Here is a 57671-nt window from a genome sequence, read left to right as displayed (position 1 = left end):
CGCCACCGGCGTTACTCTGAAACATGGCCATGAGCACGCCGCTCACCGTGACGCCGGCCAGCGTGCCGCCCAGCACTTCGGGCCCAAACGCAAAGCCGATGAGGATGGGCGTGAGCAAAGCAATGGCGCCCGGCAGTACCATCTCCCGGATGGCAGCCTGCGTACTAATGGCCACACACTTCTCATACTCGGGCCGCCCGGTGCCCTCCATGATGCCGGGTATTTCCCGAAACTGCCGGCGCACTTCCTGCACCATTGCCATGGCCGCCCTACCCACCGCCGAAATGGCAAGGGCTGAGAAGATAAACGGTATCATGGCGCCCACAAAGAGGCCAGCTAGCACGCGTGCATTCGAGATATCAATGGTGCTAATGTGCGCCGTGCCCATGAAGGCCGCAAATAGCGCCAGCGAAGTAAGCGCCGCCGAGGCGATGGCAAAGCCCTTGCCGGTGGCGGCCGTGGTGTTGCCCACCGCGTCGAGAATGTCGGTACGCTCGCGCACTTCTTTAGGCAGCTCGCTCATTTCGGCAATGCCGCCGGCATTGTCGGCAATGGGGCCAAAAGCGTCGATGGCCAGCTGCATAGCGGTGGTGGCCATCATGCCGGCCGCCGCAATGGCCACGCCGTAGAGGCCCGCTGCCTCGAAGCTGAGCACGATACCCGCGGCCAGCACCAAGATGGGCAGCACGGTGCTTTCCATCCCTACCGCCAGCCCACCGATGACGGTGGTGGCGTGGCCAGTACTGCTTTGCTGCACTATGCTCATGACCGGGCGCTTGCCCATCGCGGTGTAATACTCCGTGATGGTGCTCATCAGAAAGCCTACCGCTAAGCCGACCAGTACGGCGTAAAAAACGTGGTTGGCATCGAAGGTATAGCCGCGAACGGTGATGTCGCCAGCCGGCAGCATCCATTTAATTAACAGGTAAGAGAACAGGCCCGACACCACAATCGAAACGTTATTGCCTAGGTTGAGTGCGGCTTGCACGCTACCCCCCTCCTTCACGCGCACCGCCAAAATGCCTACCAGCGAAGCCACAATGCCTAAACCGGCAATAGCCATGGGCAGCAAAATGGGCGACAGGCCGCCAAACGCGTCGCTGGTGCCCAAACGCACTTCGCGGCCGAGCACCATAGTAGCCAGAATGGTAGCCACGTACGAGCCGAACAAGTCGGCGCCCATGCCGGCTACGTCGCCCACGTTATCGCCCACGTTGTCGGCAATGGTGGCGGGGTTGCGCGGGTCATCCTCCGGAATGCCCGCTTCCACTTTGCCTACGAGGTCGGCGCCCACATCGGCGGCTTTAGTGTAGATGCCACCGCCCACGCGCGCAAACAACGCAATGCTTTCGGCACCCAGCGAAAAGCCGGTGAGCACTTCCAGCGCTTTCTCCATCTCGACGCCGCTAGCCGAGCCGCCCAGCCGCACCACAAACAATTGGTAGAATACAATAAACAACGCGCCCAGCCCCAATACGGCCAGCCCTGCTACCCCCATGCCCATCACCGAGCCGCCCGAAAACGACACGTTCAGCGCCTGGCTGAGCGAGGTGCGGGCAGCCTGCGCGGTGCGCACGTTGGCCTTGGTGGCGATTTTCATCCCGATAAAGCCCGCCGTGGCCGAAAACACCGCCCCAATCAAAAAGGCGATGATAATAATCGGGCTCGACCGCTCGCCGGTGAAGCCCAGGTAGCCCAAAAACACCGAGGCAATGAGGGCAAATAGCGCCAGCACCCGGTATTCGGCCCGCAAAAACGCAATGGCCCCGTCGGCAATGTAGCCGGCGATAGTTTGCATGCGTTCGTCGCCGGCCGCTTGGCGGGTGACCCAGCCCGCGCGCAACCAAGTATACCCTAAAGCAAAAATGCCCAGCACGGGCACGGCGTAGAGAAAAGGTGTCATAAGCAAGACGGTGAGTGGGAGAAGGTTAGGCCGGTAAATGTAAGCGAATTTCCCGGTCTTTGGCGGGTCCTTTTCCCTGCTTTAGCAGCCCACGCCGTGCCCTACCCCCTGCCTAGCCCCGCGGGCCAGGCGCGGCCGCCGAGCTCCCTGTTTCGCGCTTGCGAAAATCGCCCTGCGAGAAGTATTTCTCTATCAGGCAGTATATCATGATAAAAAAATACCGACTCCCCATTTCCTTGATTTTCAGCTTCGACTCGCCGTACTGGCGGTTAGTCCAGGAATTGGGGATAACGGCGTAGCTGTAGCCCCGCACAATTGCCTTAAGCGGTAGTTCGAGCGTGAGGTTGAAGTGCGGCGACAAAAATGGCTTTAGCCCCTCCATGGTGCCGCGCCGGTAAAGCTTAAAGGCGTTGGTACAGTCGTTGTAGCGCAGCCTAAATAACACCTTCACAATGGTATTGGCCAGGCGGTTGATGTACTTTTTAGGGCCGGGGTAGTCGATAACGCGGCCACCTTTTATCCAGCGGCTGCCAAACACGCAGTCGTAGCCCTCCTGCAACTTGCGGTAGTAGCGCACGAGGTCGGCGGGGTCGTCCGAGAGGTCAGCCATCATCACGGCCACGCAGTCGCCCTGGTAGCGCTCGAGGCCGTAGCGCACGGCGTAGCCAAAGCCGTTGGGGCCGGGGTTGGTGTAAAACGTGAGGGTAGGGATTTCGCGTGTCAGCGCCTGCAAGCGGCTCAGGGTGTTATCCTTAGAGTTGTCGTTGGTGACCACAATTTCGTGGTCAATTTGCTCGGCTACCAGCTGGGCGTGCAGGGCATGCAGCGTTTCGCCAATACTTTCTTCCTCGTTGTAGGCCGGAATGACTACGCTCAGTTTCATACCAACTTAGGCTAAAATGGGCTTGAGTTGGGCCTCGTTATCGCGCAGCCAGTGGTACACGTCAGTCACTATCTGCTCTACCGAACGCCGCGGCTGCCAGCCAGTTAGCTCCGTTACGCGGGTGTTGTCGGTGAGGTAAAGGGCGATGTCGGCCTGGCGGTTTTCGGCCTGCGCGGCAATGGGCACTACGTGGCCCGTCACGCGCTGGCAAATGGCCGTCAGCTCTTGCAAGCTTACGCTGATGGCGCGGCCACCACCGGCATTAAGTGTCTTGCCATTTACCAGGTCCAGGTTTTGCAGCTGAAAATTGACCAAGTCAAACAAGTCATCGACGTGCATAATATCGCGTACTTGCTTGCCTACCCCCCCAAAACCAAAGTAGCCCAGCGGCTGCTGCCACAGGTGGCGCGCCACCCACAGCACCACCACGCCTTGGTCTACCTTGCCCATTTGCCAAGGCCCAGCCAGCACGCCGCAGCGGTTAATAACGGTGCGCAGCCCGTAAAAATGGTGGTATTCCTGAATCAAGTACTCCGAGCACAGCTTGGTGGCACCGTAGAGCGAGCGATAGCCTTCGAGGGGAAAATCTTCGGCCAGGCCGCGGGGCGAAATACCGCCAAACGGCTGCTCGGCGCTCACCTCAAAGCGCGTATCAGTTTCTTCGAGCCGGATGCGCTCAATTTGATTGATTGGGTAAATGCGACTGGTACTCAAAAATATAAACGCCGCGCCGTGCTGCCGGGCATAGTTCAAGCAATTGACCGTGCCGTTGAGGTTGGTGTTAATAAGGTAGTCGGGCGCCGAGGTGAGGCCCGCCAGCACCGATGGCTCGGCCGAGGCTTCGATGAGAACCTCGACGGGGGGTAGGGCATCAAAGTCCTCCGGGTTGCGAATATCTCCGTGCACAAACTCTACCCCCGCCGTCCGCAGCCGGGGTAGGTTGAGCTCCGAGCCGCGGCGCTTTAGGTTATCGAAGGCGATGAGGTGGCAGCCGGGGTAGGCCCGCTTGAGCTGCAGCGCCAGCGCCGACCCGACGAAGCCGGCGCCACCAGTAATGAGGATAGATTTCAACGTGCTGTCTTTAGCCGTCAAAATTACTGGATAACCCGTGCCCCGCTGCCCTACCCCCTTCTACAGCTCGCGGAGTAGCACCTGGTAGAGTGCCAGCATACTGGCTATGTCGGCTTTGTGCACGATTTCGTGGGGCGTGTGCACCTCATCTTCGGCGGCCCCCACGAAGCACCAGTCCCAGGGCATCTCGCTGCGCTGCAAGTCTTTGGCATCGGAGCCGCCAATGCCTTCTACTTCTAGTTGGTGCTGAATACCGGCCGCCTCGGCAATACGCCGGATGCGCTCGACGTAGCTGCGGCGCGGAATAAGCGAGTCGCGCAGCGAGATGACGCAGCCCTGGCCTGGTCGCACGCCTTCCGTCACCCAGGTTATATCCATAATAAGCGCCTGCCGCACCGCATAGGTATTGTAAATAAATCGGGCTAGGTAGGGTACCGAGCCGCCGCCGTGCTCTTCCCAGCACGAAAAGGCGATGATGCCGTGCTCGAGGGTTTCGGCTAGTTGCAGGGCGCACCATACGCCCAGGCGATTGTCTAGGTAGCAGCTTTGCACGGTGGTAGTGGTTTCGCGAAAGTCGCAGGCGAAGGTGAGGCTGGTGCCGGGCTCGATGGTGCGGCTGAACTCATAGCCCAGCGCCTCCGTTTCTTCGTCAACGGTTAATGTACAGTCAATTTCCCCTTGCGAATCGCGTCCCACCAGCCGGTAGCCAGCCACGCACTCTGGCCCGCCAATCGGTACCAGCTCGCGCCCGTAGCGCACCGTGAAGCCAATACTGTCGAGGTGGGCAAACACGGCGGTGCGCGGCTGCCCAAATACCAGCAGCAGGCAATCTTGAAACCGGCTTTCGTCGTGCACTACCAGGGGCGGCTGGCGCCAGCTAGCGCCGTGCTGCCCCACATAATCGAGGATAAAGCGCGTCAGCCCGGCTTCCGCGCCCGAAGGAGCCGGAAACTGGCAAAGGGTTTGAAGAAGCTGCATAAAGCCGAACCTACTAGTAGTGTGCGGCCAAAGCTAGGGCCGCCGCCGTACTTTCGTTAGTCTATTGCGTCTTCCCTGCGGGAAATATCCTACTTCCTTATCGTTTTTTCTGCCCGTATGCCCGCCCTCATTCGGTTTTCACACTTGCTACTGCTGGTTTTGCTCGGCACTGTGCTAACTGGCCAGGCCCAGCAAACTCCGGACACTACCCGCCTGCGAGTAGGCCAGGTACCTTCTATGCGGACCATTGCGGTCGATACCGTGAACGTACTACCCACCGCAGCCGATACCAAGGGCTGGCTGCTGCTCGATAAGGACATTCAGTTGGAGCTCGACGGCGCAGTGCAAAACCTCTACAACTTCAAATACGACAAAGCAGAAAAGCAATTCCGTTCGCTCCGCCGCCGCTATCCCCACCACCCCATGCCTTACTTCTTGCTGGGCCTGAGTACATGGTGGAAAATAATGCCGACCAATTTTAACAGCACGCAATACGACAAGCTGTTTTTTGCCTACATGGATACGGCCAACACGTACAGCGAACGCCTCATTAAGGCCGACCCTCGCAACTACGAAGGCTACTTTTTTTTGTCGGCGGCCAATGGTTTTGATGCCCGCCTCAATGCCGAGCGCCACAACTGGCGCAAAGCTACCGTCAGCAGCAAGCGTGCCCTCAATTATCTTCAGAAAAGCCGCGAGGCCAACGGCCTGAGCCCCGAATTTCTGTTTGGCGAGGCGTTGTTCAATTACTACGCCGTCTGGATTCCGGACAACTACCCCCTGCTCAAGCCTGTATTGCTGTTCTTCCCCAAAGGCAACAAACAGCTCGGGCTAAGCCAGCTTCGCACCGTTGCTGAGACTGGCTTCTACACCGGGGTTGAGGCTAAGGTTTTCCTTATGAAGCTCTTGCACAACGATGAGCACCAGACGGCTGCCGCCATGCCCATCGCCCGTGGCTTGGCCCTCAAATACCCGGACAATGGCTACTTCGCCCGCTTCTACGCTTTGCTAAGCTTCGACCAAGCCGATTTTGCGGAGTGCGAGCGCGTCAGCCGCGATATGATTGCGAAGCTCAATGCCGGCATGCCAGGGTATGAGGCTTCCAGCGGGCGCTACGCCACTTATTTCATGGGCTACCTCATGCAGTTTAAGTACCGTGACTTGCCCAAGGCCAAGGACTACTACCAGCGTTGCATCGTGTTTGCCGAAAGCAACGGCGAAACGGACGGTGGCTTCTACCTCTTCGCCAATGCCAACCTGGCCCGCATGGCCGACCGCGACCACGACGTAGTGGCCGCCCGCCGCTACTATGCAGTGGTGGCCGACAAAGCCGACCATAAGTCGGAGCAGTATAAGGAAGCGAAAAATTGGCTCAAGAAAAATTCTTAGGGTTCGGGCAATGCCAGCTATGCTATGGATATAAAGGATTTTCTGCTTACCCCTTTCTACTTAGGGCTGATATACGCGCTAGCATTTGCGCTTCGTCCGGCGGTAACCAACGTCTATACCAAAAAGTATTTTATCCCGGCTTTATCGCTCAAAGTGCTCGGTGCTATAGCGTTAGGCATTCTGTACCATACCATCTACGCTGGCGACACCAACAACTATTTTCACCACGGAGAAATTATCTACAAAGCCTTTGGCAACTCCTTTGGTGCAGGCTGGGAACTGCTGACTACTAATGGCACGCTTACCGCCCGTATCGAGCCTTATACCAGCCAGATGGCTTGGTTTGGCAAGGGTAGCAACGAGTATTTTGTAGTGCGCATGGCCGGCCTCGGGGCTATACTAGGGTTCAACACCTACTCGGTTACTGCCCTGCTGTTCGCCGTTGTCAGCTTCAGCGGAATGTGGGCCATGTATATCACATTCGCCAAGATTAGACCCCAGGTATACAAGGAACTGGCTACGGCTGTATTCTTCCTACCCTCCGTATTTTTTTGGGGCTCCGGCTTGCTGAAAGACTCGCTATGCATTGGGGCGCTAGGGTGGCTTTTTTACGCTTTCTACCGGGGGGCCATCGAGAAGAAGAATATTGTGCGCTGCCTAGTGATAGGCATTTTAGCCGCCAGTACCATCTCCTCCATGAAGATATATATCCTGCTGGCTTTTGTGCCCCCCGCTGCCCTGTGGGTGCTCAATGAAAACACGGCCCGCATTCAGTCTACTGCCGTTCGGTGGGTAGCAAAGCCCTTTTTGTTACTCGTTGGTGCGGGTATCGCCATCTACGCGATGGGCGCCATTGCGGCGGCTGATGCCCGCTTCAACCTCGACAAAATCGGCGAGCAGAGCAAGCTCACGGCTACTTATCTGCAAGGCGTAAGCCAGACGGAAAATGGCTCAGGCTACAACATTGGCGAGCAGGATGGCACCTTAGCTGGTATGGCCAAGCTGGCACCGCAAGCGGTAGTCGTGGCGCTATTTCGTCCATTTCTGTGGGAAGCCCGCAACCCTACTATGGCGCTATCGGCGTTGGAGGCTACTTATTTTATTGTGCTCACCGGCCGCATTCTCTTTAGAGTAGGTTTGGCTAAAACCCTAAAGGCCATCAGCAGCACTCCGGTGCTAACTCTGTGCTTTGTGTTCAGCCTCATTTTTGCTATATCAGTAGGTATTTCCAGCGGCAACTTTGGTACGCTGGTGCGCTACAAAATTCCGCTCATGCCGTTCTACCTAGCAGGGCTATACATCTTGGAAAGCATTACCCAGCCAGTGGCAGCCCGCTCGCGGCGAGTAGCGGCGCGACAGCCCCAACTAGCTTAAGCTTAGGCCTAAGAAAATAACTGAAGAAAAACTGGCGTATTGGCTCGTACCGAGTAACGCTGCTCGATGGTGGTGCGGGCCGCTTGGCCCAGGGCTTGCCGGTGCGCGGCATCGGTTAGCAGCTGGCGCAGCCGCTGGTACCAGTCTTCGGGCTCCTGGCAGATGTAGCCATTATAATTATCCTGCACCACTTCGGTATTCATGCCAACGGGTGATACTAGTGCCGGAATACCCAAAGCCATGTATTGCAAGGCCTTAAAGGCGCACTTACCTTGGGCCCACAGGTCGTCTTCGAGCGGCATCAGGCCCATGTGAAAAGTAAGCAAATCGGCGATTTCCGTCGCTTTCTGCCAGGGCACGAAGCGCAGGGAACGCAGTTCCTGGGTAAACACGGGCTGCTGATTGGAAATAACGCGAAACTCAAAGTCAAAGCCTTCGGCTTCGAGCCGGGCTATGACGGGCACCAGCGGCAGCAAGTACTTGAGTGTCGAGTGCGTGCCCGTCCAGCCAATGACTAGCGGACCAGGCGCTAGTTGGTCGCGCACTTGGTTGTGCAAGTGCACCGTATCAATCGTCGTGGGATTGATGACCACACTTGGGTTAAACTGCCGAGCGTAGGCGGCCAGGTAGGCGTTGCCACAGCTATTCTTATAAGCCCAGCGGCAAATGCTATCAACTTTTTGGTGAAACTTCAGGCCGGCCGCTATGCGATTAGCTTCCGACGTATTGGCCAGCCAAATGGCGTCGTCGAAGTCGTAGATAACCCGCTTGCGCAGCATTTTCGTCAGCAGCCATTCAAAAACGGGAGGGCCTAGGGGCGCCACCTCGCGGTGGATAAATACAAAGTCGTAAGCTGGGGCGGCCAGCAGATGCCTCAGCCGCCGCCCAAAACCACCTAAAATCCCTACCCCCTTCTGTATGGCTTGCCCCGGTTTGTACAAAATGCGCCAGGTAGCTTCGCTCAAAAAAGGTGCTATCCGATACTCATGGCCGTGGGCAGTTAGGATATCCAGGTACTGCTCAAAGCGAAAGCGTTGTGATGGAGCCCGCCCGGCAGGGTAGGGAGTTAGAAATAGAATACGCAAAACCAACGAAACCGACCCAAGAAGCCCGGCATAAGGAGAACTACAAAGTTACGGCCGCTAGCCCCTACCCCCTTACTTGGCCAGCACCTGCTGATATAGAGCAGCGAGGGTCTCAAAGGTGTGCGCGGGCGCAAATTTTTGACGCACAAACCGGCGCCCAGCTTCAGCAAAACGAGTACGCAGGTCGGCATCGGCGGCAAGCTGGTTGATTGCCCTGGCCATGGCTGCCACATCGCGGTTGGGCACCAGCAGCCCCGATTCACCATTTACAAATAGCTCGGCCGGGCCACCGCAGTCGCTAGCAATCAAGGACGTGCCATAAAATAGCGCATCCAGGCAAGTGAGTGAAAAAGATTCGGATTCGGAAAAATTCAGGATGATATCCGCCGCCTTCATCTCCTTTTCTACGTCGGTTGCAAAGCTGCCAAACGCTACCACCGCTTGCAGGCCGGCTTGCTCAACATTGGCTTCGAGCTGCTGCCGAAACTGTTGGTTTTTGAGCATACCCATATCGCCGCCCACAAAGCGCAGGCGCAGGCGGCTATTCTGCGCATATGCCGCCCGAAAGGCTGGCAAGGCCAAGTCCTGCCCTTTGCCTTGGATGTAATTGCTCAGGTAAAGCAACTGTACCGTGCCATCGGGGCGGGGCGGGTGTACTGGCGCTGGGTAGCGCTCTTGCCCCGGCAACGGGTCATAAATTACTTGCACCTTGGGGTTTACACTAAAGTAGCGCCGTACGGCTTCCGACACGCATACCACTCGGCTAGCCGCTCGCTCGGCTAGCCAGCGCCAGCTACGGGCCAGCGGCTGCGGCAAGCTTTGGGGCAGAAACCGCACATGCGTCACCACTTGTAAGCGGCCTAGGCTCAGCAACCGGGCCACGTAGCCAGTCAGGTTATAAAAGTCGTTTAGATGGATAATGCGGGCTCCTTGGCGGCGAGCCAAGCGGTAAAGGCGCCAGCCATTCAGCAGCAGCATGGGCCCATAAAGCAATAAGTCGGCCTTGCGCCTACTTATTTCGACAAAGGGCAATTCATGCACTACGTAGCCATCCGCTTCGAGCACCGCCCTACCCCCGCTGCCCGTGGGCAGCACATATTCAAAGCGCAGCGCAGGGCGTAGCGAATTGGTAGCGTGGCGCATAGCATTCAGGGCGCCCGTTACGGCACGCGAATTATCGACTACTAGTACCACTGGCGCAGCATTACTCACTGCACACCTCCTCCACTAGCTTTATCCATTGGCTGGAAATACGTTCGCGGGTGAAATCCTGCATCCGCTCGCGTGCCAGCGTACCCAGCCGCTGCTGCTCAGCCTTATCGGCGAGCAAAGCAGCGAGTGTACTCGCCCAAACTGCCTGGTCAGCCGCGAGCGTTGCCGCTTGGGTGAGCATAGGAAGCAACAGTCCATACGCGCCGAGCTCCGCCTGGCGGAGGGGGGTAGGCGGCGCAACCGTAGCGGGCGCCAACATTTCGCGGGGGCCGGTAGGGCAATCGGTGCTCAGTACCGGTAAGCCGCAAATCATCGCCTCACCCAAGGCCATTGGAAATCCCTCCCAAGCAGAAGGAAATACAAAAGCAGTAGCCGGCCGCAAATACTTAAATGGATTCTGCTGCAAACCCAAAAAATACACATCGAAGTCGGGGGTAAGCAGCGTAGGTTCTTCCCAAGCAGCGTACACGCGCAAGCCCAGCTGCCGCGCATGGGCAGTAAGGACCTCTCGCAACTCCCCATCACCTACAAAAACGAGTTTAGCGGCCTTTTTTTGCAGCAGCGCGGCGAATATGTCTAGCAATGGAGCTTGATTCTTTTGCAGCGTTAGCCGCCCCGACGTGACTAGTATCGGCGCGGCTGCATATACCGCCAACTCAGCAGCGGATAGAGGCTCGTGGCTTTTTGCCTCGATTTGAGCCACTTCAAAAAAATTATTAATTGTTAAAAGCTTGTGAGGCTTTACACCAAACCCCGTCACTAATTCCGGGATGATATCGCGGCTTACAGTCACAATACGGTCAGCACGATTATAAAGCGCGGGCATCAGCACACTTTTACGCAGCCACCCCACAGGCCCTTTGATATTAGCATCATGCAGCTTTGAACCGTGAATGCAAAGTATAATTTTTTCCCTACCCTTACTCAATAGGTTTACATAGTCAGCACCTTCTAAATGGCTAATACTTACGTCGCTGTGCAGACGCTGCTTTAAGGCTTTCAGGCGCGTAATACGCCGCCAGAAGTTCCGCAGCTTCGTAGCAGGGCTGCCATCGCCTGTGACCTCCAAGCTAACTAGCTCGTTCGAGCTAGGGTACATATTGCCGCCGTCCAGGTTAAAAACTGCTTCCGTAACCTGATAATGACGAGCTAATTCAACACTATGGTCGTGAAAAACCCGTTGTGCGCCCCCCAATCCAAAGTTTGGAATGAGCATTAATACCTTCTTTTTCATTTCAACCTGCAACATGTAATTGTTACGCTCTAATTCTACCTGCTAACCTCATAAACGGTTGCTCTACAACCAGGTAGAAGATATAAGCTGCCCCAATTGCTACCAATAAGCAGATAGCCTGCATGCCTAACCGATTACCTGTTGGCACAGTAGAAATAAATTTAACCAACACAAACTCACAAGTACTTCCAACTAATGCGTGGGTTAAATAAAAAGAATAGGATATTTTACCCAAAAAACGAGTTACGGAGTTCTCTAAACTTACATATTGAATAGAAAGAGCAGTTAGTAGCCCTGCAATAGCATGGTAAATACCTATCTCTAAGTAAGCAACAATCGTAAAGGCAAGCAAAAGCGACAAATAAATAGGTATACTTACCTTGCCTAGCTTTCTATATAAACTAATCCCACCCATAGCAAATAAGGCGCTGAAGTGAAAGAAATTATCACCAGTACGAAATGGCAGATATTGCACCAGGCCTAATAACAAGAAAGCAACTATAAAAGGCAGAATAGTCGTGCGCTCAAATACTGTATTAAATAATAATCCTATAATAATGTAGAATTGAAATTCTATTGCTAAAGTCCAAAATATCCCTATAATCCAACCATATTCGCTAAAAGGGATTGTAAAAAACACATTATGAGCCAACTGCATTGCCGACAATCCCTTCGTATATTTTATTTCATGAGAAATAAAATAATCTATTAAATACCACTGTGCCACCACAAGTATTAAGGCAAGGTAGGCAGGCGGATTAATACGGGTTATTCGCTTAGCCATATAGGGTAAAAAATCCCTTATAGTATAGCCTTTTCCCAGCAAACTATATGGAATCACAAACCCGGAAATTACAAAGAACACCTCTACCCCAAGCCAGCCACTAGCAAATAATGATGCAACTGCATCAACGTGTAGCTTAGGCAGTACTGCCCCTGTAAAATGGAATAGCCCTACGCTAAGGGCCGCTACTCCTCGTAACAAAGCTAGTCCTGACACATGCTTATTCGCAGTACGTGGCGGCAGCTGCGTAATAGTATTGGGCTCCATGAATAACTTGTCTTGGATACAAAAAGTGGCAGTTATAATAAATGCTTAATAGAAGCAAGAAAACGGCGCCGCCATATTACCGTTGGGTCTTGCTGTATGGCTCGCCACAGATACTTCAAAGCAGTGCCACGATTATCCTTGCTTAGGGCAAGGGTAAGAGTGATAAACGTATATCGGTCTGCCACAAACTGCCCAACATGCCCAGGGTAACGCTGGGCAAAGGTTCGGTTTGCTTGGACCAATTGCCCAAAAAGTTCGTCGCGTTGGCGCACAGTTTCTGGCGCAATGGTATTTAGGCTGCGTTCTTCATGCTCACGCAAGCAAAAAGTTTTGGCGTGAATAGAATGAAAAGTGTATTGGCTAGCTAATCGTAGCCATAACTCCCAATCTTCTGCAGAGGCCAACCGGCGGTCCTCCACAAATGGATTAGCCAAGGCTATATCCGTCCGCACAAACACTGTGTTGCAAGCTAACGGATTATCGTATAACAATACCTCGTTAGTAGGTGTATTCCATTGGCAAAATTCTGCAATTAGCCTCCCATTCCAATCAAGGCGCTCATAACCTGTATGAATTATTTCCACTTTCCCTTTCTCAGCAATGTAATCCTTCACCACTTGCAGATGATTGGGGTACATTTCATCATCCGAATCAAAAAAGTTTAAATACTGTCCCCTTGCACGTAATGCTCCATAATTACGTGCAGCTCCGCGCTCGCCATTTTCTTTAAAGAAATATCGAATACGAGGGTCAGTAAATTCGGCTATTACTTCCTGAGTATTGTCGCGGCTACCATCATCCACTAGAATAAGTTCAAAATCATCTTCATGCTGTTCCAGAATACAGCGTACGGTAGCCGCGAGACTATCAGCCCTGTTGTAACATGGAACAATTATAGAGAAAAATGGCGCCATAAATAAGTATTAAATACTATTATAATAATTCTTTTCCACGTAGTAAACGAGCATATTGGTTGGCTAAATGCAGTTGAACACCGTTTTCACCTCGGGTAGAACGCAAAGTAAGCCAGCGAGCCAGGTAATATGCTTTTGTGTGCAATTCTCCATATTCCCGCCGCAGAAAAGTATCTTCATTTTGAAGTATCATGCGCTGCTGGTTAAGCTTTTTTTCCTGCTTTGTGCTTTGCGAGAAATGGTGCAATACCCGTGCCGCCGGTACATATCGGATAGCATAGCCCAACTTCCGTATGGCATAGCTCCACTCCAAATCTTCCGCATACATAAAGAACTCATCGGGTAGGTGGCCACCTGGAAGCTCAGTTAGAATACTGCGTCGGAAGTGGAAATAGGTTCCCCATACCCAATCTGGCTCCAATTCTGATAGATGGTCAAAGAAACCTCCTTGCAAAATCCGCCCGGTCTGCTCCTGCCCCATTAGCTTTTGCAAGCGCAACAATTCGAGCAGTTGTAAGCGCAAAGATGGAAACCTACCGCATTGATACTGTAATTGCCCATTAGGGTATTCTAGACGAGCAGTCGTTATACCCAATTTAGCATTAGCCTGCAAGGCTTTATATGTTAAAGTCAACGCATCATTTAAACATGCTGCATCCGAATTAAAAAGTAAAATCGTATCGCCTACTGCATACTCAATACCTAAATTATTTCCTTTTGCAAAACCAGAATTGACTGGGTTGCAAATTAATTTAATAGATTCTCCAAATCTTTCTGTAAAAGATATTGGGTCACACTCAGTCGAGGCATTATCGACTAAAACAATCTCATAACTTACTCCCTTTGTGTATGCTTGAATAGAAGCTATCGCCTCGCAAGTAAGCTTAAAGGTATTATAATTTATAATTATTACAGACACATCCATAAACACTGTTTTTAGTATTGATACCTATTAAATAGAAACCAAAGGATTTACTCGCAAATAATGCTAAAACTAGGTGCCTATAAAAAGTTGAATGCATTGCGAAGCAATTTTAGCGGCGGGCGAGGGAGGGGGGGGTAGTGCTCAGCGGGAGAGAAAGGGCTGCATCAGGGCGTACATCTGGGGACCAATCACGTCGATGGTGTGCTCGCTTTCGGCCCGCTGCTGCGCTACCCGGCCCATGGCCTGGCGCACGTCAGCATGGGCCAGCAGGTAGCTGGTTTTCTCGCTCATGGCCTGCGTGTCGGCATAGGGCACTACGAAGCCGGCATCCTGGCGCACGAACTCGGGCATGCCCCCGGCTTCGGCAAAGCAAATCACGGGGCTGCCCGACAGGGCCGCCTCCATGCACACCAGCGGAAACGGGTCTTCGCGGGCCGTTAGCAGAAACACATCGAAGGCCTCGTAGAAACCGCGCAAATCCGTTTTAGTGCCCACAAAGCGCACCTGCTCGCTCAGCCCCATCAACCGAATGTCGTGCATTACTTCTTGGTATTCAGGAGATTTTTCTTTACCGCCCGCCCAAATGAAAAACACGTTGGCTTCTCCTTGCTCCTTGAAATGCTGTGCTACCCGCAAGAATAAATCAGTACCCTTACGCCAACCTAGTGACCCTACTGCTCCTACTAGCTTAGCCTCAGGTGGAATATTGTACTCTTGGCGGATAGAAGCTGCAGTAGAAACATCAGCTAGCCGCACACCAGCAAAGTCGTATACGACGCGCGTCTGGCTCTCGGGAATGGTGCAGAACGTCTGATAGAATTCCTTAACTGCTCGTGAACAAGGAATAAAAAAATCTATCTCTTTTGCATGCTTTGCAAATGTATTCGCATCAATATAGAAAAAGGTAGACTCTAACTCATGTACACTAATCAAAAGCGGCACTTTTAGGTAATGCTTAACTTCAACAGCAAGTGCCAACGTAAGAGCAGCATTAGCGAATATAAGTACGGGTTTTTTTTTGGCTAGATTTTTAAAAATACCTTTGATATGCACATTAGCTAGCGATTCAACTTTACGAATAATACGCTTGCCTAAAGAAAGTGTAGGTTCATATTTATGAACAATGTGCACCGTAGCGACCTTTTCAAATTCTGGTAGTAAGGGGCCACCCCGCAGCAATATCAGCTCAACTGCGTGCGGCGTATGCGTACGCAGCCATTGCAGCAAGTACAGTTGTGCATAGGGGGCCCCGGTGAGGGAAGCTTCATGGCCAATAAAAACCAAGGATGCCATATAGAACGGTGAATTGCCGAGGCAGCTTTCTGCAAAGCTGGTTGCTAATTATTTAATACAAAAGCAATTTTAGCGGCGGGCGAGGGAGGGGGGGGTAGTGCTCAGCGGGAGAGAAAGGGCTGCATCAGGGCGTACATCTGGGGACCAATCACGTCGATGGTGTGCTCGCTTTCGGCCCGCTGCTGCGCTACCCGGCCCATGGCCTGGCGCACGTCAGCATGGGCCAGCAGGTAGCTGGTTTTCTCGCTCATGGCCTGCGTGTCGGCATAGGGCACTACGAAGCCGGCATCCTGGCGCACGAACTCGGGCATGCCCCCGGCTTCGGCAAAGCAAATCACGGGGCTGCCCGACAGGGCCGCCTCCATGCACACCAGCGGAAACGGGTCTTCGCGAGACGTTAGCAGAAACACATCGAAGGCCTCGTAGAAACCGCGCAAATCCGTTTTGGTGCCCACAAAGCGCACCTGCTCGCTCAGTCCCATCAACCGAATGTCATAGGCAAATTCCTTGAAAACTTGCGTAGTTAAATCGCCACCGACCCAAATAAAGAATGCATCACCGTCTCCTTGCCGTTTGCAATGCTGTGCAACTTGCAAAAATAAATCGGGTGCCTTACGCCAATTGAATGCTCCTATACCTCCAATAATTTTGGCATTAGCAGGGATATTATACTGTTGCCTTATTGAAGCAGCCGTTGAAATACCTACTGATGTATTCCCTGTAAAATCATAAACAATATGAGTACGATTTTCTGGAATGTTACAGAATGTTTTATAAAATTCTTTTACAGCCTGCGAACCCGGAATAAAAGAATCTATTTCCGGGGAATTAGCAGCGAATTTTTTAGCATCAGTATAAAAAAAAGTCGATTCCAATTCGTGTACATTAAGTAGCAAAGGCACTTTAAGCAAGTGTTTTGCTTTCACTGCAAACTCTAGCGCAGGTGCAGTATTTGCAAATATCAAGCTAGGTTTAGTTTTTGCTATTTTGTCAAAAATAGACCGGAGTCGCAAGTTCGTTAATGCTTCTGCCTTGCGCAGTATCCGTTGGCCTAACGAAGGGTAAGCCCCATACTTATGTACGACATGCACCGTAGCGACCTTTTCAAATTCTGGTAGTAAGGGGCCACCCCGCAGCAATATCAGCTCAACTGCGTGCGGCGTATGCGTACGCAGCCATTGCAGCAAGTATAGTTGTGTGTAGGGGGCCCCGGTGAGGGAAGCTTCATGGCCAATAAAAACCAAGGATGCCATATATAATAATTAATCACTAAGGCAGCCTGACAGGATATAATTGATTAGACAACTTTCTATCGTCAGTCTACAATTACATCAAGACCTTAGTAGTATTTTAAAACAGTGCTCTTTGCAAGTTATTGTATTGCTAAAACCGCTTTACAAATAAGCCACTAGAGTTACACTTAACAAGCTGCTTATTAGCGCCTAAACAATCCCCTGCACTAGCTCCTGGTACTGATGTTCAGCAATAACCCTACCTTGCTTCAATTCATAAATCTGGTCACATTCACGCAGGGTAGTAATACGGTGCGCAATGATGAGAATGGTTATGTCTGTTTGAGCAAGTGCGTTTATAGCTTCATTAACTTCTCGTTCCGTTTCATTATCAAGCGCACTAGTAGCTTCGTCCAGAATCAAAACCTGTGCTTTTTTATACATAGCGCGCGCAATGCCAATACGCTGCCGCTGTCCCCCAGATAGCTTAGAGCCGCGCTCGCCAATAAAGGTATCTAAACCATCGGGAAGCGTAGCTACAAAATCTGTAAGCGAGGCTTGTGCGATAGCATAATGCAAGCGTTCGGAATTGATTTCTTCTGATGGCGCTCCTAACGTAATATTATCCTTAATTGAGGCCTCCATTAAGAAGGTATCTTGCTTCACGTAGCCTACTAATTCGTACCAGGCCTGTATGTGCTGTGGAGTAAGAGGCTCGCCATCCACCAGCACCTGGCCTTGCTGTTCCCGATAGAACCGCAGCAGTATATTCATGAGAGTAGTCTTACCAGAACCTGAAGTGCCAATAAAACCGATTTTATCACCTTTGCGAATCCGCAAACTTATGTTTTGCAAAGCAGGAGCTTCTTCGGGGGCCTGACTAGGGAAGCGGAAAGAGATGTTATCCAGCGTTAACTCATGCCGAAAACTTAGTGGTAATTGCTGTGCCGGTGGCATTTCATCATATTCGGGTGCCCTAAATAGCTCTAGGTTCTCAATCGTATACTGATGTTGCTTTAGGTGCATCATGGAAGTGAGTAGGCGATTTACTGAGGGCATGAGGCGATAAGCAGCAGCAGCAAACATGCCCACCAACGCAATTAAACCTCCATTGCCAGTTGAACCGTAAAGTGAATACAGGAAGATGGTTAACACTCCAATAATGGCGACCATTTCAATAATGCGCACGGGCAGCATTGAATGCAAATAAACCTCTGCATCTAAATCCTGTACATCACTTTGGTTTCTAAGTAGCCGGTCGGCAAAACGCTGCTGCCGGCCAGCCAGCTTCAATTCGACAAAGCCCGAAAACAAGTCACTAACTATACCTAACGCCGCAGGTCTCAACACATTCAACTGATTGCCAATAGCTTGCGACCTTGCCCGCAAAGCGCGGTACGTCAGCAAAGTAGTAGGTACCAGTACAAAAGCCAGTACCGCTATCAGTACTGGCTTGTACACCAAGATGGCAATGGTAATGACAGCAATAACCGTTAGCTCTGAGAAGAAGACAAATAGCGGCCTTATTATAGCGTTGACGTAGCTGTTAGGAACTTGCAGCGTACTATTAATCAGACTGGACGAGCCGAGGTCAGTAAAATTCCAAAAAGGCAGATGCAAGTATTTGCGCAGCTGACGACGGACTATATCCAAGCCCACTGCGGCGGTAAAACGCGCTTGCAGAAAGTTAACCCAAGTGCTGAATATATTCTTGAGCAGAAAAAAGATTAGCAGCACTACAATCAGTGCTACTAAAAAGCTTCGTTCAGAGCTAAAACCTAATGCTTGATAAATTGGGTAGAAAAAGCGGCTACTGTGCACTCCGCCCGGCTCGGCCGCTACTAATAATACCGGAACCAGCGAAGCCAGTCCAAAGACATCAAGCACTGATGAGATAAGCAATAAAATAAACTGCACTACCGCTTGGCGTTTCTGTTTTACAGTTAAGTAATAAGAGACACTACGAAGCGAATAAGAAATAATACCATTTATCATAATTTACAGTAGCCTATCAGGAATTAAGCTACAAAGTTACGCATAAATATGGATGAGGTGAAGAGGAAAAGACACAGGCAGGGAAGCTCCATCCTACTTTAGGCACTAGCTACAAACCAATGTATTCATGATTATCGCACTGATTTACAGCGCACTTTCATAACCATTTATTTACTACCAAGCACCTATCTTCTGTTCTGCAAGGGATAGCCGCATAGGTTCACTAGGAGATTTATCATTAGCTTGATAACCTCTTGCTTACGCGGCAATAGGTTTTATCTGACCTTACTATCTCCTCACTCACATCTGAGCTATGTACTCGCCTGGTTGTCCAAACCTTCTAGCAGAGTCAACATGGTCTATCAAAGGCATTTAGAATTTATGTCTTGGCATACGGGCTGCCAAGAAAAATGGTATTGCCCACGAATACTGGCGGTATACCATTGTTGCGCCTTCGGCAATACTAAGCATTATGCAGTTGCGATAGCTTTACCGGAGTACTGAGCTTTGTCAAAAAACTCTTCGTAGGCTGCTACGCAATGCGCCATCCGAAATTTCTCGAAGCATTGAGCAGCTAGTGCCCGGTGGGCAGCTAGTAAAGGCTGGTTAGTCAGGTACTCTTGAATAGCAGCGGTGAGGGCGGCAGGCTCAGTAAGACCGTTACCATTCTGGTCGAGCAATACTCCGGCAATGCCGCCGGTTGGTACTGCTAGCATCTTGGGTACCTCACCAATATGTGTTGCTATCACGGGCACGCTGCAGAACAGGTATTCGGCTATGGAATTTGGCAAGCTTTCAGAAGCGAAATAGCTGGGCAGTAAACCAACATCAAATAGCCGAACCCAATCGATAGGGTTAGGTACAAATCCCACAAAATGCACTTTAGAGTTACTCGTCGACTCACGTAGCTCATCTAAATAAGCGCTATCGCCTACTAGTATCAGATGTGCCTGCGGAAAGTGCTGGCTTACTTCGTTGAAAGACTGCACAGCGTAGTGCCAGCCTTTTTCTGGAATACCTCGCGCTACCATCCCAAAGACTATGTCGTGCTCTTCAATGTCCAGTTGCGCACGGGTAGGGAGTTGGTCAGGAGCTGAAAACTTACCTGCAAATCCGTTGTATATCTGCACATGGGGCAGGTTGGATAAGGGTCGCACGCCCGGCACCGAGAATATTTCCAGGTTTTTCTCAGTCAAATAGACTACGCCGGAAGCTTGTTGCAGAGCCTGTTTAGAATGCAGAATAACTTCAGGCTCTGATTCTTTATACAAAAAGTCTTCGTAGCAGCCGTGCATAGAAATTACTAAGGGCACCGCTGGGTGAGATTTAGTAGCTGCTGCCGCCGCTACATAATCAGATTTAATCATGTGCGAATTCAGTACATCGATTTTTAATTGCTCTAACGTTTGGCGTAGATGGCGCTCTACCAATGCCTCGCGTACTGGAAAAGGCCGTCCAAATCTTCGAAAAAGCCCTTGCGCCTTCCGCGTCAACCAATCAAGACCAGGCAGGGCTGGCGTGAAAGCAATTACAGCTACGTCGGGGGCTATCTGCTGTACTAAAGGATAGTTAATGTAACTTGAATAATGACTATACAGATATACCTTATGCCCTTGGTCGTGAAGCGCTTGGGCCAGGCGCATTCCAAATATCTGCGCACCGCCTGTTCGTAAGTCTTCAATAGCAACTAGAATATTCATTGCGTGCAAAGGTCGGTAATAGTTGGCAACTAGCACATCCGTGCAGCTTATTTGAAATAGGTGCCTACTTGAGTGCACTTCATTTTATACGATTCAATAAGTCTTCGTATTGATGCTCCGCTACTAATTGGCCACTGCTCAACTCATATACCCGGTCGCACTCCCGCAGGGTTGTAAGTCGGTGGGCTACTATCAAAATAGTTAAATCTATTTGACTTAGATTATTAATTGCCTCATTCACCTCCCGCTCTGTTTCGTTGTCGAGCGCGCTGGTAGCCTCATCCAGAATAAGCACCTGCGTTTGCTTATACAAAGCGCGTGCAATGCCAATACGCTGCCGCTGCCCACCCGATAGCTTAGAGCCTCGCTCACCAATAAAGGTATGCATTCCTTCTGGTAGAGAATCTACAAAGGTTTTCAAGGAAGCTTGTTCGATAGCATATAACAGGCGCTGCTCATTCGGGTTATCTTCACCTAGTGTAATGTTATCCCGGATGGACGCTTGCATCAGGAAAGTATCCTGCTTTACGTAGCCTATCAGTTGGTGCCAGGCATCGATATTTTGTGGCCCCAGCGGCACGCCATCTACCAATACTTTGCCTTGCTGTTCAGTATAAAAGCGCAGTAGCACATTCATCAGGGTAGTCTTGCCAGACCCCGAACTACCAATAAACCCTATCTTTTCCTTCTTCTTGATTGTGATATCAATACCGTTTAACGCTCGGTATGATTCATTCGGGAAACTAAACGTGAGGTTATCAAGTACCAAGTCTCGCTCAAACTTGAGCGGCTCTTGCACCGGGTGTACCTGCTCCTGCGAATCATCACCCTGGTGGCTTTCAATTTCATCCAAAAGATGCTGGTTACCCTTTATCGTTACCATAGAGGTAAGAATCCGATTGAGCGAAGGCATCAGGCGATAAGCGGCCGCCGCAAATAAGCCCACCAACGCTACTAAGCCGGAAGAGCCTTTATGCGTCACGATGGAGTAGAGCATAATAATTACTACCCCCGCTACTGCAGCCAACTCAATCACTTTTTGAGGAAACATCGAGTACACAAAGTTTTTAGCATCAAGCTCATAAACTTCTCCCTGCGCACGTAGTACTCCGCCTACAAACTTTTGCTGGCGGCGAGCAAGCTTTAACTCAACAAAGCCTGTAAATAAGTCATTTACGAAGCCAATGGAGATAGGCCATAAATCGTTGATGCGACTCTGAACTCCTTGTACCCGGCTCCGAACTACCCGGTAGGTTAACGCCATAGGTGGTACTAGCACTACCACCAAAAGAAGTATTAGAATCGGATTGTAGACTACCAAGCCCACCACAATACTAAAAGCAATAACACTTTCGGAAGCCATTGCTACCATTGGCCGCAACAGGTTGTAGAGAAAGCTATTGGGTACGTTGAGGGAGCTATTAATAAGCTTGCCCGACCCTAATTCGTTGAAATTCCAAAAGGTGAGACCCGAAAATTTAGTAAGCTGGCTTTTGATGACATCATAGCCCGTTTGCCCGGTAAATTGTGCCTGCACATAATTAACCCAGGAAGTAAAAACAGTTTTAAGAATAAAAAAAGCAATTACTCCCAACAATATTGTAATCAGAAAGCTTTGCTCTGATTGGAAATGAAAGGCATCATAAATAGTGCGAAAATACTTATTTTTGAAAACTCCACCTGGCTCGGCACACACTACTACGATAGGCACTAACGTAGCTAGACCAAATACTTCCAGAACAGAGGAAACAATTGACAATAGCATTACCATTATTGCCTTACGCTTCTGAGCAGGAGTTAAGAGCAAGCGGGTTACTCGAATTGAGCGAGCGAGCGCGCCTTCTCTACTTACATTATCCTTCATAATTAGTCAAATTTTCATTTATGGAGATAAGAAATTATTATTTCGCGCCTATGTTAAGGCTAATGCAGAAATATAAATCCATCTCTATTTCCTAGCCTACTATAGAGGTAAGCATAGTCAACATTTCACGGGCAGGATTTGCCTGTATTTGCTTAGAAGCGCGCTCAAAAGCTAATGTGCCCATTTGAGGCCATTTATCTTTCTGCGTCCAACATTGCTCTAGTGCCTGATTAAGCGAATCAGGTAAAGAGGCTTCTGCAATAAAGCCGGTAGCATTGTCCTCCAACCACTCCTTCACCAATCCTACATCGGTACTTACCACCGGCCTGCCACTTAGCATGGCTTCTACCAGAACCATTGGGCCCGACTCAATTCGCGAAGGGATGATAAGTATATGGTTGGTTCTCCAAATATCAGCACTATCTGCTAAATGACCATGAAAAGCAACTTTAGTGTCAAGCTTATAATAACTGACTAATTGCGCTAAATATGTTTGATCAGGGCCTTTACCATAAATATTCAACTGCCAATCTCGTGCTAACCAAGTAGGCCCACTAAGTACTTGCAAGAGCACATCGTGCCCCTTGCGGTCAACATCCAAACTAGCAACTACAGCTAATTGTGGCACTGCCTCCACTGGAAAGGGCATAGGCATTTGCACCGGCAAATTTAAGGGGTTTTGAACTATTTGGCTATTAGATAGTGATGTTGCCAATTGGCGTTCGAGTACAGCAGTTTGTGTTTTAGAGATAGTAAAAACGCGCTGAGCATGCTGATAAGCATTGAGGGTAGCTTGCCGTACCGTTTGAGTTAATTTAATAGGGTCGTTGTATAGATGGCAGATGATGACATAAGGAATAATATTAGAAGTTAGCCAATTCAAAATATCTGTTTTATAGATTATATCGTTAAATCCTCCTTGATTCACAAAAATTAAATCTGGCTTGAATTCTTGAAGCTTAACTAGCTCGGCTGACCGTGGACGTACTACACTTTGTACCCGGCGCAGAACACGCACGTACAGTTCAGGCCTATAAGAAGTTCGGTAGAAAAGTTGCGCACCCGCAGCTACTAAATCTAGTAATTGTGGTGCTGGAACAGAATGCTCATATGCCGTTATCAACACCTGATGACCTTCGGACAATGCAAGAGCAGCTGTTTTCGACCACAGCACTTCGCTCCCACCCCAAGGGGCATCATTCATAAGGGAAATAAAAGCAATCTTCATAGCAGGAAGGTTTACGTCAGCTAATCATAGCTGCTCCGTTGGAGCCATAGCTTCACCAACCAAAGGGTATCACGGTTGAATGGACTTACTAGTAAGCAACGGCTCAGATAAGTAATGATTACCCGTGCCGAAAAATTTGCTCGTATTATACGGCCCGTGAACTCCTGCAGAGCTCGCAACTCTATCGTAGTTTGCTGGGACGGGGTAAGACTTACCACTCCAAAAGGTAATTGGCCTTTACGTTTTTCTTGGTATTTTAAAGCATTATGCAACCACGACGTATTTACTGAACCTCGCGAGTGATGCTCAATTAATAAATCAAATGTTACGCATACACGCAAGCCATGCTTGAATAGCTCAGTACAATAGTCAACATCGTAAAAATGAAATTCTGAGAACGTCTGCGCATCAAATGGATACTGCTGCCACACTTCTTTGCGTGAGCACATCCATAAGCCATCTACTACTGCTACATCGGTTAGGCGCTGGCCTTCGGGATTGTGTAAGTCCATCTCGGTGTGGCCATCGGGAAAAACATTAAGTACGTTTTCTCGGCATAAATCGAGGCCGCAGCCCCACCAGGCAGCTGGTGCTGCTACTTGGTATTGACCACCGGTGATACCTAAAACGCCAATAGTAGAATCGCTTAAAATATCAACAACTACTTTGCCCCAGCCGGCAGTATGAAACCTGATATCCTCATGCATGAAGCATAGCAAATCATACTGCGCTTGTGCTGCACCAATATTATAAGCTTCACAAATTCCATAAAGGCCTTGACTATTATCAACCGATATAATCTCGTAAGCAATATTGATAGTGTTTGCAACACTATCACTGACTTTTATTAGGTCTCCTTTACTTCTACTACATATGATTAATGATACCATATAATTAAGTTCTTATAAGCCAATTAAGTTCTAGTAAACCATAGACTAACGAATTGAAAGTAGTTTAGTCTTAACAAGGCGCATCACTTGTGATAACGGCAAAGTTAAACTTATTACATTCAAATTGCGTCGCAAAAGGTAAAGCAATTTAAATAAATCAAATATAGTATAAATTTCCAAATATACGTTAAGCCAAGTAAACAACTTATCAATAGAACTACCGGACGAATTTGCCAACAAAATCGCATCTTCATCATCCTGAGTAAAAATTGCAGATTCGCCTGTTGTAATCTCTAATTTAGGGAATAAATCAATTTTAGCAAATGACTCTTTATATATTTCTAACAAGTATTTTTTCCACCCTTCTCCAATATAATTATCTTGAATTAATGCGTTACCTTTAGTAGCTATTTCTTTCCTAAAATTCAAATCATCAATTGCTTCTTGCATAAACTGAATCTGCTGAGCTTCAGTGGCTGGATGCTTAACCAAGCCTTTTAAAGATGGTTCATTTTCTACATTTAATGCACCAACAGGGGAAAAAGGCAAAACCGGAAAACAACCAAAATACATTGCTTCAAGCAAAGATGTATAAGAACTAAGTGGCATTGAATCTAAGTAAATATCTGCTGCCTCATAATACAACTTGGGATTAGTAATATGACCTAAAAGTTCAACTCTATCATTTATTTCAAAACCATGCTTTCTTAAATCATCGTTCACTGATAACCCTATGACTTTAACAAATACGTTTGGATTTTTATCTAATACTTGCTTAATAGTAAGGTAGTAATTATATTGGCCGGAAGGAATAAATTTATTTGAACTTGCTACTGTTAAAATGAGCAAATCATCATCTTTAATACCTAATTCTTTGCGTGCTATATTCTTAGACTTCCATTCAAAAGGTGGAAAGCTCAATGGAATGGGCAGCAACATAGCTCTTTGAGCCCCCCGTTTAACCATTACTGAATCTAAAGACAATACCCGATAACAAGCTACTATATCTGACAAAACAGACCCAAGCCAAAAGACGTGGTCAGCATGATTAATTGTTATCACTTGTGGTCTAGGCGTTGCGGCTAGTGCAGCTATTGGAATGCTATCATTAGGATGAATATGATAAAATACTTTATCTGCATAACTAGTTAAAATACTCTGCAAGCTTGCAACCTTTTCAACACGTGTTTTATTAGCTAGAGATATAACTTCTCCCCCACTTTTAGAAACCTCAGTACGTAACCAGTTTGGCATATCCTTCTCATACTGAGAAGTTAAAATAATAAAATGTGCTGAATTAATGTCTTCCTTAATAATATTGAGTAAAAATCGTGTGTGTCCACCAACTTCATATGTTTCCGTTGCAACGTGCACAACTTTTCGAGAAGACACTTTTCTTAACTCTGTGCTTTCATCTTTAGAAGCAGTTTCCCATATACTTTTTCCGATATTTAATGCCCACCTCTCTAGTCTAGGGTCATAAAATTTGCCAGGATGAATAGACCAAGCTAATGTGCCTAAAAAACTTATTCTTGCCAAAGCCTTCTCTGCATCTTTTACAGAAAAGTTGTTTGCCATAATATCAATACATGTTTCATAAATAATTTTACTCTGTTCGAGTAAAATAGTCTTATCTTTTAAATTTATCATGTAATGCAGATTTATAAGAAGTTAAATTTTTTTCTCCATAAAAGTGAAAGTAGAATCTTTATCGCTTACTGAAAAACCAGATTTTTTATATAAATTAATAGCGCGAATATTATCGTGCAGAACTTTTAAATAAATTTTAGTAATTCCTATGTGCTTAGCTGATTGAGCTATTTCCTCCATCATCCAACTACCTATTCCTTTACCCCAATAAGCTTTGTCACCAATATATCCCCAGTATTCACCTTCATTATAGGCTATATTTTTCAACCCCATTACTCCAATAGGAGTCTGATTGTATATAATACTAAAAATCAATAAATCTGTCCTAGTTGATAATTTTTCAAACCATTTATTTTGTGCCTCACGGTTTACTGAACTACTTGCAATTAAAGACTGTAATTCTGGGTCGTTTAGCCAAGTGAATGACAAGTCTAAAACGTTCTTATCAAAAGAACCCAATCTCAAGTCTTGAAATAGAATCATAAATAAAAAATGTTAATTTACAAAAGGCATTTTTCATAAACATCTATTAATTCCACTGTGGCCCCGAACCCTTCTTTCTGCGCTAAGAGACCACTATTTAATATGCCTTTAGCAGTTGATATCCCAAAGGAGAACCTGAGGAAATTGCCGTGAACTTCAGCAAGAATGTGCCCTAAAATAGCATCAACTGCTCCTACCTGCTTACCTCGTTCATTAGCTGATATATACTGTGTATGCGCAAACCCATGTAGCGGGTCCAGAAACAATACTACTCCTCCTACTACTGTTTCATCTAAACGAGCAACATATAACTTAATATTTTTTGGGTATTTTTGTTGAAGCAATATTATCTCTTTTTCTGAATGTGGAGGCTGCACACCATGTGTCTGCCATAAATTATCGATAAGCAGTGGCCAGAACGATTTAAAATCATTGCTACAATCAATTGTCAACCCTGATTTACGTGCTTTTCGAATATTATCTTTGCGTCCTTTACTGATATTCAGGGATTGGGTGAGGTCAATAACTGAGTTTAATTCGCGCCTTGTAAGCACAAAGTTATTCTGATGAAAATAAAAGATATTTGCTTCAGTAGCCTGCCGGCAGAATACTCTAGCTACAGGTTTAATTATTAGCTTTGAAAATCCCTCAGCTTGAAAAGCCTCAAGCAAAACCGAATAAGCTTCTTCAAGCACTGGGTACTTTAACTCTGTTGCCACTACCAAGCCACCGTAAGTAAGCCCAGGGTGGGCTACTAGCGTTTGAAGTTCGAGGGTATTCCGAACTCGGCCAGCTACAAATACGGCTACTAGCTCCTTTCCACGCCAGAGCAAATACGAAAAATCTTCAAAGCGGTCAGCATGATATTCCATAAAGCCCCGCCGGAACAAGAATGTACCATTTACGGAATGGTCAATTAACTTGTCCCAATCTTCTGCATCAGACGCTGTGTAACGACGAGCTTCAAGCATTTTTTGCACCTGTGTAATCATACAAATTATAGCATATACCTTATAATTTAATACGTTTCTTTAATTGCTGGAAATCTGCATAATCACGTATATAATCAGCTTCTTCATATTCTTTCGATGCCAAACACATTAATACAGCATTGTGCGAAAACTTAATAGTTCGCCAATAACCTTTAGGAATATACAATCCTATATTAGGGGAATCAAGTACAAATAATTCTTCTTTTCCATCTGAATCTTCTAACAGGAATTCAATTCGACCGCTAGTAGCAAATATCATTTGCTCTAAATCATAGTGCGCATGATGACCCCTAATTACAGAGTCAGGCGTAAAATAGGTCCAGTAAACGCGCTGTATTGTAAAGGGAAGGTTACTATTTTCACCAACGGTGATATAACCTAACGCGGGCGAACCTATTTTGGAAAACTCAATTAATCTAGGGCCAGACATAAGCTTAGCGAAAACTATAAATACATTAATTATACTAAGCGCCAAAGAAGGAGCGAATTGCAGTCGCCACTATTTCTACATTTTCCTTGCTCAAGCCTGGCCACATGGGTAGGCTTAGGCAAGTAGCTGCTAGCTTTTCCGCAATCGGCAGCGCACCATTGGGAATGTTCAAGTCTTGGTAAGCTTGCTGGCGGTGGGGCGGCACTGGGTAGTGAATCATGGAGCCAATACCCTGGGCAGCCAAGTGCTTTTGTAGCTCGTCGCGCTGCTCGGTATGCACTACATACAAATGGTAGACGTGGGTAGCCCCGGCAGCAATCGCTGGCAGTTGCAACCCAGTAATGCCGCTCAGCAGTTCATCATACCAGGCTGCCACCTGCTGGCGCTGGCTAGTCCAGGAGAGTAAGTGCTGGAGCTTGATGCGCAACACAGCCGCTTGCAGTTCGTCCAGGCGCGAATTATAGCCCACTACCTCATTGTAGTATTTCTGTTGCGAGCCATAGTTGCGCAGCACACGCACGCTAGCGGCTAGCTCAGCATCATTAGTAGTTACGGCGCCCGCATCGCCCAGCGCTCCTAGGTTTTTACCAGGGTAGAAACTTGTTCCGTTGATGTGGCCAAAGCTACCGGTTAGCTGCCCATCGAAAGTGGCACCTTGCGACTGCGCATTGTCTTCCACCACGTAGAGCCCATGCTGCTGGGCCAACGCCATTATTTCTGGCATGCGGCAGGCCTGTCCATACAAGTGTACGGGCATAATTGCCCGCGTGCGCGGCGTAATAGCAGCCGCAATTAGCTCAGGGTTGAGATTGCTGGTGGTAGGGTCTGGCTCTACGGGCACTGGGGTAGCTCCTACCTGCGTTACAGCTAGCCAAGTAGCGATGTAGGTATTAGATGGTACAATGACTTCATCGCCCGGCCCTATGGCAAGCGCCCGCAGGGCGAATACCAGCGCATCGAGCCCATTAGCTACACCTACCGTTTGCGCCACTTGGTTGAAGGCAGCGTATTCCTTTTCAAATTGAGCTACTTCTTCCCCAAGCACATACCAATACGAGTCGTAGACGCGAGCCATCGCAGCTAGTATGTCTTCCCGAATCGGTTGGTGCTGACTCTGAAATGCCAGAAAAGGAATTGGAGCGTTACTCATAAAGCAAATCTTAAAGCGGACAGTTTAGCTAGTTCGAAGAGAATAATGTTGAGGTAATACCTTTTTTAAATCAACGGCAATCCTGCTAGCTTACCCAAGCTACTAACAGGAATTATGCAAAGGTATGATTTGGAGAGGCTACGCTTGGAGGGCAGGCAGTAGCTGGCGTTGTTGCAGGGCCCCGATAAGCTGGGCAGTCCACTGGTCCCAATTCAAGGTGCTTTCGTATTGCTGGCGACTCTGTTCACGTAACTGGCGGTACTGGGCTGGGTTTGCCAACACATGCTGCATATGTTGGGCAAAGTCTTGGCCAGTAGCCGCCAGGGGCAGCATGTAGCCATTCACTCCCTGTTGAACAAAACTACTGATACCGCCAACATCGGTGGTATATACGGGCAGCCCGAAGGCATTGGCATCACAAAAAGCAATAGCAGCGCACTCGGCGCGCGAAGGCATCAAAAAAAAGTCAGCCGTACTGAATAGTTCGCTTAGGGCCGCCTGGTCGGCGGCTACCCCCATATTTAGAAAAGGGATGGTGCGAAAGCCGGGATTAGCATAGTTTTCAGGGTCGGGCGGGGCGCATCCCACTACCGTAAGCGTAGCCGGAATACCACGCTGCTGCAAGGCAACCATGGTATCGTACGCTATTGGCCCGCCCTTGCGCAACCACTCCCCTCCCAGCAAGAATAATCGGCAAGTGCCATCAGCCGCTGGCTCGTGGCGCAGGGCTTGCTGCCGGGTGGGGGGGTAGGGGTAGTTGGAGCCGAAGGGAATAACGGCCAGCTTAGCAGCAGGAGCGCCATAATCCTGGCGAGCCGACTGCGCAGCCCATTCCGACGAATAGCACACCAGGCTAGCCTGGGTCAGGGCCTTATGTTCCAGGTGATGCAGTTCGGCTTTGCTGGCGCCCAGCAGCCCGCTAAGCCCAGGGTAAAAATCGATAAGTTGCGTCAGGGTCGAATCCTCGATGTATACAATAGGAACTTCGGTACGCAGATAAGCGATTTCGGTAAAGGATGCTGGCGCTACGAGTAAGTCGAATCGCTGCCGGGCCAGTTTGCGCCCAAATACCCAAGCATACCAGCGGGCTACCGCAAGGCTCGAACCATATTGGTAGCGCTTGCCCGTCAGTGGCTTTATCAGCCAGCTATTGAGGCGGTCGCCAAGAGCAAAAGGCAACCGCATATTTACTGGGCCAAGCGCTACAACGTCACCTAAGTTTCGTTCGAGCGCTTTAAAGATAGAATAGTGCACTCCTGACCAAGAGCGCCGATTAAGCGGGTCAGTGCTCGTAACAAAGCCAATACGTAGGCGAGGATAAGGGCTGCTAGACATCAGTAAAAATCGAAGAGCAGGGTTTAAATATACCTAACCCTTACTACAAAAACAGTTTCCTTACTGACCTAAGCGCTGGTAATTTATCCAATACCATTCCCATGTACGGTGCAAATCCTGCTCAAAAGAGGAGGTGGGCTGCCAGCCAGTATGCTCGCGAAGCTTAGTCGAATCGAGAATATTAATTTTTACATCAAACGGCCGTTCCGGTAGTACCTCAATCCGGGGGCTTAATCCGTGGGCCTTAGCTAAGGGCAACAATACTTCTAACACTTTCCGATTGCTATAACCTTGGCCACTACCCATATTATACACTTCGCCGGGCTGCCCACTTACTAGAGCGGCCACAATGCCACGAGCCATATCTCGCACGTGCAAATAATCGCGGATAGTACCTTCTTGCCCGAAAAGACTAAGAGTACGGCCATCCAAAAGGGAGGCAATAGCGGTGCCAATAAAACCCTGCCCAGCATATACCCGCTGGCCTGCCCCAAAGGCATTAGCCGGCCGCACACACACGATAGGCATTTGGCTTATATGGTAATACAAGTGCGCATACTTCTCAATTGCCAGCTTGGTAATGCCGTAGGGAGAAATGGGGTTGGTGGGGTGCTCTTCCGTTAGGGGCACGGTTTGGGCTGGCCCGTAAACAGTGCCTCCCGAAGAAATCCACACAAATTTTCGCAGAGGCTGGCGGGCAGCCAATTCAAATAAGCGTACAGCCTCTGGCACGTTGACCAGGATATCATTTACTGGATTAGTAAAACTTGTCTGGGGCACCGTAGCATACGCCAAATCGATTACCTCATCGCTATTACTCAGCGTCTGAGTTAATAGCTCAGCTGTTGCTTCGGGCGGATGCTGCACATAGTGTACACCCGGTGGCAAAAAAGGGGCGGCTTCCTCACGGCCAACAACCAGTACCTCTCGATTGCCCAACAGCAATAATTCTTCTACTACTGCTCGCCCAATAAAACCAGTTCCACCTATTACACAAGTTTTTAACATACTGTAAATTAATTACCTTCCTTTAATTGCGTCATACGGCTATATCTACAACGCCTAGTAGCGCGCTAATTCACTGTGCTACCAAAGCCAGTTTCAATAAAATACTATCCTCCAGCATAGCCGCTCCACTCCCTACTTGCCCCGGCTCAGTGCAGTAATGGGCAGCCTCGAGCTAGCTTTTCCTTGCTGACTACTAGCAAAGTTGTCTATCACAAAGTACCGATAAAATGAACGCCACTTGCCACTATTTAATAGTCAGCATTAAATAGCGTTAACAGACCCTTTCTCAAATAGTTGACGGCTTGAGGGTTGCAGTATACCAGGTGCTTGTGCTGCAGTAAAGGGGTAGGGCTTATACTCCCTGGCTACCCTACCAGCCAAGTTAGCTTAAAAATTATTACAGCTATCGCACTCACTACCTACAGCTACGTTGCTTGCGCTAACACTCGCTAAATAGCCAAGCGCAAGACATAAAGCGAACTTCCACAATAGCTACTCAACAGATGCATTTACCTGTCCAAGGTAGCCTGGTGTTAAAGAGGTAAGTCAATTTTAGGATTATGGGAATCGGATTAATTTCCCCAGCCTACCAACCAAACACCCTAATATAGCCTACCTCCTTCACAAGCAGACATATGCACATACAGCAAAACGTAAGCCCATAATGAAGCGACATTTCTGCCGCAAAAAACATCAGCAGTTAGCTTGGCTAGCTACTTCGCTACCAAGCTAACTGCTGATGCCACCCTACTTCACGTGTTCTTTGAAGTACTCTAGCGTCCGGCGTAAGCCTTCGGCGCGGTCTACTTTAGGCTCCCAACCCAGGATTTCCTGGGCTTTGGTGATGTCCGGCCGACGCTTCATGGGGTCGTTTTCGGGCAGGGCCTGGTAGGTAGGCTTGAACTCTACCCCGGTTAGCTTGGCAATCTCTTCGCCAAACTCCTTGATGGTGATTTCGGCAGGATTGCCGATGTTCACTGGCATATGGTAGTCGCTGAGCAGCAACCGATAAATGCCATCTACCAAGTCATCGACGTAGCAGAACGAGCGCGTTTGGGAGCCATCACCAAATACCGTTAGGTTCTCGCCCCGCAGGGCCTGCGATAGGAAAGCAGGCAATACGCGGCCGTCGTCCAAGCGCATGCGGGGGCCATAGGTATTGAAGATGCGGATGATGCGCGTTTCCAGGCCGTGGTGGTTGTGGTAAGCCATAGTAATGGCTTCCTGGAAGCGCTTGGCTTCGTCGTAGCAGCCACGCGGCCCCACCGGGTTCACGTTGCCCCAGTATTCTTCTACCTGCGGGTGAACTTCTGGGTCGCCATATACTTCGGACGTGCTGGCAATCAGCATACGAGCACCTTTTACGCGAGCCAGCCCCAGCAGATTGTGAGTGCCCAGCGAACCTACCTTCAGAGTCTGAATCGGAATCTTGAGGTAGTCGATTGGCGAGGCCGGCGAAGCAAAGTGCAGAATGTAGTCGAGCTTGCCCGGCACAAACACGAATTTGCTTACGTCGTGGTGATGAAACTCGAAATCCTCGCGCTTGAACAGGTGCTCAATATTAGAGAGGTCGCCCGTAATCAGGTTGTCCATCGCAATAACGTGGTAACCTTCGGCCAAAAACCGGTCGCAGAGGTGCGAGCCGAGGAAACCGGCTCCGCCGGTGATGAGTACGCGCTTTTTTTCTTGACTGTCAGCCATTAGAATCTAGCTATAAGGTGCTGCTTAAAAAGAGAGGGGGTAGGGCAGTGAGGCTTTAAGCTACCGGCTCGGGGTGGTCGGTACGAATACCGATGCAGTGGTACACAAACCCTACTTCCTTCATTTCGGCGGGGTCGTAAATGTTACGGCCGTCGAAAATCACTTTTTGCTTGAGCAAACGCCCTACTACCTCAAAGGAGGGCGACCGAAACTCGGGCCACTCCGTTACAACTAGTAGTGCATCGGCATCTACCAACGCCTCAAACTGGTCTTTAGCGTAGGTAATGGTATCGCCCAACGTATGCTTGGCTTCTTTGATGGAAACGGGGTCGTATGCCGATACGGTACAGCCTTCAGCCAAGAGCTTTTCGATAATCACCAACGACGGCGCTTCGCGCATATCATCAGTTTTGGGTTTAAAGGATAGGCCCCAGATAGCGAAATGCTTACCCTTTAAGTCGTTGCCAAAGTGCTTCTTAACTTTATTAAAGAGCACTTCTTTTTGCGCTTCGTTAACGCCCTCTACCGCTTGCAGTACTTGCATCTGGTAGCCATTTTCCTGGGCAGTCTTTATCAGCGCTTTCACATCTTTTGGGAAGCACGAACCACCGTAGCCAATACCGGGATAGATGAATTTCGTGCCAATACGCGCATCGGAACCGATACCTTGGCGCACTTTATTCACATCAGCTCCCATTATTTCGCACAGGTTAGCGATGTCGTTCATGAACGAAATTTTCGTCGCTAGCATAGAGTTAGCGGCGTATTTCGTCATTTCAGCCGACGGAATATCCATGAAGATAATCGGGTGGCCATTGAGCAAGAACGGCTTGTAGAGGCGACGCATTACCTCTTCAGCCCGCTCGGAGCTGATGCCTACCACAATGCGGTCGGGCTTGAGGAAGTCGTCGATAGCAGCACCTTCTTTGAGGAATTCCGGGTTGGAAGCAACGTCAAACTCTACTGATTCGCTGCGCTTAGCCAGCGCGCCTTCTATCTCAGCGCGAACTTTAGCAGCGGTGCCAACCGGTACTGTGCTTTTGGTGACGATGACGCAGTAATTGCTCATGTTTTCGCCAATGCCGCGGGCTACTGCGAGCACATACTTCAAATCGGCCGAGCCGTCCTCACCGGGAGGAGTACCTACTGCGATAAAGGCTACATCTGCATCCTTGATGCTTTCAGCCAGCGAAGTCGAGAAATGCAAGCGTCCCTTTTGCACGTTGCGAGACACCATCTCCTCCAACCCTGGCTCATAAATCGGCAAGATGCCGTTACGCAGGTTGGTGATTTTTTTCTCATCAATGTCAATACAGGTAACATCAATGCCGACTTCGGCAAAGCATGTTCCTGTTACAAGCCCGACGTAGCCGGTACCCACAACAGCGATTTTCATAAGCAGTTAGGTAAAGCGAAGATGCAAAAAGGTGTTTTTAGTTGAGAACAAGCAAATTAAGCTACCATGTAGCGTTTCCACCAATACTGGAACACGAGCAGCCCCCAAATTCGGGCATGAGCATCGCCAGGATTAGCAGAAAATAATTGTTTTTTAAGCTTTTGCACGGTACTAACGTCGAAGATACCTTGGCTAGCTACAAAGTCATCGGCAAGCAAGTCTTGCTCGATAAGTGGACGCAACTCGCCCCGCATCCACTTTAGCAGAGGCACTTCGAAGCCGTGTTTGGGGCGGTCATACAGTTCTGGGGGTAGCATAGGCCGGAAAGCATCCTGCACAATTTTCTTTTTCATAGTGCCATCAACCTTGCTACTCACTGGGAGAGAGAAAGCGAAATTGACCACCTTGTAGTCTAGAAAAGGCGTGCGCACTTCCAGCGAGTTCGCCATGCTCATCAGGTCAACCTTCGTGAGCATGTCGTAAGGCAGCACTAACTGAGTATCAGTCAGTAAGACCTCATTGAGGTCGCCGTCGGCGTGAATATTCTCTAGAATATCCTTCCGGCGCTTGGTAGCTAGCTTTTTATCAACTTTGCGCCGGCTGGCGGGGCTGAGCAAATCTGTAGCTTCTTTTTCGGAAGCAAAGCTGGCCCAATCCCAGTACCGGTCTTTAGGGCCGCTGAGCATGCCCCGCGAAAAGCGCTGAAACTGACGTATTTTATTGCCAAAATACGAGTTGCGCGACTTAGGCAGAATATCCCAGAGTAGGTTCAGGCCGGTTACGGCTTCGGCTTTGAAGCCGCCTTGCCGCACCCGAAAATCACCCATGTGCTTGTTGTAGCCGCCAAAAATCTCGTCCGCGCCATCGCCACTAAGGGCTACCGTGACATGCTGCCGGGTGCGCTGTGAAAGCACGTGCACAGCCAAAGCAGAAGAATCGGCAAAAGGCTCGTCGAAATAGTCAAGCATCTGAAAAAGATGCTCATATAAGTCATTATTGCTTAGCGAAAACACCGTGTGGTTGGTGTTGTGCATTTTCGCTACTAGGTTAGCATACTTGGTTTCGTCGAAGAAAGGCTCGTCGCGGAAACCAATGCTAAAGGTATTGAGGTGCGGCGTGTGGCGCGTGGCCAAGGCTGTTACCACGCTCGAGTCGATGCCGCCGCTCAAGAACGACCCCAGCGGCACGTCGGACACGAGACGGCGCTCCACGGCCTCATCCATCAGCGAAACCAGCTTTTTCTGCTGCTCGTCGTAGGTTAGCTTGTTTTTGGATACCTTCTTGGGGTCATATGGAATCTTGTACCAGCGCTTGCGCACCACTTTATCGCCCTGAATAAACAGGTAGTGACCCGGCAGTAACTTCTTGATGCCCTTGAAGATGGTAGAAGGACCTGGGATGTAATTGAGCTGCAAGTACTGGCTCAGAGCCACGTAGTCTAGTTTGCGCGGCACACCCAGCGCCAGCAGTGACTTTAACTCGGAGCCGAACAGCAACTGGTTTTCATCGCGGTAGATATGCAGCGGCTTAACGCCATAGCGGTCGCGGGCGATGAACAGCGAGTTCTCTTCCTTGTCGTAGATAGCAAAACCAAAAAAACCGTTAAGCTTCTTGATAAAGCTACGGCCTTCACTAATATACAAGTTCAGGATAACCTCCGTATCAGTCTGTGAGTGAAAGTGGTAGCCTTTACGCACCAGTTTTTCGCGCAGCTCGCGGAAGTTGAAAATCTCGCCGTTGAAGACAATCGTATAGCGTCCCGAGGCATCCGTCATCGGCTGGTTGCCATCGGCCGAAAGGTCGAGAATGGCCAGCCGCCGAAAGCCCAGGCCCACACAGTCGTAGACGAAGTGACCCTGCGAGTCGGGCCCCCGCCGCACGATGGCATCGGTAGCCGCTTGTAAACGAGAAAGGGCCGAGCGGCCAGAGTCGGAGAAGGCGTAAGCGCCGGTTATTCCACACATAGCTAGTGGGCAAAGATACACGGCGGCTAGGCTTGCTAAACTGCCGTACTCCGATGAAAGGTATTAAAACCTGAATTTTAACCTTGGCGCAACTTACAGCCCGTTGGTGTAGTACAGCCTGAAGCCAATGGATGATTGGCTTCTTTTTCGTTTCTTCCACGCCCCTACCCCATGGATTTACAGCAACAGTTTGATGCCGCCGTGCAGCAAGTAAATAACTTACCCGCCGACACCGCGCCTCAGCACATGACCGAGCTTTACGGCCTCTATAAGCAGGCGACAGAAGGAGATGTGAATATGAAAAGCGGCGAAGTTGACGCCGACGCGGCCGACCAGGCCAATGGCCCTGCTGGCCTTTCCCAGGCCCAGTGGGACTCGTGGGACAAGTTTAAGGGGGTAGGCGAGGAAGAGGCCAAGCGACGCTACGTGGCCAAGGTAGCTGAAATAACCGGCAACCAAGATGGCGACACTGAAGCAGGCACCGTGCCAACTGACGCGCTTACCAATGCCCCAGAAGCACCTGATGCACCCTTACCTAGCATCAGTGAAAACGATACAACGGCGCAGCAGCCTGGTTTCGGCCCTGGCCAGGCAACAGCAGGCGGCCTGCGCGGCGATATTACAGCCGGCGCTCCCTATGGCGGCGAAAACGAGTTGAAAGGTGCGCAATAGTACTTTCTTCCAAATTCCCAGATTTACAAGAACTTACGGTACAGATTAAACAAAATACGACGGTCTTGTTCCGTCAACACCGGGCTAACATCGGTTTGCACGAAGTGCCGCTTGAAGGCAGCAATAGCGGCAGGTAAATCCTGCGTGTCGTAACCGATGATACGCAAGGCTTCACGGGGAGTAATACCAACCCCTACCCCCCCGGTAGAGTCGGAGGCAAAGGGTGCGGCCGTGCTATCAGTTAGTACGGCTGCATCGTACCATAGACCAAAGCCGTGGGTAGCCAACTGCTGCCACGGGAAGAGAATACTAGGGTCATTTTTTCGCATGGGTGCGATATCGCCATGGCCAATAAAGTTGGCTGCTGGAATATTGTACGTACGCTTTAACAACGTTAGCACTCGCAACAAGCTTTGCACTTGGGCAGGTGCAAAAGGCTCAGTGCCATCATTATCCAGCTCAATGCCAATGGATACTGAATTGATATCCGTTGTATTTCCCCAGCGTGCTATCCCCCCATGCCACGCTCGGAGGTAATCATTCAGCATGTGGTAGGCTTGGCCATCGCGGCCAATAACATAGTGAGCACTCACTTGCGTTTTAAGCAGCGTAAAGGTCCTTAGTGTTTGCTCTGTACTATGCTGGGCCGTGTGATGAATAATGACATAATTGGGCTTACGCAAGTTGAAGTTGGTCGTACCTACCCAATAAGGTGCCGCTGGCAGGCTGTCGGCGGCGAGCTTGGGTTGCGTTCGTAGTTCACGCGCTAAAGCCTTCACTTGCTGCCGGTAAAACCGATTAGTTGTCGCGTAGGGATTGCGCACGCAGGAAGTAGCCAATAAGCTAACCAGAACGAGTGTGGCGATAGAATTTTGGGCCATAATGAGAGGCTACTTACCAATCTACTAAGTCAATACAGAACAGCTAAATAAAAAAGAACGTCATGCTGAGCTTGCCGAAGCATCTCGCTCAAATCGTTGGATTACTACCCCTCCGATTTCGAGTGAGATGCTTCGGCAAGCTCAGCATGACGTTCTTTTTTGTATGACGGCTTCTTACTTAGCGTACGCTACCGAGCGCATCTCCCGGATTACGGTTACTTTAATCTGACCTGGGTACTGCATTTCCTTCTCAATTTTCTGCGAAATCTCGAAACTCAGTTCGCCGGCGCGCTCGTCGCTCACGTTTTCTGCGTCAACTATTACGCGCAGCTCGCGGCCAGCCTGAATAGCGTATGTCTGGTTTACGCCTTTAAAGGCGGAGGCAGTTTCTTCTAACTGCTTGAGACGCTTGATGTAGCTCTCCATCATTTCGCGCCGCGCGCCGGGGCGCGAGCCCGAAATAGCATCGCACGCCTGCACAATAGGCGAAATGAGCGCCGTCATCTCCATCTCATCGTGGTGGGCACCGATGGCGTTCACTACGTCAGGGTGCTCCTTGTACTTCTTGGCCATTTCCATGCCCAAGATGGCGTGGGGCAATTCGGGCTCTTCGGTACTCACCTTACCAATATCGTGGAGCAGGCCAGCACGACGGGCGTGCTTCACGTTGAGGCCTAGTTCGGCGGCCATCGTGGCGCAAAGGTTGGCTACTTCGCGGCTGTGTTGGAGCAAGTTTTGGCCGTAGCTGCTGCGGAAACGCATCCGACCCACCATTCGAATCAGCTCGGGATGCAGGCCATGAATGCCCAGGTCGATAACCGTACGCTCACCAATTTCGATGATTTCCTCCTCGATTTTCTTAGTCGTTTTAGCTACTATTTCCTCCACGCGGGCCGGGTGGATGCGGCCGTCTTTCACCAGCAAGTGCAGCGAAAGGCGCGCAATTTCGCGGCGCACCGGGTCAAAACCCGAGATAATGATGGCCTCAGGTGTGTCATCCACAATAACCTCTACCCCGGTTGCCGCCTCCAAGGCTCGGATATTACGACCCTCACGCCCAATGATTTTGCCTTTCACATCGTCGCTCTCAATGTTGAATACCGACACGCAGTTTTCGATAGCGTGCTCCGATGCCGTGCGCTGAATGGTTTCTAGCACCACTTTCTTGGCATCTTTGGTAGCCGTAAGTTTGGCTTGTGCTACGGTATCCTTGATGTAGGAACTAGCCTGCAACTGCGCTTCATTGCGCAGGCTCTCAACAAGTTGCTCGCGTGCCTCAGCGGCCGTCAGGCCAGCTACTTTTTCCAGTTGGCTCTGTACTTCGTGCAGCTGTTCGTCGGCCTCCTGCTGCTTGGCTTGGAGCTCGGCCACGGCGGTTTCGTGCCGCTGCTGGCGCTTCTCTTCCTGCTGCTCGAAGCGGTTGCGCTGGTGCTCGGCATCGGCCTGCACTTTTTCGCGGGTAGTTTCCAGCTCTTTTTCTTTGTGCTGTAGCTGCTCGAGTTGCTTCTGGGTCGTATCAGTCAGATGCTTAATGCTTTGCTCTTGGGCCAACACTCCCTGGCGGCGCTCGGTAAGCTCCTGCTCTAGTGCAGCCTTTAGGCGCTGGCTTTCTTGCTCAAACTCGCGGCGCTGGCGCTTCTGCTCCTGCTCGTATTCGTTCTTGAGGTTGCGAAACTTGTCTTTCGATTGCTGAATCCGCTCGTCGCGGGTGCGGTTGGCCTGGGCTTCTGCCTCGGCTAAAAGTTCTTGCGCCTTGGTTTGCGCCTGGCTTTCCAGGTCTTGCCGGGCTTTGCCGGCAAGCTGGCGCCCAACCAACACGCCCACCACGAGGGCAATGAAGGCGGCGAGCGCGCAGTATAAGATTAGGGATGACATGAGATATGGAAGTGAAGTGAATCAAAACCATAGCCACGATAAAAACCCGGACCGAAGCGCCGAAGGCCGGTTGCCTTCTTCGCGCCCGGCCGGGCCAACGAACTGTGTGGGTGTTAGCTACTTATCAGGCAGCTAGCACCGCGCCAGTCAGCAGCTCGTCGAGGCGCGCCAAGCGCTCGGTAAGGGCTGCATCGGTTCCATCCTTTTCTTTGCTAACTTTCAAAGAGTCAGCCATGGTGGCGAGGGCTACCATCGCCAGCAAGTCTTGTTTGTCCTGAATGCCGTACTGCTCCCGAAACTCGCGCAGCCGTTCGCTGAGCTGCCGGCCAGCTAGGCGCAGGCGCTCTTCGTCGTCCACGGCTACCCGCATGGGGTAATCGCGCTCGGCGATGCGAATTTTGATGGCTAATTCACTCATTTGTTAGCAGTTGGCAAGAGTATGTAAGAAGGCCGGTTATTCCCTTAAATAGGCAAGGCACTTATCTAATTCGCGGATGTATTCGTTGAGGCGTTGTTTCAGCTCGTTGGCCTGGGTGGGTTCCCCGCCGGCTATAGTCTGTACAAGTTTAACAATATTTTCCTGGTTTTGATACTCGCGCAGCTGTTTTTCGCGCTCGCGGCCATCGGCGCGCAAGTGCTCAATGGTGGTGCGAGCATCGGCTAGCTCCTCGCGCATCTGCTGATAGGCAGCCACTAAGGTGGTTACCTGCCGCTCCAAGCGGTCGAGTTGGGCAAGCTGCTGCGACGAGGCCATTTTTTTTGGTATGCGTTTTCGGTATTCTTTTTTCGGCAGCCGGGCGTGGTCCCACTGCTTAGCGCAAAGAAAGCGCTACGCCAGCCGAAAAACTGAATCTACTTCCGAATCAATGCGCCGGCTTGCTTTTCAAATTGTTGAATGAGGCGTTGCATCACCTGGTCGATGGCTTGGTCGGTCAGCGTTTGGGTAGGGTCTTGCAGCAAAAAGCTCACGGAGTACGACTTTTTGCCAGTCTCCAAGCGGTCGCCCGCGTACACATCGAACACGTTGATGGCTTGCAGCAGCTTCTTCTCTGTGCGCTGCGCGATAGTGCGTAGCTGCTCGAACGTCACGCTCTGGTCAACGACCAGCGATAAGTCGCGGCGCACTTCCGGGAATTTAGGCAGTTCGCGCGCGATGAGGCTGGCTTTGTATTTCTTCAGCAGCCAATCCCAATCTAGCTCGGCATACCACACGGGCTGGCCCACGTCGAGGCGTTTGAGAAGGGTAGGCGACACGGCACCCACGTTCACCACTGGCTGGTTTTGCAGCAGCAGCGCCAAGCCTCCGGCCAAATAAGGATGCTGAGTAGGCTGCGTACCGGGCTGGGGGTAGCCCAACGCTGCCAAGGCTTGCTGCACGGCACCGGCCAAGTCGTGGAACGTACTTTTTTGGGTGGCTTGCTGCCAGGTTTCGGCGCTGGCGGCACCGGTCATCCACAGGGCTAAAATATTCTTTTCCTTATACTTACCATTCTCGGCAAGGTGGTAAGCTTTGCCAAATTCGTAGAGCTTCAAGTCGCGCTGGCGGCGGTTGAGGTTGTGGCGCACTACTTCGAGGCCCGAAGTGAGCAGCGTGGGGCGCAGCACATTCAGGTCTTGGCTATTGTAGTTGAGCACGCGCACTAGGGTAGCATCGGGCGCGTCGGCCTTCTCGAAGTAGTGCGAGTTGGTGAGCGAGTTGGTCAGAATTTCCGAGAAGCCTTGCCCGCTAAGCAGGTCGGCGATTTTTTGGCGCACTACCTCGGGGTCGGGGTTGGGGAAAGGCGACAAGAACGAGGCGGCGTTGTGGGGCCGTAGCGCCACGTTGTTGTAGCCGTAAATACGCAAAATGTCCTCAATCACGTCGGCCTCGCGGGTTACGTCCACCTTATAAGGCGGCACGGCCAGTAGCCATTCGCCCACCGACTCCTGCTCAATTTTGATGTCGAGACCGTTGAGAATCTGCCGGATGCGCTCCTCTCCTATTTCCTGCCCGATGAGCTTGTTTACCCGGCTGAGGCGCAGACGCACCTGGGTATTGGGGATGAGATGCGGAAACTCATCTACCACTGGCGCCGCCACGCGGGCACCGGCCACCTCCACCAGCAGCAGCGCGGCCCGGTGCAGTGCCTTAAGCACCATGTACGGGTCGGTGCCGCGCTCGAAGCGGAACGACGCGTCGGTTTTGAGGCCGTGGGCCTGGCTGGTGCGGCGCACTACGGCGGGCGCGAAGTAGGCGCTTTCGAGAAAAACGCGGGTCGTGTGCTCCCCTACCCCCGACGTTTTGCCGCCGAACACGCCAGCCAGTGCCATAGCGGCGCCGTTGGCATCGGCAATTACCAAGTCTTCAACTGACAAAGTTCGCTCGACGCCATCCAGGGTCACGAATTTCTCGCCAGCGTCGGCACGCTTCACTCGGATGCTACCCCCCGCAATTTGGTCGGCGTCGAAAGCATGGAGCGGCTGGCCCAACTCGTGCAGCACGAAGTTGGTGACATCTACCACGTTGCTAATCGGCGAGAGGCCAATGCTGCGCAGGCGCCGTTGTAACCACTCGGGCGAGGGCCCCACTTTCACACTGTCTAGCAGCAAGCCAGCATAGCGGGGGCAGGCCTGTTCGTCTTCCAGCATCACGCGGATAGTGCTCGCGCTGGTTGGCAGGGGTAGGGATGCAAAACCGCTGGTATCGGGCAGGTGTGCAGGCTGGTTAAGCAGCGCCCGTAGCTCGCGAGCCACACCGTAGTGCGAGGCGGCATCGGCGCGGTTGGGTGTGAGGCCAATTTCGATAATCGTGTCTGAGCCTAGCCCGAAATACTCCGCGGCGGGCGTGCCGTCGGGCAAGTTGGTGTCGAGCACCATAACGCCGGCGTGCGACTGCCCGAGGCCGATTTCATCCTCGGCGCAAATCATGCCTTCGGAAGCCGCCCCGCGGATTTTAGACTTTTTGATTTTGAAGGGCTCGCCGGTGGTAGGGTGTAATAAGGCGCCTTCTAAGGCCACCACCACGCGCTGGCCGGCAGCCACGTTGGGCGCGCCACACACAATTTGGCGGGGGGTAGCGTCGCCCACGCTCACGGTGGTAAGGCTCAGCTTGTCGGCGTCGGGGTGGCGCTCGCAGGTGAGCACCGTACCCAGTACTACGCCGCGCAGGCCGCCTGGCACGCTTTCCAGCTCGTCGAGGCTTTCGACTTCTAGGCCCGAGCCAGTAAGCAGCGCCCCTACCTCGGCGGCGGGCAGGGAGGTAGGGAATAAGGTTTTAAGCCAATCAAACGAAATAGTCATAACAAAAGGGCGCGAGCCCGTGGGCAGGCCGGGCGCAGAGGACAAAGGTACGGGCGCAACGGGGCGCGCCGAAACCTAGCTTTTGCACGACTGCGCGAGGCTCTCGGCTGGCCCTTGCTAAAGCGGCACCTGCTGCTCGCCGGCCAGCACGGGCACCGTGAGGCGGTTGTCGGCGGGGGGCTTGGGGCAGCTGTACGCGTGGTTGTAGGCGCAGAAGGGGCTATATGCGGTGTTGAAGTCCAGCTCGATGGTCGAGGCATCGGCGGGGGGTAGGGCCACATCGAGGTAGCGGCCGGCAGCGTAGGTCTGCTGGCCGTTGGTGGGGTCGGTGAAGGGCACAAACAGTTCATTGGGGTTGGCTCCTACCCCCTGCCGTTGCAGCAAGACCAGCTTTTGGGCTTTGCCACCCAGCTCAAAGGCAGCAGTTCCCCATTGGGCGTAGGCATCGGCCGAGCCGCCAGTGAGTGCCAGCGGCAGCGGGGCCAGCACCGCCGCCCGCGTGAGCTGCGCCGTGACGCGGTAGGCGGCATCGGGCCGGAAGTACCGCAGCCCGCCAAACGCCGCCCGCTGCGCCACCGGAATGGGCGAGGTGGCCGCCGTGCGGAAGGCATTGTCCTTCTGCTGCCGGGCCAGCCGAATGCGCTCGGCATAGGCCGGGTCGGCGGGCGGCGCAACCGAAGTGCCCGAAAAATTATACACTAATAAACCAACCACGGCCAGCAGGCCGGCCAACAATAAGAGTTTGCGCATGCGTTTCTACAACATTCCTTCGTCGGCAAAGCTATAGTAGCCGTTGTTGGTATAGATAAGGTGGTCGAGCACTGGTAGGTCGAGGAAATTGCCGGCTTCCTTTAGCTTTTTGGTGAGTGAGATGTCGGCGCCGCTGGGCTGGCGGTTGCCACTGGGGTGGTTGTGAATGAGAATAATGCTGCTGGCCAAATTTTCGAGGGCGTGCTTGAAAATCATTTTGGGGTCGGCTACGGTGCCAGCCACGCCGCCGCTACTTATTTTTTCGCTGCGCATAACCACGTTGGCGCGGTTCAATAAAATTACCCAAAACTCTTCGTGGGGCAAGTCTTGCAACTGCGGCCGCACGAGTTGGTAGATGTCGCGCGAGCTGGTGATGGTGGTACGGCGGCCGGCGCCGTTTTCCTTACGGCGGCGGCCTAGCTCCAACGCGGCCATCACGGTGATGCCCTTGGCCGGGCCCACGCCGGGGTGGCGGCACAGCTGCTTGAGACTAAGCCGCGCCAATTCATTCAAATCATTGTCAACGGCTTGCAGCATGAGTTTGCCCACATCAACGGCCGTGAGCTTGGTGGTGCCCGAGCCGAGCAGGATGGCAATTAACTCGGCGTCGGAGAGGGCGGCGCGGCCCTTTTGCACCATTTTCTCGCGCGGGCGGTCTTCCTCGGCCCAGCTTTTGATGCCGAAGCTGGTGGGCGTGGTGTAGGGGGTAGGGAGGGCGTCGAGGTCGGTGGCGGCCAAGTGGTCAGGCAATTCCATTAGTAAGCAAGTATAACTATAGTGGAAATGTAAAGTAAAATCTACCGGCAATCGTCTGGTCGGTTGGCGGCGGCGCGCCCTACTTTAGCCCTAACCAATTATCCTGCGGGCCGTTTGGCCTTCCATTATGCAACGACAACTTCTGTTCTGGGGTATTTTTCTGTTAATTCTGGTGGCGGAAGCTTACGGCTACGTGGCTGTGCGCACCGCGCTGATTCCAAATTCCGTGGCTGCTCGCCGGGGCTTCGCCGTCAGCTACTGGGTGCTGACGCTGGGGCTATGGACGCTGTGCTTCTGGGCCACCAGCACCCGGCACAACGGGGCCTTGCAGCTTAAAAGCTACCTCATGGCGGCGCCCTTGCTGCTGCTGGCGGCCAAGCTGGTGGTGCTTTTCCCGATGCTGCTGGAAGATGTAACGCGCTTAGGGCGCTGGGCGCTGGGTGGCTTTAGCAGTGCGCCGGTGGCCGGCTCGGTAGAAGCCCCGCTCACGCGCAGCCAGTTTATTAGCCGGTTGGCGTTGGGGCTGGGGGCGCTACCGCTGCTGGCCCTCATTTGGGGCATGGTGAAGGGCAAGACCGACTACCAGGTGCGCCGCGTGGTGCTGCGCTACCCTAACCTGCCGGCGTCGTTCGATGGCTTTAAAATTCTGCAAATCTCAGACTTACACACCGGTTCTTTCAACGACAATACGGAGCCCATGCGCCGGGCCGTGGCCATGATAAACGCCCAAAATGCCGACCTCATTGTGATGACCGGCGACTTGGTGAACGACCGCGCCACCGAGGTGGAGCCGCACATTCCGGCCCTGGCGGGCATTAAATCAGACTTGCCCATTTTCTCTATATTAGGCAACCACGACTACGGCGACTATGTGCAATGGGGCAGCGCCGAGGCAAAGCGCGAAAACCTGGCCCGCCTTGCCCGCAACCACGCCAAAATTGGGTGGCGCCTGCTACTAGATGAGAGTCACACCATTCGGCGCGGCACCGACGAGCTGGCCGTGCTGGGTGTGCAGAACTGGAGTAGCCACCCCAACTTTCCGAAGCACGGCAAGCTGGCGCAGGCCCACGCCGCCAGCGGCAACGCCCCGTTTAAACTGCTCCTCTCGCACGACCCATCACATTGGGAGGCGCAGGTGCTGGATTACTCCGATATCGACCTCACGCTCAGCGGCCATACCCACGGTATGCAGTTCGGGGTAAATCTGCCCTTTTTTAAGTGGAGCCCGGTGCAGTATTCCTACCCCCAGTGGGCGGGCTTATACGAGCAGGGGCGCCAAAAGCTGTACGTAAACGTGGGGTTAGGCTACTTGGCTTTTCCGGGGCGGGTAGGGTTTTTGCCCGAAATAACCCTGCTAGAACTGCGCCGCGCGTAGCATGAAGGTACAGTGAAGCTGGGTGCTAGCAGTAACCTGCCAGCAAAGGCTTTCGTTAAATCGGCACCAATTTCCTTTTCCTTTCTCAGACATGAAAAACTCCTTGCTGCTTTTCGTAGGCGCTGCAGCCCTTTCGCTGGCTTCCTGCTCACAGGAAAAAACCACTGACACTACCACGACTACTACTGATGCCTCGGCAACGGCGGCTACCCCCGATACCGCTGCTTACCGCACGCGTTCGCAGCGCATCGCCGATAAGTTTGCCTCAGACATGAAAATAACGGACGAGGCTACTAAAGCTAAAATCCGGACTGCTTACTACAACCGCTCGAAGCGTTACAGCGAGATGACGAGCAAGTACAAGAGCGATACGACCGGTATGGCCGCGGCTATGCGCCAGTACAATACCGACACCGATACCGAGTTTCAGAATGTGCTCACCGACCCCACGCAGTACCAGTCGTACCAGTCATCGCGCTCGACGTATGACGAGTCGAACTACTTAGACAACACTGATACCGGCGCCGCCTCGACCACGACGACGGACGCCACGCCCACTGATGATGCCAGCCCCACGGCGGCTTCGACCGATAATACTACCGGCATGAGCGGCGGAGCCGTGAAAGACTCAAAGACCAAGCTGGAAGACGGGTCAAAAATCAAGATTAAAGACGACGGCACCGTAAAAACCAAAGGCAACCCCGTTGCCAGCGACGCGGCGCTGCAAGATTCGAAGACCAAGCTGCAAGACGGCTCAAAGATTAAAGTGAAGGGCGACGGCACTGTGAAGCTAAAAGATGCCGACGGCAACAAATCGAAATTGTAGCCTGCCGGGCCCCAAACGGCTTGTTTGTCGATAAAAAACCCGCGTCTGCAACGACGCGGGTTTTTTTTGGTTCTTTTGGTGGCAGCTTTGCCGCCTTATTTGCGTTTAATAGTACGTGTTCTCGTCGGTTATCTTCTTTCTACTCAGAAAACTTTTGCGGGGTAGCGCTGGGCTCCTGTTGGTTTGCCTGACTTTTGGCCGGGCGCAGGCGCAGGCCGGTAGCCCCTTGCCCACCGTGCGCGTGAGTGGCACAGTATCGGTGGCCGGCAGCAAGAAGCCCATACCCGGCGCCTCGGTGCAAATTCAGCGTACCCGCACGGGCGTGGCGGCCAATGCCGAGGGCAACTTTCTCATCACGGCGCTCTCGACCGATACCCTGCTGTTCAGGGCCATTGGCTACAAGTCGCACCGGCTGGTATTGGGCGGCACGGCGCTCTCGCAACTGGTAGTGCAGATGGCGCTGGTGCGCGACTCGGTGCAGCTAGGCGAGGTGCGCGTGACGGCTGACCGCCCCGACCGCGCCAGCATCAACCGGGCGCTGCGCAACATCAAGCGCCCTACCCCCCCCGTGGTGAAGATACCTAAGCGCGGGCCCAAGCCCAAGCCGCTGTTTGCCGTCGACTCGACCGCCCCCAAAGCGGAGGCGCCCACCATTAGCGGCTCGAACGTAGATTGGCTCTACGAGCAGTTTTCGCGCGAGGGCAAGCAACGCCGCAAGGTGGAGCAGCTAAAAGCCCGTGATGCCGCCGAAGAAGCTCAGAAGCGACGCGCCGAATATAATAAGGCATTTCGCGACAACAGAGGCTACGAGTAAGCAAAAGCGCGCCCGGCAGCATCATTTCCGCAGGTTTCGCGTAAGCCTACGAACGATGAAGATTGGGTATCCTTGCGTTAACGAAACGCTTCCTTGCAGCGCCGCCGGCACTTTCCGGCTGGCTTCCTACTCGCCCGAGCGGCTAGTGCCGACCGTGGCGGGCAATTTGGCCTGTCTCCAGCAAATTCTGGAGTGGAATGTGGCCCACGGGCTGCAATTCTTCCGCATGGGCTCGGGCATAGTGCCGTTTGGCTCACACGAAATCAATACCTTTCCGTGGCAGACGCACTTTAAGAGTGAGTTTCGGGCGTTGGGTGACTACATCCGGCAGAACGGGCTACGCATCTCGTTTCACCCCGACCAGTTTGTGGTATTGAACTCGCCCGACCCGGCCATTGTGCGCCGTAGCATCGACGAGCTGATTTACCAAGGCTCGATGCTGGATTTGATGGAGCTAGATTCGACAGCCAAGCTCCAGATTCACGCCGGCGGCGCCTACGGCGACAAGGGAGCGGCTTTGGCTCGCTGGACCGAGACCTTTCATACCATGCTGCCCGAGGCGGTGAAGGCACGGCTGGTAGTCGAAAACGATGACCGCCTTTACAGCTTACGCGAGTGCCTAAGTTTGCACGACCTCACGGGCGTGCCCATTCTGTTCGATAACTTTCACCACGAATGTCTCAACCACGGCGAGCCTATGCGCGAAGCCTTGCGCTTGGCGGCCGCTACCTGGCACCCCACCCGCGACGGTGTGCTAATGATGGATTACAGCTCGCAGGCTCCTGGTGAGCGCCGTGGCAAGCACACCGATACGCTGGTACCTGAGCTATTCCGCGATTTTGTGACTGAGCTAGAGGGGCTGGAAGTGGATATGATGCTCGAAATCAAGGATAAGGAGGCCAGCGCGGTGCGCGGCGCTCAAATCTTGCGCGAGCTAGGCTTGCTGGCGCCTGCGCCGGCAGGCTATGTGCCGCCCACCTTCGCCCCGCGCCCCACCGACGCGGAGGGCCGCGCCCTACCCCCCAAAAAACCTCGCAAGGCCTCGCCGAAAGCTACCGCGGCGGCAGCCAGCGAGGCAGCCCCTACCCCCACCTCCAAACCTAAGCGTCAGCCTGCTACGCCTAAAGCTTAGTTTAGCTAATCAGCTGGCTGTCCTTTTTTCTTCTCTTGTTTCCCTACCCCCCTCCTCATGAATGACCTCCTGCACGCAACCCTATCGGGATTGCAAAACGGCTTGACTAGCTTACCCCTGGGCTCAGCCATGGACAACACTGAAAGCTGGCAGCAGCAATTCTTGCAAAGCGGCCAACCCGAATTTCAGGATATTGCCCGCGAAATTGGCAACCTTCAATCCCTGCTCAGCAGCGGCAGCCTCAGCGCTACGGCCATCGGCAATTCGCTTAATATGCTTGGCGACCAAACCAGCCAGGCTAGCCACCACGCTTCCGCCGACCTAAAAGATGACCTGCTGAAGCTAGCCGACACCCTGCGTCGCCACGGCCACGACCTGCTAGCCCACAGCGCCAGCTAATACAGTAGTCCGCTTCGCTTTCTATGCAAAGGCCAGCCTTCCCGTGGGAAGGCTGGCCTTTGCTTTGTGCTAGAGAAAACGCTGGTTGGCTGCTTACTGCGGCTGTTGCGGCTGCAAACGCCGCACCTGGTTCACATTGCTCGAGCTAGAACCTCGGCTTGGCACCACGTCGGATGATTGCCGGCGTTTCTGCTGCTGAATAAGGGGCTGCTCGCGTACATCGGGCACAGAGGTAGGCGACTGTTCGGGCGTGCCCGCTATCGGCGACGTGCCCACCGGCAGGCGACTGGGCTGAGCATCGTAGCTTGAAGTAGTGCGCTGCACTTGCGAAGGCCCCTGAATGGTGCTCTCATTAAGCGCTGGGTTGACTGGGGGTACAGCAGTTTGGCTTTGAGCCCCACCCCGCATAGGTGCCGAGGGGTCGAAGGGAACCGTTTGGGCCCGTGCGATGGCAGTAGAGCTCACCGCGAGCAAAAGAAGTAAATATTTCACATCTAGTAGGTTGAGGGAAAGAGGATAAAGCAAAACAGCCAGCTAGTCTGGGTAGACTAGCCGGCTGTTCTACGACAAGTGCAGCTAAAAAGCTACTACATTTTCGATTTCATGCTACCGTCGCTGTTAGTTTTCGTCTTGGCGCCTTTTTTCATCATGCGCTTATTGCTGCGCGTGGTGCTGCTACCATTCATGGTACCATCGCTCATGGTGCCAGTTTGGCTAGGAGTATTCATTGTGCCGTTGTTCATAGTGCCACTTTGCATCGTGCCGGTAGTGGTGCCATTTTGCATAGTGCCAGCTGGGCTGGTGGTACCCGCAGGCGTAGTTTGAGCGAAAGCCGCGCTTACGAAAATGGTACACGCAGCGGTCAGGAAGAATTTGGCAGTTTTCATAACTCTCTAGGTTTAAGTTGGGTGGAAAACAAGCATTGTAGGCTTGTCAGGGTGGCTTCTATACGAGCTTACTAGCAGTAAGTGTTGCCCGGAAGCAATTATTTTCTCAACTTAACTATCCTGAAGTCAGCCTACCAAAATGATAGTATCGTTGGCTACCTCCTTACAGCCTGCTAGTTGCGCTTACTAGCGTTGTGGTAGTTGAAAGCTATTAATTTCAGTGGTTCCACCTCCAAAAATTAGCTTACCCTCATACATTCCTATGGGTATTATTCCTTTCTGACCCTATGAGTTACCGTTAGGTGGTCTTCGTAAAAGGTATGCGACAAGGAAAGGAACACTTGATTATCAAGGAAAACCTCTTTAGAGGAGGTGCAAAAGCAGGCCCATTGCCCAAAAAAAGGCTTTATAAAACCAAAAGCCAATTACGCACAAGGTGATGACCATAAGGGCGTAAATGATAGTCTCCGAATTTAGGCGGCTAAACATAGCATTGATAAGAAAGGCGAAACGAGTATTACTCCTGAATTAGTAAGCTTCAGCAGGATACTTGTAGACAAAGCACCACAGCTAACAGTAGCCTACTGGCTGTTAACTACTTGCATTGGCTATCAATACGTAGGCCAGCACAAATTGTGCATATTTCTCCTGCAATTAGTGGCAATCATGCCAAACGTCCTATTAAGCAGCCATCATAAGTTATATAGCTGTGACACTTAGGTAGCGCAGTAGCTAAAGCCACTTAAGCGCACATTTTTTTACGCGTTAATCGCAAGTCTAGTTTGGCGTTGAATCTAGTATTACCGGACTAAGCAGTGAGTTTTGAAATGGACCGGCTAGCAGTCGATACAAGAAGGTAACTTTTCGCAATGCCGACCTAAGCCACATTATATAACATCTAGAGGTGGCCATAAGCAATTGGGATGGGGTAGCAACCTACCAACCGACTACTGCATGTAGTGAATGCGAGATACTTCACAGACCAGCCAAATAACAAAGAGTATTGGTAGCAGGGGGCAGAAATATGAACTGATTATCAATTGTTTTTAAAACATCCGGCAGTATATTGCGTTAGTAAGTAAGCACTCACACACAGCCCCATCCACCCATGTCACATATCCTGCAAGCTCTCGCTCAGCACTGGCATCTGAGCGCTTCTCAATACTGGCAACTGCGTTTGTTATGCGCTATTACACTAGGACCACTATTAGGTGCGCTTTGCCTAATACTTTTCAATAAGCGCGACGAAGTAGGTTCGCAGGAGCCACGGGTTAAACGACAAATGCGTGGGCTGACCATGCGTTCAGTAGGCCATCTACCGTTGCATCCAACTGGGGGGAGCCAGTCTTAACAATATAGGCCTAACAAAGATGTAAAAAGCCCCGCATTGACGGGGCTTTTTCGTAGCTACCCCTCTCAACTTTTATAACCTCTACTAGCGAGAAGGCTACGTAAGGCAAAGAGAGAAAGTCATGTGCTAATAGCAATAATGCAGTGCAGCCGTTTACAAGCGCACCGAATAGAGCTGGGGATATCGGTGCCTACTTGGCTTACCACTTCGGTATCTAAAGCATACTAGTGGGAGGTTCAGCACATGCTATCCATACATAGTGAGGATATAACAGCAAATTGTGTGCTTCTGGTGCAAAATGACGAGGGACTAAATTTTGGCTACCGCGTCACGATGGTATCGCTGAAATCTACTCCTAGCCATTGCTTAGCAACTGTCGGCTTGCCACTCGCCGGCTTTTCCCACTGCGGTGTTACAGTGCTTAGTAAGCCCGCCGCATGTTCAAGGCGACGGTCGAAAGATGGCAGATACACCGGAAACGATTGCGGAGTTTTCATAGCCCTTCTACGCACCACAACCACTATAAAGTTACAGTCTGGGTAGCTAGCTACCCCGGCTCCTAAGTCTCTACAATGACTTGTACGTGTTGACTGCAATAAGTGCCCACTACCTCGACCAGCTGCGCAGAAGTATAAACCTCTTAACGCAACCACTTTACCAACCCTGCGATGAGTAGCGCCCACACTAAAATGACCCAGATAGCGAGCATACCGAGCCGAGTACTAAGCACTTGCCCAGCTTTGGTCTCGCTCCAGTTTTGCTGAAGTCGCTTCTGCATACGAGCGCTCCAATAATGGAAACCCAGTGCTGTTACAATAGTAACTATTAACATGTCAACCAATACGTTATCGGCTGCATGCTTTAGGCTGGCTGGAGTAGTAAATAGTAAAAGCATAAAGGCAAGATAAAGAATGTTCTTCAATTACTTGCAAATCAGTTATATGAAGTTTGAGTTACCTCAACTATCTAAGTGAGCCGCGCGCTTTGAAATTTGCCTTAATTACTACCTAGTTATTTGTGCACCACCTCACGTGTGGATGGTAACCAGTCCACCTCGTGTTAGCATTACGAGCTGTTAATTAACAACATGCCCCTAAGCTCCTCCTTAACATTTTTGACAAAGCTACCTGATTTGCAATCTAATCTCCTAATGAACTATTTCAAAAACAAGCTCAACCGTTTCTATGTGGGCCTCTTTATACAGTAAACGTTGGAATATTTACTCTACACAAACTATATTGATACCTACTCTTATCCTAACCACCTACTTGTGCGGTTTTCTTTCTTAGCACTTAGTGGAGGAACGAGCCTTCGGCTACTTTGAGCAGGGCAATACCAGCAAGTGTGATAATAACAGATAGTCAGGTCAGCGACTTACGCATTTTCAACAAGAAGTCCTAGGCAACCAGACTATACAGGACTTCTTATTAGTCACTGCTAGTCAAAAATTAGGCAGTTGATTATGCTTTAACTTTACAAAAAATCGTTTGCTGATTTTAAAATCTACCTATGCTTACTATTACGCAAAAACAAGTAGTTACTAGAAATTATACTATTGATATTTTTCGCATTTTAGGAGCCTTTTGTGTAGTAGCGCTCCACTCACCGCTTGGGAGTCTTCCAAATAGCTTAGCCCTTTCTGTTCGGCTATGCTCACGCTGGGCAGTTCCGTTTTTCTTCCTGGTCAGTGGTTATTTCGCTGCTCGAAATCTGCGTGATAGACAGTCGATTAATTTCAGCAAATCTATAAACTACTTAGTTGCCATTTTTATCGCATCTAATATTGTTTATTGTTTGTTTTATGCAATTGACAATAACGCGGCTACCACTATTAAGTTAACGTTTGTTGGCTTATTAGTTGGCCAAACGGGGCATCTGTGGTATATAGGCTCGAACATATTTGGCTTGCTCATATTGCAATTATTAGTAAGCCGATACTCAGACAAAGTACTTGTCGTTGTAGCCCTGATAGTATTTTTAGGCATATTAGTGGGTGATGGATACTCACGGCTAACTGGCATCACGCTGCAGTACGAAGTCGCTCGTTATCTGACCTCTATTCCATTTTTATTTGCTGGATTCTTAATTGCCAGACACGGTGAATTTCTACAGTACTTATCAGTTAAGCTATGCTTAATAAGCATCTTAGTGGGGCTTTTAGTAGAGTATACAGAAGCTTACTTACTATATACTAGGGTAGGAGCCGGGCCTCATAATCAAGAATTGCTTATTGGCACTGCCCTATTAGCGCTAGGTTTATTTTGTCTAAGCTTGGTGTTTATTACTCCAAGTGCCAATACACTATCCGATGCTGGCAAAAATTACTCTTTAGTAATCTATTTGTATCACCCACTAGTGATTACACTGCTATATTCGGTAATTAAGATCGGCCAATTCAGTGCATATGTCTACTGGGTAAGCCCATTTATTGACTTTGTGGTTACGCTGTTGCTTATAAAAGCCATCGAAAAAACTTCACCCACTGTATTCCGTTTGCTCAGCGGTGGATAAAGTTGTAGTAACCGCGCTTGATACATGTACAGAGCCTATACTCTAGCTTTTGTTATGCAGCTTAAAGAACTACTAGTATTAAACTAAATGCGCTACAGATAAAGTGAAGAATACGCAGGGCACTAGTAGCGTACCTTGAACTAGCTAAAGACAGGCTACTTTCCCTATTATTGAGGTATGAAGAAAATTATCTTATTACTGCTACTCGCTAGCGGGTGCGCGCCGCACAACCACAAGGCTCAAGATGCGATTGCTGCCTACCTGCAAAAAACAGTCAAAGACCCCGGCAGCTACGTACCTATCTCCTTCGGTGAGCCGCACGCAACCTCCTCCAATGCCGATACGGTGCTGATAAACCATGTCTACCAAGAGAAAAGAGGAGTAAACTCGTCGGTAATTTATTCCAATATGTTTAAAGTAGATAGTGTTTCGGGCTACGCACAGATGGTAAGATCGTCGCAGAAGACAGATTAGGGTAAGCGGTACGTCATCAGTAGTAAGCTCGCTAAAGTATTGTCTACTTGATTTTTGCTTAAACTGTTCTCCAAATTAAAAATACTCTTCCATCGTGCGCAGTAAGGAATTTTACGGAGTTACCGGGTGTGGCCTTTTCCGACAGCCCCACCAAATACTAAGTAGCATTTAGTGACGTTATCCGAGGCAAATGGATGCTAGTATTCAACCAAAGTGGGTACAAAATCTACATTGCACCCACTTTTCTCATGTCTACTTAGGTAGCATAAGGATTTAACCTTTTGCTCCCATCAGGTAACTGAGCGATACTTGGAAGGCACGGTTGTAATAGGGAAAGGGGGCGTACGTGCCCCCGTTGTACGCTTGGTGCGGCACGGCTAGATTGCGTAGCCCCAGACTATAGCCGGCTTGCAGTTGAAACCCCTTTAGGCAGTAGCCTACGCCGGCTTGCAGGCCTCCATCAAATCGCCGCGAGTACCGACTATCGGTATCGGTTGCCAGGGTGGCAGGTTTGACCTTGCCCGTGGCTTCGCCGTCGAACCCGCTCAATCGCTGGGCATAGTTGCCGCCCACGAGCAGGCTGGCGTACGGTCCGCCAAAGACTTGCAGTCCCTGCCCATCGCGTCCCAAGGTGTAGGCCAGATTCAGGGGCAGCGTCAAGTAGTTGAGGCGGATGTCTTCCTCAGAGGGAATGAGCATATCGAAGCTGAGATAGTAACCCGAGGTGCGGTAGCCCTTCTGTGAATACAGCAAGCTAGGTTGCAAGGCAAAATGGCCGAACTGCACCGTGCTCGTCAGCCCAGCCTCGAACCCCGAGCGGTTCGAAGACGCGGCTTGGTCAATAGTAGGAAAGCGGGCAGAGGAAACGTTGAACCCGACGCGAGGGCCAACGCTGAAGGTAGTTTGGGCGTGGGCTGTGCCCACCAAAAGCAGGCTGCTTGCTAGAAAGGAGAAAACATTCTTCATGAGCATAAGATGAATCAAAGATGATTCAATGAGCTGTGCCAAGGAGGAATGGTTGCTTCTGTTAGCAATTAAAAAGTCCCACTGGTGGACGCTATTCTACCCGCTAACTGATGCAGTTATTAAAAGCATCGATGTTGCTGGAGATGCAGAAGATGCGAATTCTTCATTTCTCCTCAGCCATCGCAATCACAGGACAGGGGATAGGGAATGGGGTCAATCATGCGGACAACCGCAAGGATGTAGGGTGGCAGTAATAATAGCAGTATAAAGAAGCCAGCCATGTTGTAAACTATCCTACTAGTCAAGCTTAAGCACTTTGGCAAGGTTAGGTACAGCAGCAAGCACCCGATTTTACGACGCGGCCCGACTAATTCTAAACTGCTCCCCGAACCGTCTTCCTAAAACAAAAAATCCCCCTCCACTATGCGCAGAGAGGGATTTTAGTGGAGCTGCAGGGTGTGGCCTTTTCCGACAGCCTCACACAAATATAACTAGCATCTAGCGAGTTACGCGCGCTTTGCACGGGTTAGCTGGGTGCAATTGGGTGCGAATATCCGGCAAAACTGGGTGCAAAATCTACGTTGCACCCAGTGCACCCACTTTCTCCCAGGCTTGCAGAAATAGTGGCCCGTAGCGCTCAAGCGTATCGTAGCCGTAAACGGAGCCGCCGGCCAGATGGCCCAGAGCCACCTCCTTCAGATTCTGGTCGCCACCCGAGCCCCACAGCACCAGGTCAGCGCCGGTGTGGCGCGGTGTATGGGTGGTGATAGCCTGCCAGAGGGGCAGCGGCTCCTCCTCGGCCTTGCCCGCCCGGAAGCGCACGCGCACGAAGGTGCGCGTCAGGCCCGCAGCTTCGGCAATCTCCTTGAGGTAGGCGTTGCGCTTCTGCTGGGCTACCACGGGTACCTGACCCTGCCAGCGCTGCCAGATGGCAGCGGCCGCTGGCGGCAGGGGCAAGCGCACCTCGTGACCGGTCTTTACCTGATGAAACTCCAGTACGGAGGTCAGGCCGATGCCCGGTAGCAGCTGCTCGTTGACGTGGTGGGGCTTGAGCTGGCGCAGGTCCGAGTCGCGCAGCAGCAGCAAGGTCTGGAAGAGCAGTCGCTCGCGCTCCCGGTGCAGGTACTGGTGGTGCGCCGGCAGCTCGACCTGGGCCAGGGCCTGCAGTTCCTCGACGCGCAGGCTGACAGCGCGGCCAAACTTGACGCGCAGGGCGAGCCAAGCGGGAATGTGGCGCTCGGCTAGGCGGTGGGCGATGCGCAGAAACTTGACGTGCTGGCTGACGGTAGCATCGGCAAGGCCCGCCTCGTAGAGGTAGGCCAGGTACTCGAAGTACACGGGCTTGGTGAACTGGCGCAGGCTCATGCCCGGTTGAAACTTCTCCAAGTGGTTCACTACCTGCCGGTAGCGGCGCAGCGCGTCAGCCGATGAGCCGGGATGCTCCTGCTGCCACTGGGCGTAGTAGTTGAGAAAGGTCGTGTCGAGGGGGTCGGCCAGGGCCGCGGGGGCCGGCGCGGGGGCGGCCTTGCCCGGCACCAAGGCCAACGCCAGTACCTGCGCGCGGGTGACGGCCTGCCGGTGGGCGTCGGCTTTGTTGAAGAGGTCGGTCAGTTCGGCCACCAGGCTCGCAAGCTTGGTGTTGAGGCCGGGGCTACCAGGCTCGGCCTTGGCGATGGTGCGGCCGAGCTTGGCGTCGGCATCGAAGTTAGCCGGCTGGCAGCTAACGCCGGTGGGTAGCTTCTCGCGGGCGCCGGCCCAGGTCACGTCGAGTAGCACCCGGCAGCGGCCTTTGGCGTCGGGGCGGGAAGTGAGCTGGCGAAAGGTGTACTGCATAGCCGCGGCAAGGTAGCAACGAGGGCCAGTAGTGTTAGCCGCGCTACCACCAAGACTGAGAACGCTGCTTTTTTAGGGAAACCAGCAAAGTTTTTTAGCGGCGGCTGGGAAGGGTCATGTCACAATCTGATGGCTTTGCTGACCGTTAAGCACCGCTGTAAAGCAACAACTAGTCATCGGCGGCATTCAGGCAAGAAGCAACTGGATTAAAGAAGCGGTTTACAGTACCTGTTCGATGTCACAAAAAAGCGGGCTTCTTCCTGGCGCGGTTCTGTACGAGCTACTTGCTTTGTACCCGTTCTCTTATCCCGGGTACTTTATCTACTTAACGCCTATCGACGTCCTCTTTACTCCATCCTTTTCCATTACTAAAAAAGCCCCGCCTACACCAGCGGGGCTTTTTTTAGGCCCGCTTCTCTCCTGGCGGAGTCCAGTGGGTGGTGAGCTTAGCCTCCTTAGCAGCACGACCTACAGGAGCAGTTCATTTCACTAACCATCTTAGTGCGTCGGGTTATTAAAGCCCGGGGATGTGGCGCGGTGCTGGGTAGACGTTGGGGCAT

At 51.3% G+C, this 57671-nt stretch carries 50 protein-coding genes (2 of these 50 running past the window's edge); 11 read left to right on the top strand and 39 right to left on the bottom strand.

The features are described 5' to 3' along the window. The 4 genes from GO988_RS21955 to GO988_RS21940 all read right to left on the bottom strand — a co-directional run. A protein-coding gene (locus GO988_RS21955; RefSeq protein ID WP_157569697.1) for a sodium-translocating pyrophosphatase crosses the window boundary here: on the bottom strand, nucleotides 1–1903 show its 5' portion. 344 nt of this gene lie to the left of the window's left edge; 1903 of the gene's 2247 nt are visible here — the first part of the coding sequence; the start codon lies at nucleotides 1901–1903; its stop codon lies beyond the left edge, outside the window. 112 nt (nucleotides 1904–2015) lie between these two features. Then, a complete protein-coding gene (locus GO988_RS21950; RefSeq protein ID WP_157569695.1) occupies nucleotides 2016–2786 on the bottom strand; it encodes a glycosyltransferase family 2 protein in 771 nt (256 codons plus the stop codon). A gap of 6 nt (nucleotides 2787–2792) precedes the next feature. Next, the gene (locus GO988_RS21945) at nucleotides 2793–3878 is read right to left on the bottom strand and encodes an NAD-dependent epimerase/dehydratase family protein (protein ID WP_232341650.1); all 1086 of its coding nucleotides are present in this window, start codon (nucleotides 3876–3878) and stop codon (nucleotides 2793–2795) included. A 39-nt stretch (nucleotides 3879–3917) separates the two neighbouring features. Continuing rightward, nucleotides 3918–4835 (bottom strand): aminopeptidase, encoded by a 918-nt coding sequence (locus GO988_RS21940; RefSeq protein WP_157569693.1) that lies wholly within the window; start codon nucleotides 4833–4835, stop codon nucleotides 3918–3920. A gap of 117 nt (nucleotides 4836–4952) precedes the next feature. On the opposite strand from GO988_RS21940, the gene GO988_RS21935 reads away from it, so the two are divergent. Both GO988_RS21935 and GO988_RS21930 read left to right on the top strand, forming a co-directional pair. Further along, nucleotides 4953–6224 (top strand): tol-pal system protein YbgF, encoded by a 1272-nt coding sequence (locus GO988_RS21935; RefSeq protein WP_157569691.1) that lies wholly within the window; start codon nucleotides 4953–4955, stop codon nucleotides 6222–6224. A 24-nt stretch (nucleotides 6225–6248) separates the two neighbouring features. Beyond that, nucleotides 6249–7598 (top strand): hypothetical protein, encoded by a 1350-nt coding sequence (locus GO988_RS21930; protein ID WP_157569689.1) that lies wholly within the window; start codon nucleotides 6249–6251, stop codon nucleotides 7596–7598. 8 nt (nucleotides 7599–7606) lie between these two features. Here the strand turns inward: GO988_RS21930 and GO988_RS21925 are convergent, their stop codons facing one another. From GO988_RS21925 to asnB, 23 genes are all read right to left on the bottom strand, one after another. Next, a complete protein-coding gene (locus GO988_RS21925; RefSeq protein WP_232341649.1) occupies nucleotides 7607–8563 on the bottom strand; it encodes a glycosyltransferase family 4 protein in 957 nt (318 codons plus the stop codon). Between the two features lie 192 nt (nucleotides 8564–8755). Further along, nucleotides 8756–9826, bottom strand: a complete 1071-nt coding sequence (locus GO988_RS21920; RefSeq protein WP_157569685.1) for a glycosyltransferase family 4 protein — start codon at nucleotides 9824–9826, stop codon at nucleotides 8756–8758. A 61-nt stretch (nucleotides 9827–9887) separates the two neighbouring features. Beyond that, complete coding sequence (locus GO988_RS21915; RefSeq protein ID WP_157569683.1) at nucleotides 9888–11144, bottom strand: glycosyltransferase; 1257 nt, start codon at nucleotides 11142–11144, stop codon at nucleotides 9888–9890. A 7-nt stretch (nucleotides 11145–11151) separates the two neighbouring features. Beyond that, nucleotides 11152–12180 (bottom strand): acyltransferase family protein, encoded by a 1029-nt coding sequence (locus tag GO988_RS21910; RefSeq protein WP_157569681.1) that lies wholly within the window; start codon nucleotides 12178–12180, stop codon nucleotides 11152–11154. A gap of 32 nt (nucleotides 12181–12212) precedes the next feature. Continuing rightward, the gene (locus tag GO988_RS21905) at nucleotides 12213–13094 is read right to left on the bottom strand and encodes a glycosyltransferase family 2 protein (RefSeq protein WP_157569679.1); all 882 of its coding nucleotides are present in this window, start codon (nucleotides 13092–13094) and stop codon (nucleotides 12213–12215) included. A gap of 19 nt (nucleotides 13095–13113) precedes the next feature. After that, complete coding sequence (locus GO988_RS21900) at nucleotides 13114–14019, bottom strand: glycosyltransferase family 2 protein (protein WP_157569677.1); 906 nt, start codon at nucleotides 14017–14019, stop codon at nucleotides 13114–13116. Between the two features lie 141 nt (nucleotides 14020–14160). Further along, on the bottom strand, nucleotides 14161–15312 hold the full coding sequence (locus GO988_RS21895; RefSeq protein ID WP_157569675.1) for a glycosyltransferase family 4 protein: 1152 nt from the start codon (nucleotides 15310–15312) through the stop codon (nucleotides 14161–14163). Between the two features lie 101 nt (nucleotides 15313–15413). Further along, on the bottom strand, nucleotides 15414–16565 hold the full coding sequence (locus GO988_RS21890; protein ID WP_157569674.1) for a glycosyltransferase family 4 protein: 1152 nt from the start codon (nucleotides 16563–16565) through the stop codon (nucleotides 15414–15416). A gap of 189 nt (nucleotides 16566–16754) precedes the next feature. Next, on the bottom strand, nucleotides 16755–18539 hold the full coding sequence (locus GO988_RS21885) for an ABC transporter ATP-binding protein (protein ID WP_157569672.1): 1785 nt from the start codon (nucleotides 18537–18539) through the stop codon (nucleotides 16755–16757). 470 nt (nucleotides 18540–19009) lie between these two features. Next, nucleotides 19010–20239: a glycosyltransferase family 4 protein gene (locus GO988_RS21880; protein ID WP_157569670.1), complete on the bottom strand. Its 1230-nt coding sequence runs from the start codon at nucleotides 20237–20239 to the stop codon at nucleotides 19010–19012. Between the two features lie 79 nt (nucleotides 20240–20318). Then, a complete protein-coding gene (locus tag GO988_RS21875; protein WP_157569667.1) occupies nucleotides 20319–22103 on the bottom strand; it encodes an ABC transporter ATP-binding protein in 1785 nt (594 codons plus the stop codon). A 91-nt stretch (nucleotides 22104–22194) separates the two neighbouring features. Further along, nucleotides 22195–23331 (bottom strand): glycosyltransferase, encoded by a 1137-nt coding sequence (locus tag GO988_RS21870; RefSeq protein ID WP_157569665.1) that lies wholly within the window; start codon nucleotides 23329–23331, stop codon nucleotides 22195–22197. Nucleotides 23332–23351: 20 nt separating this feature from the next. After that, the gene (locus GO988_RS21865; protein ID WP_157569663.1) at nucleotides 23352–24221 is read right to left on the bottom strand and encodes a glycosyltransferase; all 870 of its coding nucleotides are present in this window, start codon (nucleotides 24219–24221) and stop codon (nucleotides 23352–23354) included. Nucleotides 24222–24266: 45 nt separating this feature from the next. Continuing rightward, nucleotides 24267–25871: a glycosyltransferase family protein gene (locus GO988_RS21860; protein WP_157569661.1), complete on the bottom strand. Its 1605-nt coding sequence runs from the start codon at nucleotides 25869–25871 to the stop codon at nucleotides 24267–24269. Nucleotides 25872–25892: 21 nt separating this feature from the next. Further along, complete coding sequence (locus tag GO988_RS21855; RefSeq protein WP_157569659.1) at nucleotides 25893–26354, bottom strand: GNAT family N-acetyltransferase; 462 nt, start codon at nucleotides 26352–26354, stop codon at nucleotides 25893–25895. Between the two features lie 17 nt (nucleotides 26355–26371). Continuing rightward, the gene (locus tag GO988_RS21850; RefSeq protein ID WP_157569657.1) at nucleotides 26372–27346 is read right to left on the bottom strand and encodes a GNAT family N-acetyltransferase; all 975 of its coding nucleotides are present in this window, start codon (nucleotides 27344–27346) and stop codon (nucleotides 26372–26374) included. Between the two features lie 19 nt (nucleotides 27347–27365). After that, nucleotides 27366–27776: a sugar 3,4-ketoisomerase gene (locus tag GO988_RS21845; protein WP_157569655.1), complete on the bottom strand. Its 411-nt coding sequence runs from the start codon at nucleotides 27774–27776 to the stop codon at nucleotides 27366–27368. 34 nt (nucleotides 27777–27810) lie between these two features. Next, on the bottom strand, nucleotides 27811–28926 hold the full coding sequence (locus tag GO988_RS21840) for a DegT/DnrJ/EryC1/StrS family aminotransferase (protein WP_157569653.1): 1116 nt from the start codon (nucleotides 28924–28926) through the stop codon (nucleotides 27811–27813). A gap of 138 nt (nucleotides 28927–29064) precedes the next feature. After that, entirely contained in the window at nucleotides 29065–30111 is a 1047-nt protein-coding gene (locus GO988_RS21835) for a glycosyltransferase family 4 protein (protein WP_198172992.1), read from the bottom strand. Between the two features lie 210 nt (nucleotides 30112–30321). Beyond that, entirely contained in the window at nucleotides 30322–31269 is a 948-nt protein-coding gene (locus GO988_RS21830) for an NAD-dependent epimerase/dehydratase family protein (RefSeq protein WP_157569649.1), read from the bottom strand. Nucleotides 31270–32016: 747 nt separating this feature from the next. Further along, on the bottom strand, nucleotides 32017–32970 hold the full coding sequence (locus tag GO988_RS21825) for a UDP-glucuronic acid decarboxylase family protein (RefSeq protein WP_157569648.1): 954 nt from the start codon (nucleotides 32968–32970) through the stop codon (nucleotides 32017–32019). Between the two features lie 55 nt (nucleotides 32971–33025). Continuing rightward, a complete protein-coding gene (locus tag GO988_RS21820) occupies nucleotides 33026–34366 on the bottom strand; it encodes a UDP-glucose dehydrogenase family protein (protein WP_157569645.1) in 1341 nt (446 codons plus the stop codon). Nucleotides 34367–34422: 56 nt separating this feature from the next. After that, nucleotides 34423–36330, bottom strand: a complete 1908-nt coding sequence (gene asnB / locus GO988_RS21815) for an asparagine synthase (glutamine-hydrolyzing) (protein ID WP_157569643.1) — start codon at nucleotides 36328–36330, stop codon at nucleotides 34423–34425. A 171-nt stretch (nucleotides 36331–36501) separates the two neighbouring features. Between asnB and GO988_RS21810 the strand changes: the two genes are divergently transcribed. Beyond that, nucleotides 36502–37002, top strand: coding sequence for an acyl-CoA-binding protein (locus tag GO988_RS21810; RefSeq protein WP_157569641.1), 501 nt, complete (start codon nucleotides 36502–36504; stop codon nucleotides 37000–37002). A 23-nt stretch (nucleotides 37003–37025) separates the two neighbouring features. Here the strand turns inward: GO988_RS21810 and GO988_RS21805 are convergent, their stop codons facing one another. The 7 genes from GO988_RS21805 to radC all read right to left on the bottom strand — a co-directional run bounded on the left by GO988_RS21805 (nucleotide 37026) and on the right by radC (nucleotide 44543). Further along, entirely contained in the window at nucleotides 37026–37883 is an 858-nt protein-coding gene (locus GO988_RS21805; RefSeq protein ID WP_157569639.1) for an N-acetylmuramoyl-L-alanine amidase, read from the bottom strand. 174 nt (nucleotides 37884–38057) lie between these two features. Then, nucleotides 38058–39758: a ribonuclease Y gene (rny, locus tag GO988_RS21800; protein WP_157569637.1), complete on the bottom strand. Its 1701-nt coding sequence runs from the start codon at nucleotides 39756–39758 to the stop codon at nucleotides 38058–38060. Between the two features lie 124 nt (nucleotides 39759–39882). Further along, nucleotides 39883–40176 (bottom strand): cell division protein ZapA, encoded by a 294-nt coding sequence (locus GO988_RS21795; RefSeq protein WP_157569634.1) that lies wholly within the window; start codon nucleotides 40174–40176, stop codon nucleotides 39883–39885. A gap of 36 nt (nucleotides 40177–40212) precedes the next feature. Beyond that, nucleotides 40213–40512, bottom strand: coding sequence for a hypothetical protein (locus tag GO988_RS21790; RefSeq protein WP_157569633.1), 300 nt, complete (start codon nucleotides 40510–40512; stop codon nucleotides 40213–40215). Between the two features lie 98 nt (nucleotides 40513–40610). Beyond that, entirely contained in the window at nucleotides 40611–43037 is a 2427-nt protein-coding gene (gene pheT / locus GO988_RS21785) for a phenylalanine--tRNA ligase subunit beta (protein ID WP_157569631.1), read from the bottom strand. Between the two features lie 117 nt (nucleotides 43038–43154). After that, complete coding sequence (locus GO988_RS21780) at nucleotides 43155–43787, bottom strand: DUF1684 domain-containing protein (RefSeq protein ID WP_157569629.1); 633 nt, start codon at nucleotides 43785–43787, stop codon at nucleotides 43155–43157. A 6-nt stretch (nucleotides 43788–43793) separates the two neighbouring features. Then, nucleotides 43794–44543: a RadC family protein gene (gene radC, locus GO988_RS21775; RefSeq protein WP_157569627.1), complete on the bottom strand. Its 750-nt coding sequence runs from the start codon at nucleotides 44541–44543 to the stop codon at nucleotides 43794–43796. Nucleotides 44544–44670: 127 nt separating this feature from the next. Here radC and GO988_RS21770 point away from each other — a divergent pair, with 127 nt between their 5' ends. From GO988_RS21770 to GO988_RS21750, 5 genes are all read left to right on the top strand, one after another. Further along, nucleotides 44671–45918: a metallophosphoesterase gene (locus tag GO988_RS21770; protein ID WP_157569625.1), complete on the top strand. Its 1248-nt coding sequence runs from the start codon at nucleotides 44671–44673 to the stop codon at nucleotides 45916–45918. 91 nt (nucleotides 45919–46009) lie between these two features. Further along, nucleotides 46010–46744, top strand: coding sequence for a hypothetical protein (locus GO988_RS21765; protein ID WP_157569623.1), 735 nt, complete (start codon nucleotides 46010–46012; stop codon nucleotides 46742–46744). Between the two features lie 154 nt (nucleotides 46745–46898). After that, complete coding sequence (locus tag GO988_RS21760) at nucleotides 46899–47558, top strand: carboxypeptidase-like regulatory domain-containing protein (RefSeq protein WP_157569621.1); 660 nt, start codon at nucleotides 46899–46901, stop codon at nucleotides 47556–47558. Further along, entirely contained in the window at nucleotides 47485–48690 is a 1206-nt protein-coding gene (gene uvsE / locus GO988_RS21755; RefSeq protein ID WP_157569723.1) for a UV DNA damage repair endonuclease UvsE, read from the top strand. Before GO988_RS21760 ends, uvsE begins: the two co-directional genes overlap by 74 nt. Before the next feature lie 57 nt (nucleotides 48691–48747). Further along, the gene (locus GO988_RS21750; RefSeq protein ID WP_157569619.1) at nucleotides 48748–49089 is read left to right on the top strand and encodes a hypothetical protein; all 342 of its coding nucleotides are present in this window, start codon (nucleotides 48748–48750) and stop codon (nucleotides 49087–49089) included. 93 nt (nucleotides 49090–49182) lie between these two features. Here the strand turns inward: GO988_RS21750 and GO988_RS21745 are convergent, their stop codons facing one another. After that, nucleotides 49183–49581 carry a hypothetical protein gene (locus GO988_RS21745; RefSeq protein ID WP_157569617.1) on the bottom strand — a complete coding sequence of 133 codons (399 nt, stop codon included), beginning with the start codon at nucleotides 49579–49581 and terminating at the stop codon, nucleotides 49183–49185. A gap of 95 nt (nucleotides 49582–49676) precedes the next feature. Beyond that, complete coding sequence (locus GO988_RS21740) at nucleotides 49677–49976, bottom strand: hypothetical protein (RefSeq protein ID WP_157569615.1); 300 nt, start codon at nucleotides 49974–49976, stop codon at nucleotides 49677–49679. 2860 nt (nucleotides 49977–52836) lie between these two features. On the opposite strand from GO988_RS21740, the gene GO988_RS21735 reads away from it, so the two are divergent. Further along, nucleotides 52837–53838, top strand: a complete 1002-nt coding sequence (locus GO988_RS21735) for an acyltransferase (protein ID WP_157569614.1) — start codon at nucleotides 52837–52839, stop codon at nucleotides 53836–53838. Between the two features lie 177 nt (nucleotides 53839–54015). Continuing rightward, the gene (locus GO988_RS21730; RefSeq protein ID WP_157569612.1) at nucleotides 54016–54312 is read left to right on the top strand and encodes a hypothetical protein; all 297 of its coding nucleotides are present in this window, start codon (nucleotides 54016–54018) and stop codon (nucleotides 54310–54312) included. Between the two features lie 273 nt (nucleotides 54313–54585). On the opposite strand, the gene GO988_RS21725 is transcribed toward GO988_RS21730, so the two are convergent. Beyond that, the gene (locus GO988_RS21725) at nucleotides 54586–55278 is read right to left on the bottom strand and encodes a porin family protein (RefSeq protein WP_198172991.1); all 693 of its coding nucleotides are present in this window, start codon (nucleotides 55276–55278) and stop codon (nucleotides 54586–54588) included. Nucleotides 55279–55388: 110 nt separating this feature from the next. On the opposite strand from GO988_RS21725, the gene GO988_RS21720 reads away from it, so the two are divergent. After that, a complete protein-coding gene (locus GO988_RS21720; protein ID WP_157569608.1) occupies nucleotides 55389–55532 on the top strand; it encodes a hypothetical protein in 144 nt (47 codons plus the stop codon). A 322-nt stretch (nucleotides 55533–55854) separates the two neighbouring features. On the opposite strand, the gene GO988_RS21715 is transcribed toward GO988_RS21720, so the two are convergent. Next, complete coding sequence (locus GO988_RS21715) at nucleotides 55855–57111, bottom strand: phage integrase SAM-like domain-containing protein (protein ID WP_157569606.1); 1257 nt, start codon at nucleotides 57109–57111, stop codon at nucleotides 55855–55857. Nucleotides 57112–57609: 498 nt separating this feature from the next. Further along, nucleotides 57610–57671, bottom strand: partial view of a hypothetical protein gene (locus GO988_RS21710; RefSeq protein WP_157569604.1) — the final stretch only. Its footprint extends 157 nt past the window's final position; the window shows 62 of its 219 coding nt (coding positions 158–219); its start codon lies beyond the right edge, outside the window — the gene reads right to left on this strand; the stop codon is at nucleotides 57610–57612.

The organism is Hymenobacter ginkgonis (assembly GCF_009755225.1).
Classification (GTDB): Bacteria; Bacteroidota; Bacteroidia; order Cytophagales; family Hymenobacteraceae; genus Hymenobacter; species Hymenobacter ginkgonis.
Note: the sequence above shows the minus strand (reverse complement) of the source record. Positions and strands in the feature narration are given on the sequence as shown.

Excerpts from the sequence above, each read along its gene's own strand:
- GO988_RS21950 (WP_157569695.1), bottom strand. The coding sequence starts at position 2,786 with ATGAAACTGAGCGTAGTCATTCCGGCCTACAACGAGGAAGAAAGTATT.
- GO988_RS21940 (WP_157569693.1), bottom strand. The coding sequence starts at position 4,835 with ATGCAGCTTCTTCAAACCCTTTGCCAGTTTCCGGCTCCTTCGGGCGCG.
- GO988_RS21935 (WP_157569691.1), top strand. The coding sequence starts at position 4,953 with ATGCCCGCCCTCATTCGGTTTTCACACTTGCTACTGCTGGTTTTGCTC.
- GO988_RS21930 (WP_157569689.1), top strand. The coding sequence starts at position 6,249 with ATGGATATAAAGGATTTTCTGCTTACCCCTTTCTACTTAGGGCTGATA.
- GO988_RS21920 (WP_157569685.1), bottom strand. The coding sequence starts at position 9,826 with ATGCGCCACGCTACCAATTCGCTACGCCCTGCGCTGCGCTTTGAATAT.
- GO988_RS21915 (WP_157569683.1), bottom strand. The coding sequence starts at position 11,144 with ATGTTGCAGGTTGAAATGAAAAAGAAGGTATTAATGCTCATTCCAAAC.
- GO988_RS21910 (WP_157569681.1), bottom strand. The coding sequence starts at position 12,180 with ATGGAGCCCAATACTATTACGCAGCTGCCGCCACGTACTGCGAATAAG.
- GO988_RS21905 (WP_157569679.1), bottom strand. The coding sequence starts at position 13,094 with ATGGCGCCATTTTTCTCTATAATTGTTCCATGTTACAACAGGGCTGAT.
- GO988_RS21900 (WP_157569677.1), bottom strand. The coding sequence starts at position 14,019 with ATGGATGTGTCTGTAATAATTATAAATTATAATACCTTTAAGCTTACT.
- GO988_RS21895 (WP_157569675.1), bottom strand. The coding sequence starts at position 15,312 with ATGGCATCCTTGGTTTTTATTGGCCATGAAGCTTCCCTCACCGGGGCC.
- GO988_RS21890 (WP_157569674.1), bottom strand. The coding sequence starts at position 16,565 with ATGGCATCCTTGGTTTTTATTGGCCATGAAGCTTCCCTCACCGGGGCC.
- GO988_RS21885 (WP_157569672.1), bottom strand. The coding sequence starts at position 18,539 with ATGATAAATGGTATTATTTCTTATTCGCTTCGTAGTGTCTCTTATTAC.
- GO988_RS21880 (WP_157569670.1), bottom strand. The coding sequence starts at position 20,239 with ATGAATATTCTAGTTGCTATTGAAGACTTACGAACAGGCGGTGCGCAG.
- GO988_RS21875 (WP_157569667.1), bottom strand. The coding sequence starts at position 22,103 with ATGAAGGATAATGTAAGTAGAGAAGGCGCGCTCGCTCGCTCAATTCGA.
- GO988_RS21870 (WP_157569665.1), bottom strand. The coding sequence starts at position 23,331 with ATGAAGATTGCTTTTATTTCCCTTATGAATGATGCCCCTTGGGGTGGG.
- GO988_RS21865 (WP_157569663.1), bottom strand. The coding sequence starts at position 24,221 with ATGGTATCATTAATCATATGTAGTAGAAGTAAAGGAGACCTAATAAAA.
- GO988_RS21860 (WP_157569661.1), bottom strand. The coding sequence starts at position 25,871 with ATGATAAATTTAAAAGATAAGACTATTTTACTCGAACAGAGTAAAATT.
- GO988_RS21855 (WP_157569659.1), bottom strand. The coding sequence starts at position 26,354 with ATGATTCTATTTCAAGACTTGAGATTGGGTTCTTTTGATAAGAACGTT.
- GO988_RS21850 (WP_157569657.1), bottom strand. The coding sequence starts at position 27,346 with ATGATTACACAGGTGCAAAAAATGCTTGAAGCTCGTCGTTACACAGCG.
- GO988_RS21845 (WP_157569655.1), bottom strand. The coding sequence starts at position 27,776 with ATGTCTGGCCCTAGATTAATTGAGTTTTCCAAAATAGGTTCGCCCGCG.
- GO988_RS21840 (WP_157569653.1), bottom strand. The coding sequence starts at position 28,926 with ATGAGTAACGCTCCAATTCCTTTTCTGGCATTTCAGAGTCAGCACCAA.
- GO988_RS21835 (WP_198172992.1), bottom strand. The coding sequence starts at position 30,111 with ATGCGGTTGCCTTTTGCTCTTGGCGACCGCCTCAATAGCTGGCTGATA.
- GO988_RS21830 (WP_157569649.1), bottom strand. The coding sequence starts at position 31,269 with ATGTTAAAAACTTGTGTAATAGGTGGAACTGGTTTTATTGGGCGAGCA.
- GO988_RS21825 (WP_157569648.1), bottom strand. The coding sequence starts at position 32,970 with ATGGCTGACAGTCAAGAAAAAAAGCGCGTACTCATCACCGGCGGAGCC.
- GO988_RS21820 (WP_157569645.1), bottom strand. The coding sequence starts at position 34,366 with ATGAAAATCGCTGTTGTGGGTACCGGCTACGTCGGGCTTGTAACAGGA.
- asnB (WP_157569643.1), bottom strand. The coding sequence starts at position 36,330 with ATGTGTGGAATAACCGGCGCTTACGCCTTCTCCGACTCTGGCCGCTCG.
- GO988_RS21810 (WP_157569641.1), top strand. The coding sequence starts at position 36,502 with ATGGATTTACAGCAACAGTTTGATGCCGCCGTGCAGCAAGTAAATAAC.
- GO988_RS21805 (WP_157569639.1), bottom strand. The coding sequence starts at position 37,883 with ATGGCCCAAAATTCTATCGCCACACTCGTTCTGGTTAGCTTATTGGCT.
- rny (WP_157569637.1), bottom strand. The coding sequence starts at position 39,758 with ATGTCATCCCTAATCTTATACTGCGCGCTCGCCGCCTTCATTGCCCTC.
- GO988_RS21795 (WP_157569634.1), bottom strand. The coding sequence starts at position 40,176 with ATGAGTGAATTAGCCATCAAAATTCGCATCGCCGAGCGCGATTACCCC.
- GO988_RS21790 (WP_157569633.1), bottom strand. The coding sequence starts at position 40,512 with ATGGCCTCGTCGCAGCAGCTTGCCCAACTCGACCGCTTGGAGCGGCAG.
- pheT (WP_157569631.1), bottom strand. The coding sequence starts at position 43,037 with ATGACTATTTCGTTTGATTGGCTTAAAACCTTATTCCCTACCTCCCTG.
- GO988_RS21780 (WP_157569629.1), bottom strand. The coding sequence starts at position 43,787 with ATGCGCAAACTCTTATTGTTGGCCGGCCTGCTGGCCGTGGTTGGTTTA.
- radC (WP_157569627.1), bottom strand. The coding sequence starts at position 44,543 with ATGGAATTGCCTGACCACTTGGCCGCCACCGACCTCGACGCCCTCCCT.
- GO988_RS21770 (WP_157569625.1), top strand. The coding sequence starts at position 44,671 with ATGCAACGACAACTTCTGTTCTGGGGTATTTTTCTGTTAATTCTGGTG.
- GO988_RS21765 (WP_157569623.1), top strand. The coding sequence starts at position 46,010 with ATGAAAAACTCCTTGCTGCTTTTCGTAGGCGCTGCAGCCCTTTCGCTG.
- uvsE (WP_157569723.1), top strand. The coding sequence starts at position 47,485 with ATGCCGCCGAAGAAGCTCAGAAGCGACGCGCCGAATATAATAAGGCAT.
- GO988_RS21750 (WP_157569619.1), top strand. The coding sequence starts at position 48,748 with ATGAATGACCTCCTGCACGCAACCCTATCGGGATTGCAAAACGGCTTG.
- GO988_RS21740 (WP_157569615.1), bottom strand. The coding sequence starts at position 49,976 with ATGAAAACTGCCAAATTCTTCCTGACCGCTGCGTGTACCATTTTCGTA.
- GO988_RS21735 (WP_157569614.1), top strand. The coding sequence starts at position 52,837 with ATGCTTACTATTACGCAAAAACAAGTAGTTACTAGAAATTATACTATT.
- GO988_RS21730 (WP_157569612.1), top strand. The coding sequence starts at position 54,016 with ATGAAGAAAATTATCTTATTACTGCTACTCGCTAGCGGGTGCGCGCCG.
- GO988_RS21725 (WP_198172991.1), bottom strand. The coding sequence starts at position 55,278 with ATGAAGAATGTTTTCTCCTTTCTAGCAAGCAGCCTGCTTTTGGTGGGC.
- GO988_RS21720 (WP_157569608.1), top strand. The coding sequence starts at position 55,389 with ATGCAGTTATTAAAAGCATCGATGTTGCTGGAGATGCAGAAGATGCGA.
- GO988_RS21715 (WP_157569606.1), bottom strand. The coding sequence starts at position 57,111 with ATGCAGTACACCTTTCGCCAGCTCACTTCCCGCCCCGACGCCAAAGGC.